We start from the raw sequence: 53461 nt of genomic DNA on the forward strand, positions 1-53461 counted from the left end.
TGTACGACACAAAACCCTGTGGGAGTGGTGAGTGTGGCGGCGCTGAAGCCGCCATCGCTGGCAAGCCAGGCTCCCACAGGATCTTCGGTGTACACGGCATTTGTGTACGACATAAAACCCTGTGGGAGCCTGGCTTGCCAGCGATGGGGCCAGTTGCCACGCAAACGATCATCAGATTTTTGTAGCGACCAGGGTGAAGCACATCGGTAGTTGTGCTGATTGGTTGAGGTACTGGTCGTACAGTTCTTCGCGATTCGAATGCGGGTATTCCTTGAAGTGGGCGATGTTCAGCCCTGCTTCAATCGCGCCGTTGAAAATCGCGCCGAGGGTGTGCACGAACCAATAGGATTTCGCTGCCTGCTGTTCGACTTTGCCGACATAGACAATCGGTTCTTCCTGCACGAATGGCGTTTCGCGGAAGTATGAGCTGTCGAGGCGATACGGGTCTTTGGCCTCGGGATCGAACATTTCCAGAAACGGATGGGTTTCGTAGATCACCAGCCGTCCACCCGGTTTGAGGGTCGAGGCGACGTGGCGGAAGAATTCGCCGATGTCGGGCATCCAGTTCAGCACGCCGATGGTGATCAGCGCGACGTCAAAACGGTTCTGCAACGAGGCCGGCAGGTGATGGATATCGGTCTCGATGAACTCGGCATTGTGCGGCGAACGGTTGTTCAGCTCGCGAGCCTGTTCGAGGAAACCGGTGGACTGATCGACACCGACCACCGTCCGCGCACCGAGGCTGAACAGTGACAGACTCTCGCGGCCGTTATTGCAGCCAAGTTGCACGACGTCTTTGCCGTCGATACCGACCTGTTCCAGCAATCCACGCAACGTATCGTCGAGGCAGGAAAAATCCGCCTGCGTGACTTCATTCAACAAGGCCTGCCAATCAGGTGAATCCTGGTGATGGCGAGCTGAGTCATTCCACGCCTGACGATTGCTCTCGATGGCGTTTTTATTATTGGGCACTTCCATGGCGCACTCCGGGTACTGCTCGTGATTGAGCGGCCCCGAGTCTAGATCAGCGCGTAGATTCTGAATGTTGTGAACTTGTAAGCCGCCGACCTGCTCGGGTCAGAGGCTGATATCAGTCTGGTTGAGGCGCTCACGCAAAAATTCGATCAACGCCTGCACCGGTCGTGATGCCTGGCGATGTTGCGGGTATACCGCCGACAATGTCAGGGGCTCCGGGCGGAAGTCTTCGAGTACCGGCAGCAGTCGTCCGTCCTTCAGCGCTGCGCCGACGATGAACGTCGGCAGATAGGTAATCCCCATCCCCGCCACCGCCGCATCGCGCAGCAGCTCACCATTGTTGACCCGCATACGCCCACTGACATTCACCAGCAGCGGCTTGCCCTGCCCGGCGTCGAAGCGCCATTGCACCGAACGCCCGTGGCCGTAAGGCAAGCAGTCATGGCTGAGCAAATCTTCCGGTTTCTGCGGCGTGCCGCGTTCTGCCAGATACGCGGGGCTGGCGCAGTACACCCGTTCGATGGATGCAATGCGTCGGGCGATCAGCGTCGAGTCTTCCAATACACCGATGCGCAGCGCCAGGTCATAACCTTCGCCGAGCAGATCCACTGGCCGGTCGCTGAGATCGACTTCGACGGTGACCTCGCGATAGCGCTGCAAGAACAACGGCAGCAGACAGCCCAGATGCGCCAGCGCGAACGACAACGGCGCACTCACGCGAATAGTCCCGCGTGGTTCGGCGGTCTGGCCGGCGATGCTCTGTTCGACATGTTCGACTTCGCTCAGCAGGCGCAGCGCCGACTCGTAATAGCTCTGGCCCAGCGGCGTCACGTCGAGGCGGCGCGTCGAGCGGTTGAGCAATCGAACGCCGAGACGCTCTTCCAGTTGCATCAAACGGCGGCTGACGAACTGCTTGGACAGGCCCAATTGATCGGCGGCAGCGGTGAAGCTGCCGGAGTCCATGACCTGACAAAAAATACGCATGTCTTCGAACGGGTTCATTGTCACTCTCTGGTGGACAGTTAAACGCTTTATAGCCGCTTTTTCACTTTTCGACACATCATTAATCTGTGCTCACGGTTTGAAAACAACCCCACACAAAAACTGATCGAAAAAGGAATTGAGCATGAACATCAAACAAACCCTGACCGCTTCCCTCCTCGCGCTGTCCATCGGCAATGCATTCGCCGCTGGCAGCCCGGGTGTCGAACACAACACCCAGGCCTTCCTCGAAGCCCTCGCCGCTGGCGGTGGCAAACCGCTTGAACAACTGAGCCCGAAAGATGCCCGTGCGGTGCTGACCGGCGCGCAGGCTTCGGTGAAAGTTGATCTGTCCGGGGTTGAAGTCAGCGACAAGGCGATCAAGGTCGATGGCCAGACCATCAACCTGAAAGTGGTGCGTCCAGCCAAGGTCAAAGGCGAGTTGCCGGTGTTCATGTTCTTCCACGGCGGCGGTTGGGTGCTGGGCGATTTCCCGACGCACCAGCGTCTGATTCGTGATCTGGTGGTGGGCTCTGGCGCGGTTGCGGTGTACGTCGATTACACGCCTTCGCCGGAAGCGCAGTACCCGACCGCGATCAATCAGGCTTACGCCGCGACGAAGTGGGTAGCGGAAAACGGCAAGCAGATCGGCGTGGATGGCAAGCGTCTGGCAGTCGCCGGCAACAGCGTCGGCGGCAACATGGCGGCGGTTGTGGCGCTGATGGCCAAAGAACAGAAAACCCCGGCCCTGCGCTTCCAGTTGCTGATGTGGCCGGTCACCAACGCGCAGTTCGACGACGGTTCGTACCAGCAATTTGCCGAGGGCCATTTCCTCACCAAAGGCATGATGCAGTGGTTCTGGGACAGCTACACCACCAACCCGACCGAGCGCGCGCAGATCCACGCTTCGCCACTCAATGCCAGCACCGAACAGCTCAAGGGCTTGCCTGCCGCGCTGGTGCAGACCGCCGAATTCGACGTGCTGCGTGACGAAGGTGAAGGCTATGCGCGCCACCTGGATGCGGCCGGGGTGCCGGTGACGGCGGTGCGTTACAACGGGATGATTCATGACTTTGGGTTGCTCAATCCGTTGAGCCAGATTCCTGAGGTGAAGGCTGCGGTGCGTCAGGCTGCGGCTGAGTTGAAGACTCATCTGAATTGAGTCCCCATGCATTGCCACACCGCCAAGTGTGGCAATGCCGTTTTTGTGGTGAGGGGATTTATCCCCGTTGGGTTGCGTAGCGACCCCGGAAAAGGGCCTGCTGCGCAGTCCAACGGGGATAAATCCCCTCGCCACAAAAGCCCCGACTCCACAAAAAAAACCTGTTCCACACAAGCTCACCTGCATCCGGAGTCCGCCATGTTCCTTCTCAACCACCCATTGTCCTGGAGTGCCGCCCTGCTCTTGCTCGACGCTGCGCTCTGGCATTTCGCGCCGTTCAGTCATCGTGCACTGCGGGTCGGGGTGCGATTGGCGCTGTTTCTGGCGTTCAGCACGCTGATCATCAACGCCGGCGTCAGCCCGATACAGGCGCCGCTGTTTGCCGATGATCAAGTGATGCAACTGAGCGCGACGGCGCTGGGGATTGTCTGGTGGCTGTACGCCGCCCGTGTGCTCACCGAAGTGATCGGTCTGATTCTGATGCGCCGCATCGGTCACAGCGGTCGCTTGTTGCAGGACGTGATTGGTGCGCTGGTGTTTCTGGTGGCCATCGTTGCCGCCGCCGGTTACGTGCTGGAATTGCCAGTCAAAGGTCTGCTCGCGACGTCCGGCGTGGTCGCCATCGTGGTCGGTCTGGCGTTGCAAAGCACTTTGAGTGATGTGTTTTCCGGCATCGTGCTCAATACCACCAAGCCGTATCAGGTGGACGATTTTGTGGTGATCGACGGCGTCGAGGGCAAAGTGCTCGACATCGACTGGCGCGCCACGCACTTGCTGACCAGCAACGGCACGCTCGCCGTGGTGCCGAACTCGGTGGCGGCCAAAGCGAAAATCGTCAATCTCAGCCGTCCGACCAACCTGCACGGCGTGTCGATCAGCATCAAGGTGCCGAACCACATTCGCCCGCGCCGGGTACTCGATGCGCTCGACCGCACGCTGCAAGGCAGCAGCAGTCTGCTGTTGAACCCGCCGCCGAAAGCCGTGTTGAAAGAGGCTGGCGAAGAAATGTCCGAGTACATTGCCAGCGGATTCATCGCCGAACTGGGCAAGAAAAGCGAAGTGCGCAATCAACTGTTCGACCTCGCCCACCGTCATCTCGAAGCGGCGGGTATTTCGCGGCACCCGGACGGTACGATCCAGCCTTCGACCCGCGCCCGGGCTTTGCTGGATGAAGTGAAAATCTTCCGTTCGCTGAGCCATGAAGAACGCGATCGCCTCGCTGAATCGATGGTCGCGCAGCAATACACGGCGGGCCAGGTGGTGTTGAATCTCGACGAGGTGCCGGACAGCCTGTTTGTGATCGCGACCGGCGTGGTCAGCGCAACCGTGCCCGATGGCAACAACCAGACCGAGGCCGGACGCATGGGGCCGAGCGAGGTCATGGGCGAGCAGAGCATTCTTGCCGACACGCCATCGCAGGCGACTTTTACGGCGTTGACGTCGAGCATCATCTATCGCCTCGACAAGAACCTGACTCGCCAGTGCATGGAACAGCGCAGCGAAGTCGGGCAGGCGTTGAACAAGTTGCAGGCGGTGCGACAGCAGAACAGTCGGCTGGCGTTGATGGCTATGCCGGCGCCAGTGAGGAAAGGTGGGTTTCTGGGGTGGTTGCAGAAGCGTTAAAAGCGAAAGATCGCAGCGTTCCGCAGCTCCTACAGTTGGAATGCATTTTCCCTGTAGGAGTTGCGGAACGCTGCGATTTTTTGATCTTCTTACTTGGCAGTGAACTTGGTGTAGCTACCGATCAGGTTGCGATAGTTCGGCAGACGGTTCGACAGCAGATTCGCCAAGCCTTCCATGTCGTTGCGCCAGTCACCTTGCAGCTCGCAAGCCACCGAGAACCAGTTCATCAGTTGCGCACCAGCCGCCGACATGCGCGCCCACGCTGCTTGCTGCACGGTGGTGTTGAAGGTGCCGGACGAGTCAGTCACCACAAACACTTCAAAACCTTCAGCGATAGCCGACAGGGTCGGGAATGCCACGCATACGTCAGTCACCACGCCAGCGATGATCAGTTGCTTGCGACCCGTCGCCTTGATCGCTTTGACGAAGTCTTCGTTGTCCCAGGCGTTGATCTGGCCTGGACGCTGAATGAATGGCGCGTCCGGGAATTGCTCGCGCAGTTCAGGCACGATCGGGCCGTTCGGGCCGGCGTCGAAACTGGTGGTGAGGATGGTCGGCAGTTTGAAGAACTTGGCGATGTCGCCCAGCGCCAACACGTTGTTCTTGAACTCGTTCGGCGAGAAGTCCTGCACCAGCGAGATCAGGCCGGTCTGGTGATCGACCAGCAGTACAACCGCGTCATCTTTGTTCAGACGTTTGTAAGGAACGTTGCTCATGGGAAACTCCTTGGGTGGATGTTGCACGTAGCGCCGTACCGAGTGGCCGGCGCTTTTTGGTATTGATCAGAAGGCGAAGCAGGAACAACCGAACGCGCCCCAGAAACCGGCGAAGTCGCTGACCGGCGCGTTCGACATCCGCGCCTTTTCATGGCTGTGGGTGTGCACTGCGCATGGGCCGCTGCACTGATGCACTTGCGCCTGCAATGGCGAGTTCGGGCGCCAGTGACCCGGGACTTTCACCACCGGCGACCAGTCCGGCAGCACCGGCACGCTGGCCGGGCCGAGTTTTTCGAAATCGTCGGCGGCGTAGACAATCTTGCCGCCAACCACGGTCAGGACCGACTCGATCCACTTGATCGCTTCTTCCTCGACATGGAAGAAGTCCGCGCTCAGCGCGGCCAGATCCGCCAGTTGCCCGACCTTGATCTGGCCCTTCTTGCCCTGTTCGGAGGAGAACCAGGCGCTGCCGTGGGTGAACAATTCCAGAGCGGTGGTGCGCGGCAGACCTTCTTCGTACAAGGCCAGCCCACCGACGGTGCGGCCGCTGACCATCCAGTACAGCGAGGTCCACGGGTTGTAGCTGGAAACCCGCGTCGCATCGGTGCCGGCGCCAACCGGCACCCCTTCGGCGAGCATGCGTTTGATCGGCGGCGTGGCTTCGGCGGCCTGCTTGCCGTAGCGGTCGACGAAATACTCACCCTGAAACGCCATGCGATCCTGAATCGCAATACCGCCGCCCAGCGCTTTCACCCGTTCGATGTTCTGCGGGGTGATGGTTTCGGCGTGATCGAAGAACCACGGCAAACCATTGAACGGGATGTCGCGATTGACCTTCTCGAACACGTCGAGCATGCGACTGATCGATTCGTTGTAAGTCGCGTGCAAACGGAACGGCCAGCGCTGCTCGACCAGGTGACGAACCACTGGTTCCAGCTCCTGCTCCATGGTTTGCGGCAGGTCCGGGCGCGGCTCGAGGAAGTCTTCGAAGTCGGCAGCGGAGAACACCAGCATCTCGCCGGCACCGTTGTGCCGCAGGTAGTCGTCACCCTGATGCAACTTGACGCTGCCGGTCCAGTTCTGGAAGTCGCTGAGCTCCTCTTTCGGCTTCTGAGTGAACAGGTTGTAGGCGATGCGGATGGTCAGTTGCTCATCCTTGGCCAACTGTTCGATCACCTGATAATCGTCCGGGTAGTTCTGGAAACCACCGCCGGCATCGATGGCGCTGGTCAGGCCGAGGCGGTTGAGTTCACGCATGAACTGCCGCGTCGAGTTGACCTGATATTCCAGCGGCAACTTCGGCCCTTTGGCCAGCGTTGAGTAGAGGATCATTGCGTTCGGCCGTGCGACCAGCATACCGGTCGGGTTGCCGTTGGCATCACGAACGATCTCGCCACCCGGCGGGTTCGGCGTGTCACGGGTGTAACCGGCTACTCGTAGCGCGGCGCGATTGAGCAGTGCGCGGTCGTACAAATGCAGGACGAATACCGGGGTGTCCGGCGCGGCCTGATTGAGTTCTTCAAGGGTCGGCATACGCTTTTCGGCGAACTGGAATTCGTTCCAGCCACCGACCACGCGCACCCATTGCGGGGTCGGCGTGCGGTCGGCCTGTTCCTTGAGCATGCGCAGCGCATCGGCCAGCGATGGCACGCCTTCCCAACGCAGTTCGAGGTTGTAGTTCAGGCCACCACGGATCAGGTGCAAGTGCGAGTCGTTGAGGCCGGGGATGACGCAGCGGCCCTTCATGTCGACCACTTGCGTGGACGAGTCGCGCAAGGCCATCGCCTGGGTATCGTTGCCGACGACCACGAAGCGGCCGTCCTTGATCGCGACCGCACTGGCCAGCGGTTTGCTGCGGTCTACGGTATGAAATTGGCCATTGAACAGAATCAGATCGGCGTTCATCGCAGTTCCTTCGACATAAGTGGGGGTTCAGCGTGACGGTGTTTGTTTGGGTTCGACGTGTTCATGGGCCTGACCGGCCTCCAGCCACGGCGCGAACAAGCGCGTCACGCGGGGCATGAACACGTACACCACCGATACAACGATGGTCAGGGTGATCAGGAACGTGGCGACCACGTAGTTGGAAAGCAGTGGATGCAGTTTCAGCAGCGGCCCCCAGATCAGCGGCACCAGCAAGGTGTGCGGCAGAATCACCAGCAGCGTGATGACTGCTTGCTTCCAGCGCGGCGGTGGCTTGGCGGCATCGGCCAGTGGCGCGAACCAGAACTCGTTGACCGGGGCGACCTCGGTCTGGTCACCGTCGGCGAGCATCGGCGTGGCTTTGTCGACCAATGCCTGGCGCTCGGGCGACTCCAGCCATTGCTGCATGGCGTTGGTGGAGCAAAAGCGCAGCACGCAGGTGTAGGTGTCGAGCCCGCCACGCTTGCCGCGCACCACGTCCACGCCCAGATGCCCTTCGCGCTGCCCCGCGACGCTGACGATGTTGCGCAGCCAGGCTTCATAGTCTTTTTCAAAACCGGCCTTGACCTGGTGTTTGACGATCAGCGTGACGATCTCATCGAACCCCGGCGCTTTTAAGGTTTGGGCTTCAGACATAACGCAACACTCCGGGTAGACGGACATTGAGCGCCAGCCGTCCGGGGCCGGCGATGAGGATGCTGGTAAAGAGGATCAACAGCAGCCAGCCGAACTGCCCTTCGGCCACAGTCCATTGCGGATGCACGACCAATAGCGCCACCAGCAGAACAAAGAGAATAGGCAAGCAGGCCAATCGCGCCAGCACCCCGCCGACGATCAGTAGCGGACAGAGGACTTCGGCGAAAATCGCCAGACACAACGTGAGGTGGGCGCCGAGATGGAATGGGTCTTCGATCTGTTGCAGTTGTGCATCAAAGTCCAACAGCTTGGGCAAGCCGTGAACCAACAGCAGAAACAGGCCAGCGCTGACCCGCAGAAACAACAAACCGACGTCCCGCGCCCGTTCATCCCGTTGCAAAGCGTCCATGAACCCCACCCTTGAATTCTTATCGACCTGAATCATGCCAATGGCGGGTGAAGAAAAATTGAACGTACGTGCTCACTTCCCCAGAGAAACACGCCCCGTGTAGGAGCTGCGGCACGCTGCGATCTTTTGACTTTGCCTTTCAAGATCAAGATCAAAAGATCGCAGCGTGCCGCAGCTCCTACATGGGCTCTGTATGAATTCGAGAATGTGGTGGGGGTGCGACAGCGTTATGCCGTTGGGATGTCCAGCGTGGCGGACATGAACTGGCTGATCCGCGAGCGCAGCCAGCGTTCTGCCGGGTCGTTGTCGTGTACCCCGCTCCAGGCCATCGACAGTTGCGCCGCATCGATGGGGAATGGCGGGTCTTCAGCGCGCAACGCGCAACCTTCGACCAGTGCACACGCGGCGTAGTCCGGCACGGTGGCGATCATTTCGGTGCCTGCGAGCAAGGCGCGCAAGCCGCTGAATTGCGGTACACCGAGCACCACGCGGCGCGAACGACCGACCTTGGCCAGATCCACATCGATGTTGCCGCTCAAGTCCCCGGAGAACGAGACCATGGCGTGCGGACGCGCGCAGTATTCGTCGAGGGTCAGCGGCCCGGGACGATCATCGCCGCGCAGGACCTTGCAGGGAATATCGCGCAGCTTTTTGCGCTTGGCATTGGCCGGCAAGTCCGTGGTGTAGCTGACGCCAACGGAGATTTCCCCGGACGCCAACAGCGCTGGCATCAACAGATAATTGGCCCGGCGCACCACCACGACAATCCCCGGCGCCTCTTCCTGAAGCTGACGCAGCAGCGGCGGGAACAGGCCGAACTCGGCGTCATCCGACAGGCCGATTCGGAACACATCACAACTGGTGGCAGGGTCGAACTCCTTGGCGCGGCTGACGGCGCCGGAAATCACGTCCATCGCCGGTTGCAGCTCTTCAAGGATCGCCAAGGCGCGGGCGGTCGGCTCCATGCTGCGGCCGTTGCGCAACAACAATGGATCATCGAACAGGTCACGCAAACGCCCAAGCGCCGCGCTCACCGCCGGTTGGCCCATAAACAGTTTTTCGGCGACGCGGGTCAGGTTCTTCTCGAACATCAGCGCTTCGAAAATCACCAGCAGGTTCATGTCAACGCGGCGCAGATCATTACGGTTCATGGGCTCGAATTCCTTCTGTGGCCGGCCAGACGCAAGTGCTTGCACTTTACGCGATCAATGGCCGTTTGCGTCCCGCCCGTGGATGCGAATTAACAACGTTTAACTCGTCAGCGTCCACGCCCCGTTCTAACAATGATGGCCTCTGCGCAGCGTTGTTTTTTGACCCGCGGGAACGCGCCAACCGGGTGTTCCCCCACGACACGGACCTTGGCCATGGCTCTCTCTCAGCAAACCACCGCCCTCGCCCCTGCCAGCGAAATCCGCAAGCCGCACACTGGCGGCCTCAGTCCACAACGGCAGCGACAGGTAAAACAACTGATCCTCGAACGTCTGGGCGAAAGCCTCGAAGTCACCGAACTGGCCCGCGCCTGCTCGTTGTCGCGCAGCCATTTTTCCCGAGCGTTCAAGGCCAGCACCGGCCTGTCGCCACAGGACTGGATTCGTGAACAACGCATCGCCCGCGCCAAGCTGTTGATTCGTCACACCGGCCTGAGCCTGACGCAAATCAGCCTCGAATGCGGCTTCTGCGATCAGGCGCATTTCTGCCACATTTTTACCCGCAGCGAGGGGATCAACCCGTTTGCCTGGCGCTGTCAGGCAATGCGTGAAAGCAAAGAGATCCGGACACGGCCCGCGACGTTTTGATCCGTCCGCCAAAACCACCCGTTGCACGGCAGCCAAAACCTGAGGAATATGCCCCGATAGCCAGCAATAGACGCTCTGCGCATTCACGCAGCGTTTATTCGCCAGGCCCGGCGCATCACCGCAGGAGTGAGTTGTTGAGTCTTTCCCCGAATCAGGCCATCGGCTTCGGCCCCTATCGGATCTTCACCGGACAACGGCTGGTGCTCGAAGGCGAGCAACCGTTGCGGCTGGGGCGGCGCGCCATGGACATTCTGCTGATTCTGCTGGCCCACGCCGGCGAGGTGGTGAGCAAGCAACAACTGATCGCCGGTGTCTGGCCCGACAGCGTGGTCGAAGACATCAATCTGCGAGTGCACATGGCGGCGCTGCGCAAGGCTCTCGGCGATGGCCAGGCCGGCCAGCGCTACATCATCACCGTGGCGCAGCGAGGCTACAGTTTTGTCGCGCCGCTGGTCGTGCAGACCAGCGAGCAACAACCCGCCGCCAAAACCGTTGCCCGCCACAACCTGCCGTTGCGTCGTACACGGATGATCGGACGCCAGCCCTTGGTCGACAGCTTGATGAACCAACTGCCGCGCCAACGCTGCATCACTCTGATCGGCCCCGGCGGCATCGGCAAGACCACTGTCGCCCTACGGGTCGCCGAACAATTGATCGGGCGCTACCGCGACGGCATTCGCTGGCTCGATCTGGCGCCGCTCAACGACCCTGCACTGATCTGCTCACAACTGGCGACCCTGCTGGATGTGGCAGTGCACGATGACGAGCCGCTGACAGCGGTAATCAACGCCTTGCGCGAACGACAAATGCTGTTGGTGATCGACAACTGCGAACACCTGATCGATGCCGTGGCGCTGCTCAGCGAAAACATTCTGCGCGGCGCACCGCACGTCCATATTCTGGCCACCAGCCGAGAGAGCCTGCGTGCCGAGGGCGAGTTTGTGCAGCGCCTGGAGTCGCTTGATTGCCCGCCGGCAATTGCCGTGGCTGATCGCGAGCAGGCATTGGGCTTTGCCGCTTTGCAGTTGTTCGTCGAGCGCGCCACAGCTGCCCATGAGCATTTCGAATTGAGCGATGCCGAGTTGCCGCTGGCAATCGAAATCTGCCAACGCCTCGACGGCATTCCCTTGGCACTTGAACTGGCGGCAGCGCAAGTTGCCAGCCACGGTTTGAGCGGTTTGCTCAGCCAATGGCAAGACACGCTGCAACCATTGGCGCCCGGCATCCGTGATAGCCATGCGCGGCATCAGACGCTGCGCGCTACGCTGGATTGGAGTTTCAATCTGCTGAACCCGTGCGAGCAGACCTGCTTGCGTCGTCTCGGGGTGTTTCGCGGTAGCTTCACCCTGGAGTCTGCCGCTGCGGTGATCGGCGGCCAACATGTGATGCCCGGCGAAGTGCTGGTCGCGGTCACGCAACTGGTGGCCAAGTCACTGCTCAATGTCGAGGTCGGCGATGAAGAGGTGTTTTATCGCCTGCTCGACACCACGCGCCATTACGCGCTGGAACAGCTGGAGCTGGCGGGCGAGCTGGAGGTCACCCGCGAGCGCCATGCCGAACGTTGTCTGGCGCTGATGGATCAGGCGCAAAGTGAATGGGAAAGCACGCCGACCGCGCAGTGGATCGAGCGTCATGCACGATGCCTGGAAGACCTGCGCGCTGCGCTCGACTGGGGCCTGAATGGCGCCGGCCCTCGGGCTCTGGGAATTCGTCTGACAGCGAACTCGGCACCCGTGTGGCAAGAGCTGTCACTGCTCAAGGAATATGGCGGTCATGTACGTCAGGCGCTGGGCCTGCTCGAAAGCGCGGAAAAACCCTGTCCGCGTCTGGAAATCGCCCTGAATCTGGCGCTCGGCAGCGCTTGTTACCACACTTGGGGCGGCACACCGGAGACCATCGAAGCCTTCACTCGCGCCCAAGTGCTCGCACAACAGAATCACGATGTCGCTGGACAACTGCGCGCAGTATCCGGTCATCTGGCGGTCAATCTCAGTTGCGGCAACTATCAAGCGGCGCTGGCGCAAAGCGAGCAGTTTGATCGCCTCGGCGGACACGGCGACCCGTTGCTGTCATTGAGCACGCATCGGCTACGCGTGCTGGCCTTGCACTTTTCCGGCGATCAGCCGCAAGCGCGGATCAGCGCCGAGCAAGTCATCCAGCGTATGGCACACAGCGGCCATCGCAATCGGTTCACCCATGGTTTCGGCGTGCAATATGATCAGAGCGTCGCCTCGCTGACCATCCTCGCCCGAGTGCTCTGGCTGCAAGGTTTTCCCGATCAGGCCTGGCACACCGCCCGGCAAGCGCTGGACATCGCGGTGCAGATCAACCACGGCACTTCGATCTGCTACACCCTGGCGCTCGCCAGTTGCCTCATCGCCCATTACAACGGTGACCGGAAGAACGCTCAGGCGTTGTTGCAACTTCTGTTGGAGCAATCGCAGAAGCATTCGGTGTTGCTGTTTCATCGTTGGGGACAGCACTACGCGCAGGTCATCGATGCGGATCAGGTTCAGCCCGTCACCTCGGATGGTAGCGGGCTGATCAAGGAGCTGATGGTGACGCTCGACAGCAGGTTTGTTGATGATGCGCTGCTTGAACGGGCACGCAGTGGTGCTGCGGGTTGGAGTTCGGCGGAGATATTGCGGGCGCAGGCTGAGCGGTTGTTGGCTGAAAATTCTGAAGGCCCCTTTCGCGAGCAAGCTCGCTCCCACATGGATTTGCGTGCTTCCTGTGGGAGCGAGCCTGCTTGCGAAAGCATTCGTGCGATCACTGCACCTGCACAAGCCGAAACCCTCCTGCTGCAAGCCTTGGCCGTGGCGAAAACCCAGGGCGCCCTCGCCTGGGAACTGCGCAGTGCCACATCCCTGGCGCAGCTCTGGCAACGGCAGGCGCGCTATCGCGAGGCTCAGCAATTGCTTGCGCCGATCTATCAGCGCTTCACCGAAGGTTATGCCACCCCGGATCTGCGCAAGGTGCGCTTATTGCTCGACCAGTTGCGCGGTCAACTGCACAACTGAAGTCGAGCGCTTCCAGGCGAGATGAAGCGCATGCCGGCACAGAATGTCGTTCAGATCGGCACTTTGCTCAAGCTTTTCTCGGGCGAAATGGCGCGTGGTGTTGAGCATCCGATAGCGCATCGGTTCCGCGCCCCGCTCCACCGTCAGTAATGACTTTTCGGCCAGTTGCTCGATGATCGCTGCCAGCGTAGTTGATGTCTGTTGCGCACACTGAATAACGCTCAGCGCTACTTCAAGAGTGAAGGACATTTTGAACACCGACAGCTGTTGCAGCACCCGTTGCTCGCTGTCACTCAAAAGCTGATAGCTCCAGTCCAGCGCCGCGCTCATCGACTGATGACGCGGCACCGCCGTACGTCGGCCCTGACTGAGCAATTGCAGACCTTTATTCAGTTGCGCCTGCAACCCCACCAGCGCCAGCGCATCGATCTGCGCCGCCGCCAGTTCGATCGCCAACGGCAAGCCGTCGAGCCGTCGACAGATCTCCCGCACGGCGTTGAGGTCTTGATCACGTAGAACAAAATCGTGCTGGCGGGCACGGGCGCGGCTGACCAGCAAGCACACTGCCGAATAGCCCATGAATTCGTCGACGCTGTGCAGCGCGCAGACTTTGGGAAAAGTGAGCGCGGTGAGTTGATGCAGGGTTTCCAGGCTGGCTTGCAGCGGTTCACGACTGGTCACCAGCAACGACAGGCGCGGCGCTGACTGCAGCAGTTGTTCCGCGAGTTCACGGCAGGATTCTCGCAGGTGATCGCAGTTATCCAGCACCAGCAAGGCATGCCTTGTGATCAGTGTTTCAAGCGTCGTGTCGAGCGTGTGCAATAGCTGTTCAAGCACCGGCGCCGTGTCGTCGATGGTCGAAAAATCCACCCGCCACACGCCGTCTCGATAATGCTGCAACAGCAGCTCAGCGACACGCAGCGCGACCGTGGATTTGCCGACACCCGCCGGGCCGGTCACCGTCATCAGCCGGCACAGCGGCAACTGTCGCACCAGACTGCCCACCAACGAATCGCGCCCCGTCACCGGAGTCAATCGCGCAGGCAGGTTGTGTTGCGGCGCTTGCAATGTTTCGAACACCACCTGGGCGACGCTGTCGCCATGCACCGGGGCAATAAAGCAGTAACCGCATTGCGGCACGTTGACGATGTATTGCTGACCATTCTCACCATCGCCCAATGCGCGGCGCAACGCGGCGATGTGCACCCGCAGGTTGATCTCTTCGACCACCGACGTCGGCCACACCCATGCGATCAATTGCTCCTTCCTGACCACTCGACCGGCGCGCTCGACCAGCACCTGCAGAATGTCGAGCGCCCTTCCGCCCATGCGCAACTGACGATCCCCGTCGAGAATCAGTCGTTGGCGTAAATGAAACGCAAACGGTCCAAAATGCAGCACCGACGCGCCGTCCAGATCGATGTGGCTGTTCATGCCTTTTCACGCGCAAATACGTCGCGAGCATTATGCCCACGGCGCCATGCGCCTCTCCCTTCCAAGCGATGCCTCTATCTTGGCAGGCACCAGTGACGGCACAACCAGCGCGCAGTGCGCAACACGGACAACCGCGTGCGCCAGACGGACACAACCGCTCTAGCTGAACTGTTCGCGGTACTGCGCGGGGGTCAGACCGAGCTTTTCGCCGAACAGAAAACGCATATGCCGCACACTGCCAAAACCGCTTTTATAGGCCACGGTCTTCAACGGCAGCTCGGTGGTTTCCAGCAGATTGCGCGCGCAGTCGATGCGGGCACTTTGCAGAAACTCCATCGGCGTCATATTCACCTCGCGGGCAAACACTCGCGCAAAGTGCCGGGCGCTCATGTTCGCCAGCCCGGCCATGCGTTCGACGGTGAAGGCTTCATCAAGGTGTTCCAGCACATGATGCTGTACCCGGGTGATCGGGGTTTCCTGCGGCGACACGGCTGACATCAACGGGCTGAACTGCGCCTGCCCGCCTTGGCGTTTCATCACCACCAACAACACTTTCGCCACGTCCTGCGCGACTTTTTTCCCGTGATCCTGCGCCACCACGGCCAACGCCATATCAATGCCTGCCGTCACCCCACCGGAGGTAATCAGATTGCGGTCTTCGGTGTAGATCTGATCGATCTCGACACTGGCCTGGGGAAACGCCTTGATCAGACGTTCGAGATAATTCCAGTGGGTGGTCACGCGATAGCCGTCAAGTAACCCGGCATGACCGAGCACAAAAGCACCGGTGCAGATCGAACCGTAGCGTTTGGCATGACCGATAGCGCTTTGCAGCCAGGCCAGCAGTGCCGGATGTTTTTCGTTGTAGGCGCCAGGCCCGCCCGGCACCAACAGCAAATCATAGGTTTGAAACGGGTCATCAATGTGGCGGTCGGTCTGCACCCACACGCCATTGGAAGCGCGCAATGCGCCGTCCTCCGTGCCCAGCGTGGTCAGGTGGTAATGATCTTCCGGTTTCAGGTAACGATTGGCGACGGAAAAGACCTCCATCGGCCCTGCCATGTCGAGCAGGAGAAAGTCGGGGAACAGCACCATTGCCACGGTTTTCATGGATGTACATCACTGAGTTGAAGATTTCGCATTATGGCCAAGTGCGCGGCGAACGTCGGAAAAGAATCCGTGATCAATCTCGCAAAACTGTCAACCTGAAGCGGACAGTGTTTCAATTTCCATCTACTTATTGCTTCGCTTGATTAACAGTAACCTTCTTCTCACTCGGACGAATCAACGTCCAGAAAGGAGATTTCATCATGCTGACCCTTCGCAAAGCCTCCGACCGTGGCCTCGCCAATCATGGCTGGCTGAAGTCCTTTCACACCTTTTCTTTCGCCAGCTACCGTGACCCGCGGGAGCAGGGTTTTTCCGACCTGCTGGTGATCAACGATGACCGTGTTGCTGCCGGCAAGGGCTTCGGCCAGCACCCGCACCGCGACATGGAAATCTTCTCCTATGTGCTGGAAGGTGCGCTGGAACACAAAGATACACTGGGCACAGGTTCAGTGATCCGCCCTGGTGACGTGCAACTGATGAGCGCTGGCAACGGCGTGGCCCACAGCGAGTTCAACCACTCGGCGACCAAACCGGTGCACTTTCTGCAAATCTGGATCGTGCCGGAAGTCAGTGGCGCCAAACCGCGCTACCAGCAGGAGCATTTCAGCCCTGCGAAAAAACGCGGTCGCCTGCAACTGATCATCTCGCCGGACGGCGCCAGCGGATCGCTGAAAGTGCGTCAGGATGCGCGAGTCTTCGCCGGTCTGTTCGATGGCAAGGAAAGCGCCACGCTTGAATTGCCGGCCAACCGTTATGCCTACGTGCATGTGGCTCGCGGCAGTGTCGAACTCAACGGCGTGCAGTTGCAGGAAGGCGACGGCGTGCGGGTTCGCGAAGAACAGGCACTGACCTTGAGCAACGGCGTGGATGCCGAGGTGCTGGTGTTTGATCTGCGGCCACAGGAACTGCCGCAAATGCCATGAGGTAGTGTTTCAACGTCCACAAAAACGGCCTTCAAATGAAGGCCGTTTTTTATTGTGGCGGTACAAGAAGCTCCAGTGTGCCGGGCTTCGGTATATTTACTTCCTTGCCTGCCTGAATGGCTGCCAGGGTTGTCTGGATAGCGACGTACATATTGGCCTGGTGGGCGTAGCAGGCACCGATAACGATAGAGACTATTCCGATCAAGTTGACGGCAGTGGCTGCCCAGAAGCTGGCCTTCATGGTCGAGGCTTGTTTGGCGGCCTCTTCAGCGCCATTGGCGGCTTTTCTAATTTCCAGGGTAATCAAGTCGTAGCGTATGTCTCGCTCTGCTTGAATCTGCTCTCGAGCCTTGTCACGTTGTGCTTGAACCGCAAGATACCCATGAATATCTGCCGACATAACCTCTACCCGAACATCCATTCGGGTCTCTATAGTCTCGATCCTGGCATTGAATTCTTCACGACTGATAGTGTTCATGGTTTGAGTACTCTGACCTTTGCCCGACATGTCATTGTTTTGATATTGACTGAATTCCCTGGTTTTCAATTCGACACCTTCATGGGGTTACCGATACCTTCCTTGGCAGGTCACTCCCGAGTGAGCTTTACGTCTCGCCCCGAGTTGTACGAACAATAGATCCCTGCCCCAAAGCCCACAAGCCGGCGGATTCCGCTACTGATGTAGGCAGTTTCGTCAGGCAAGGTAAGTTCGTCAGATCGCCTGTTCAATCTCCAAAGCAAACGCCTCGACAATCTGCTCGATCACTGCCCTCACCCGCGCGGTATGGCGCAGATCCGCGTGGGTCACTAGCCACACTTCATAAGGCAGCGGTCGAGTACGCTCCGGCCAGAGCCTGACCAGACCATCGCGCTCGCCCATGTACACCGGGATTTCTCCTACACCGATTCCGGCCGCAATTGATCGGCGTATCAACAGGCTGGAGCCGAGACTGGCGACTATTCGCCCACGACTGATCGGCTCGGAGACCAGCGTCATGTCTTTATGGCTTTGCAAATATGGCTGATAGACCACCAGATCGTGGCCCTCGAAAGCACTGCCCGGTTGCGGTGTGCCATTGGCTTCGACGTATTCCCGTGAGGCGAACAACCCCACCGGCCAACGCGCAATGCGTCGGGCGATCACGTCGGGATTGTCCGGTCGGGTGTTGCGCACGGCGATGTCAGCTTCGCGCTTGGCCAGACTGAGAAATTGCGTGGAGGCGTCGAGTTGCACGCGCACATCCGGGTGCTGTTGATGTAGACGGGCGATGGCCGGGATCAGGAAGTCGATGGCCAGCGAATCGGTAGTAGTGATCCTGACATTGCCCGTCAGGCGATCATCCAGCCCCTGAATCTGCCGTTCCAGCTCCAGCGCCGAATGCTCCATTTTCTCAACCGCTGCCAGCGCCGCCTCCCCAACCGGTGTCAGCGCATAACCGTCTGACGCGCGCAGGAACAACGTTGCGTCGAGTGACTTCTCCAGCGCAGTAACACGCCGTCCGACAGTGGCCTGATCGACCCCCAACACCCGCGCCGCGCCGCGCAATGTCGACTCGCGACACACCGCGAGAAACACCCGCGCATCATCCCAATTCATCTCGCCCCCCTGATGATGCGTATTTGCATCAGCCTGCCGCCAAATCGCTGCACTTATGCAGCAAAGATAGCCGATATGCTGGTCGCCATAAACCTTCCGTCCGTAGCGTTGCAATGTGAATCGAAGGGAATCATTACGTCCTCCCCGCGCTCCCAATTACTGATCTCTTATATGAAGGAAACACCATGAACCTGCCCAACGAAATGACCCGCATCGAAATCACTGAGCCCGGTGGCCCTGAAGTTCTGCAACCCAAGCGCGTGCCGCTGCCGGTCGCGGCCGAAGGCCAAGTGTTGATTCGCGTGCACGCTGCCGGCATCAATCGCCCGGACGCGTTGCAGCGTGCCGGCAAGTACCCGATGAAACCGGGCATGGACCCGCATCCTGGCTTGGAAGTGGCTGGCGAAGTGGTGGCAGTCGGTACAGGTGTGAGCCAATTCGCCGTGGGGGACAAGGTTTGTGCGCTGACCAACGGCAGCGGTTATGCCGAATATTGTGCAGTGCCAGCCAGTCAGACGCTGCTGATCCCCGAAGGTCTGGACTGGGTGCAAGCGGCCGCCCTCCCGGAAACATTCTTTACCGTGTGGGCCAACCTGTTCGGCCTCGGCGGAGCCAGCCGTGGTCAGCGCGCCTTGATTCATGGCGGTACCAGCGGAATCGGCACCACCGCACTGATGCTCTGCCGCGAATTCGGTATCGAAGCCTTCGCCACCGCTGGCAGCGCGGATAAATGTGCAGCGATCCGCGAACTGGGCGGTCAGCCAATCAATTATCGCGAAGAAGACTTCGCCGCTGTCATTGCTGAAAAAACCGCAGGCAAAGGGGTCAACGTGATCCTCGATATCATGGGCGGCTCGTACCTCAACGGAAATATCAGCGCACTGGCGATGGACGGACGGCTGGTGATGCTCGGCTTCCTCGGCGGCGCCCGCGCCAATGACATTGATCTGCTGGCGATCCTCGGCAAACGAGCGGTAGTGACCGGCTCGTTGCTGCGCGCCCGCACCGGCCCGGAAAAAGCCGCGATTGCCGATCAGTTGCGCGAACACGTTTGGCCGGTGTTGGCCAAAGGCAAATGCCTGCCGATTATCGACAAGGTCTATCCGCTCAGCGATGCAGCCAAAGCCCACGCACACATGGAGGCTGGCGATCACATCGGCAAGATCGTGCTGCAGATCGACTGACCTGCCGCAGCATCTTGTAATCGTTACACGTGCACGGTGGTCGAAAATGTCACGCGCGGCGTCAGGCATCTGGTAAAAAGCGTTTTCTCTCTACGCAGTGGTGAAACGTTTAATGCTCCTCGCCTTCATGACCCGACTCCGTCGCCGCCGTTTGGCGTTCGCGTGCATGGCCGCCCTGATAATCGGCGTGCCGGCGAGTTGTGCCGTGCTGGAACATACCGAACGCAAATTACTGTTCCGTATCGAACCCGGCACGGCAGGCTGGTATCACGGCTTGCCGGGCAGCGTGCAGGAACTCGATCTGCAGCCCAAGTCGCTAAAGGCCGGGCAGAACATTCACGCGTGGTGGTGGCCGGCGGAACGGCCGAATGCCCCGGCCATCCTTTATCTGCATGGTGTGCGCTGGAACCTGACCGGTCAGTTGTTTCGTATCGAGCAATTGCGTGCAGCGGGTTATTCGGTGCTGGCCATCGACTATCGTGGTTTCGGCCAAAGCCACGGTGATCTGCCATCGGAAAGCAGTGTTTATGAAGATGCGCGGATCGCCTGGGAGCGCTTCAAGTTGCTGCAGCCTGATCCAAACAAACGCCTGATCTACGGACATTCGCTTGGCGGTGCAGTGGCAATTGATCTGGCGGCGGAACTCGGGCAGAACGCTGTCCGGGATCACACACCGCTACCGGTACGTGGACTGGTCATCGAGTCGACGTTCACCTCGCTGGCCGATGTTGCCGCTGCCGTCGCCAAAACCTCGCTGCCGGTGCGCTGGTTGCTGTCGCAGAAATTCGATTCCATCGACAAGATCGCCGAGATTCATATGCCATTGCTGGTGGTGCACGGACTGGCCGACGACTTCGTTCCGTCACGCTTCAGCGAGCAATTGTTCAACGCCGCCCAGCAACCCAAGCGGTTGCTGCTGGTGCCCGGCGCGACCCACAACAACAGCATGGCGCTTGGCGGGCAGAATTATCGCAAGGCGATTGACGCCTTGATGCAGTCCAAACCCGCGCCGCATGTGGCTGGACCTGCAATCGTGCATAACGCACAGGATTCCTAGCGATAGCCACGCGCCTGCAAATCGAACAGTTCGGCGTAATGCCCGGCAGCGGCGATCAGGCTGCCATGATCGCCCTGCTCCAGAATCCGCCCGTTTTCCAGGACGATGATGTGATCGGCATTACGTACGCTGGAAAAACGGTGGGAGATCAACAAGGTCATGCGAGCCTCGGTGTGCTGGCTGAAATGCTCGAACACCGCTGCTTCGGCAGCCGGATCGAGCGCTGAGGTCGGTTCGTCGAGAATCAGGATGTCGGCGTCACGGCGCATGTAGGCACGGGACAGGGCGATTTTCTGCCATTGCCCTCCGGACAATTCCTGCCCGCCGGCAAACCAGCGACCGAGTTGCGTCGCGTAACCTCGGTCCAGCCCTTCGATGAACGGCGCGGCCATACCCTCGGCGGCCGCATCTTTCCAGCGCTGCTGGTCAGTGAAGGCCAGGGTATCGCCGACGCCGATGTTTTCCCCGACGGTGAATTGGTAGCGGATGTAGTCCTGAAAGATCACGCCAATACGCCGGCGTAATGTGGACTGCTCCCAATCCTGTAGATCACTGCCATCGAGCAGAATCCTTCCTTGATCAGGGCGATAGAGTCGGGTCAGTAACTTGATCAGCGTGGTCTTGCCCGAACCGTTCTCACCGACCAGTGCCAGACTGCGGCCCGGTACCAGATGCAGATCGATGCCATCGAGCGCTGCGCGACTCGAACCTGGATAGCGGAAACAGACGTTTTCGAAGCGCAAACCATCGCCCGGCAATACGCCAACAGTAAGGTGCCCCGTGTCTGCCAATACGGGTTCGGCAAGATATTCGTAAAGGCTCGACAAGTACAAACCATCTTCGTAAAGACCGCTGATCGCGCCAAGGCTGCTGCTCACCGCGCTTTGCCCCTGCTTGAACAGCACCAGATACATGGTCATCTGTCCCAGACTGATCTGACCGTGCACCGCGTCGAGCACCACCCACGCATAGGCTAAATAAAACGCTGCAGTGCCGAGCAGACCGAGGGCAAAACCCCAGCCATCACGGCGTAAAGTCAGGTTCCGGTCTTCTGCGTACAGTCGGGCAAAGGTGTCGCGGTAGCGCTGCAACAGCAGCGGTGCAATACCGAACAGCTTGACCTCTTTGATGTAGGCCTCGTGGGACAACAGCGTTTCGATGTAACTCTGCTGACGGCTCTCGGGGGCGCGCCGAGTGAACAATCGGAAGGCATCGCCAGAGAAATGCGCCTCGGCAAAGAACACCGGCAACGCACCGATGACCAGCAATACCAGCGCCCACGGCGAAAAGTGCAGCAACAGCACACCGAAGCTGATCAGCATGATCAGGTTCTGGATCAACCCCAATGACTTCATCACCAGCGCCAACGGCCGGGTCGAGGCTTCGCGGCGCACGCGCACCAGTTTGTCGTAGAACTCGGAGTTCTCGAACTGCACCAGCGACAGGGTTTGCGCCTTCTCCAGAATCAGCGTGTTGACCTTCTGCCCCAACTGCACCCGCAACAGCGACTGCTGAACTGACAACGCACGTTGCGTACCGGACAACAGCGCCAACACCCCCGCCTCCATCAGCACGTAACGCAAAACCGGCCACAACGGCGCGTCGCCCTGCTGCGCGTGCAACTGCATCGCCGCGACTACCGCATCAACAATGCGCTGTCCAAGCCAAGCCGCCAGCGCCGGCAATATACCGGCGATCAATGTTGCCAGTACCAGTCCCAAAAATAATCCGCGCGATGTCCCCCAGACCAACTGCAAGGCACGTCGTGCCTGGTCGAGAAGCGAGGTAAAACGCGATAGAACAGGCATAGGGCATTGGGCTCGGAAGGTGATCGTAGCGGGCTATGGTACTCCAGCCCGGCCCTCGACTTTCACAGTAGAGAATCAGACAAAAATATCCTGAATAACTCTACCCAGGCGCAGGTCAAAAGCTCTGCTATGTTTTAACCGCCCAACGCGGAACCTGGCGACTAACCGCCTCTCTCCGCGCCTGACTGCCGGGAGCAGAGACATGAAAATCAATCCCTATCTGATCTTCAACGGTAACTGTCGCGACGCTTTCACCTTTTACGAACAAGCCCTGCAAGGGAAACTCGAAACCATGATGACGTTCGGCGAAACACCCGCCGCCGAGCAGGTGCCCAAGGAGCATCACCACCTGATCATCCATACCTGCCTCAAGGTCGGTGACCAAATGATCATGGCCTCGGACACCACACCCGATCGTCCGACTCAAGGCATGAGCGGCTGCTCCATCTCCCTGAACGTCGACAGCATCGCCGAAGCCGAGCGCGTTTTTAATGCGCTGGCCAAGGACGGCCGTTTCGACATGCCGCTGGAGGCGACTTTCTGGGCGGTACGCTTCGGCATGCTGGTGGATCGTTTTGGCGTGTCGTGGATGGTCAATTGCGAAAGCGAAAAATAACACCGCGTGTTCAACAGGCATGAAAAAGCCCGGCCTCTTCAGGTCGGGCTGTTCATTTCATCGCTGCGCCAGTTCGTGCCTGACGCACTGCTCGTAATAGGTCTGCTTCACCGCTGCCGGTTTGAGCCGCGAGCTACTGTTGTAGGTCTGCTCGGTAATGCCCATGGCGGTCATGCGCATCCACGGCTGCTGGAACCTGCGCACCTGCAACTGCTTGCGAGCGCCGTACAACGAGACTCCCGTCAACTTCGACTGCTGCGCCCCGGCAGCAATGTCGGAGCCCCAGGTGCAGGCAAAACGGTGACTCTTGCTCAGTTCTTTTGCCTGAGTTCCCGAGGCAAAAACAGCCAGGGAAAGCGCTGCAACGGTGATGACAATCGTCCGCATATAGCCAACCTAACCTTTTGAAAAAAGGCGATTTTGCCGGGGAAGCGAAAGCCTGGGGGCCAGCAATTTGCCGCCTTCGGGTTTTGCCACTCGTCAGACGCTTGGCACGTTGCGATTCATGCCCCTTCCAATAAGTACAACCTCTGTGCGGAAGGGCTGGATCATGAATAGCAAGATTGCTGCATTTTCACTTGCCAGTGTGTTTTTGATTGCGACGCCTTTTGCCTTGGCAGTGGAAAAGACTGCGGAAGGATCAGCGCCGCCTAGCGCGATTCCCGGGCTGAATAAGTCGAATAACTCTGAGTCCAAGGAGGATAAGGCTGACAAGAAAGGTGAAGAGGCGTCGGGATCGAATTCAGGGGCGGATTCGGAAGCTACGGAGAAGGATGCTGCGGGGTCCAGTGATTCAAGTGATAGCAAGGGCGAGCAAAGGCAATAAAGACTTTACCCAAGCTTGAAATATCTGCAGCCTGCCGGTATTAAGTCCGTCTTTAATAGCGGTACCGAATCGGCGGGGCTAATGGACTACCTCACAATATTGCGCATAGTGCTCACAATAGGTGCTATTGCCGGACTACTACCAGTGACCCTGCTTTTTCTCACAGGCACATTCTTTCTTGTTGTGGGGACAGTCGGTACCAGGAGCTGGCGCGAGCTTCCGGCTGAGCTGACAATAATTGCAATTTCGACTTTCTGTCTCTGGTCGATCTGGAAAATTTATAGACTTGCGATGTCCAGCACACCGCGCGTTTCAAACAAAACCACGCTCATAGTCGGTGTGATTGTTACAGCCATTTGGGGCGTGATCTGGGCAATCTTTACTCAGTCTTTTCCAGATACCACCTACATTTTTCTGATGCCCGGCCTTACGGCTGCGGTGATGCTCGCGATAGCCTTGAAGAGACAGGTTTCGAAAGCAACACCGTTTGCCTCACTTCCTCCATTGAAAGTCGATCACCAAGGAAGCCCCGTTGAACGATTCTAAATATCTCGAAGATCTGCGCGCCCGCTTCAACGCGGGAGAGAATCTGGAGTTTGCTTTTTTCTGGGGACACCAGCGAAGTAAAAAAGGCATGACTGCCGCTTGCTTCAGCCAGTGGTACGTCGCCGAATTCACTATCGAAGGGCAATGCTACCCAACCGCCGAACATTACATGATGGCAGAGAAGGCAGCACTGTTCGGCGACCAGGACATTCGCGCTCGAGTGCTCCAGGCCCCAACCCCTAATGCAGCCAAAGCACTTGGCCGCAACGTAGCGGGATTCAATGATCAGGATTGGCTGCAACACAGATATGAAATTGTCGTCCGCGCAAATCGGGCCAAGTTCTCGCAAAATCCGGAGCTGAACAATTACCTGAAAGAGACTGCTTCTCGCATTATCGTTGAGGCGAGTCCGGTGGATAGCATCTGGGGAATTGGACTCGCTCAGGATGATGTGAACGCTAGTAATCCGAATGCGTGGCAGGGGCTGAATCTATTGGGATTTGCACTTATGGAGGTGCGCGACGAGCGCTGATGTTTACTTCGGGTTGGAGCAGGCTTACATGAGGATCGGCCTGGCATCGCGAATTTGAGTGTTGTGCAGGCAGATGTCGTCATCGGTTGCCTCCCCCAAACCGTTGGCGAATTAGCGCCCAGAGGTCAGCGGCTTTGATGGCTCGGTTTATGGCCGCAAGCAGCGATCCGCCGAACGTGCCGAGCTGGAAGCTAACGCCGATGACGATGTTCGGCTCAGTCACGCCAAGGTAGGCGCTCACCATGCCAGTCAGGTAAACGGAACAGGCCAAGCCTGTAGTGAGAAAGGCTAGCCACGCTCGCCAATCGGTCAGGTCGTCTTTGTGCCAGCCAAAAGCGCGGCGTCCTTATGAGAGCACATCGGGGTGTGATCTGAGGCTAAGTCTCGGGCAGCGGATGTGCCAACCGGTCGCCTATAGGGCTACCCCTTTCGCCGAATGCCGGTTGAGCCCCGGCCAGATCACAGCTCGATGCGGACGCCTCTTAACAGCTTAAAGGTTGCAGCTGTATTGATATTCAAAAGGGAAAAAGACGGTGTCGACCACCAACGAAAATGGCGCGTCGATTAGTAAAAAGGGAATCAGTTTTCCATTGCTGGCGCCCACCGCCCACCAGTCGAACCGCACACCGATATAGGGGCATCGGTGCTTGTCGTAATCCATCCGCATAGCGGTTGCCGCACACCCACTCACACTGGCAATTAACACCAGAAAAATCGCCTTTCGAAACACGTAACATCCTTATTACTGCTTTGCGCTGATCTGGATAGACGCTGGCACCCCGCCAATCGCCACCGCCAAAGCCCCTATCAAAATCCGCATGATTCTTCCTCATCCTGAAAGGGGGTGACTGTAGCATTTGCTTTTACTTGGATCGGATCACTATCGTAGATGCGAGCATGTCACCAAGCCGTTTCCGTGAGCCAAAGAAAATAAATATCCAGTCAAGAATGCTCAGAAACGGCGTCGTGATGTTGCGCATAAAAGATTGATATAGATTGCAGCTAAGGTAGCTGCGCTCATCAATCACTGACATCCCCAGCAGCTTTTTACCCAAGCTTTGACCGTTGGGCATTGCATCGGAAAACAGGTAATACGCCGCACCTGAGCCTAAAGCCAAGATGCCAACCACGCTTGGTGGCAAACCAACAAACTCGGCTGTTAAACCTACGATGTAGAACAGAACGAAGGTGATTATTGAGTCAATCATTTGTCCTCCCCACCGCCGCCCCAGCCCGGCTAGGTTTTTGGGCTTCTGATACTCGCCTTGGGTATTGCTTACTTCCATGCGTTGCCACTCCGTTGGTATATGAATCAGAGAATATCGGCACCGCCCAAAAAATATTTAGCTCACCCCAAGCCGAAGCTCTGAACACGCTTGGGCCAAAGCATCAAATCAGCCTGTACGAATCCTCAGTAACACCCCACCGATCTCGGATAGTAGCCTTTAGCCTCCACGACGTAGCATTTCAAAGGATTACGCATGAATGGCGCCGCGCACGCCACGGATGACCTTTTCAAGCGCTATCCAAAGGGATAGTCAGGTCTTCAACGAGTAACCGTAAATAATTTGGAAGTCCACCCGCCTCGCACACAGCAGGGCATCAATTACTGCAAGGAAGTAAGGTATGACAAAGAAGACTTGTTTCGTGGTTATGGCAATTGGTGATCAGGAGTTCGACGGCCAGACGATTAGGCGTTCTGACCTTAGGAGCCGGTATGACGACCTAATCAGAGAGGCGCTTCTAAGAGCTCGGCCAGACCTGGATATTAAGCGCGCTGACGATATTTCCGCTCCGGGCACCATTACAACCGACATCGTCACGCGAATTATGCGCTCTGACTACGTCGTTGCAGATGTCACATACCCTAACCCCAACGTTTTTTACGAGCTTGGACTGCGTCACGCCAGTAAACCCGGAACCATCATCATCAAAGACTTGTCGGGTCCAAGAGCGCCTTTTGACATTTCTCATCTCCGCCACATTGGGTATGAACACTCACTGCCTGGGCTCAAGGTATTGGCTACAGAGTTATCCAAGTCATTCGCTCATTTCGAAGAGGATCCAGTACACACTGACAACCACTTTCTCGAAATCGCGAAGCTGACAAAATTTGAATTTCAAGATTATCGCAAGACCCCAGAAGCCCCTCCTGAAGTAGCCGCGATGATGGCAATTATGGGGTCACCTGAGCTCATTGACCTGTTCTCTAGAAGTCAGAATGGAGAAGAAGTAAATCCCGCAGAGCTAATCAAAGCCTTAGCATCCAATCCGGGCATGGCGGCACCACTTTTGACTGCGCTTTCCAACGCTGGTGTTTTTAAATGACTTAAATGCGGCCGACACATTCAAAAAAGCCCGCATCAGCGGGCTTTTTTTATGCCTTCAGAGGCAGTCGGACTTGCCTATCTGAAACTCAACTATCGGTGAGCTGGTTGAATCCTTGTACAGAAGGTTAATGGAAAGACCCGTTTTTACGAACTGTCCTAAACCTTTTTCATTGCAGAATGCAGAAACTGCAAGCGCTTTAGCGTCCTTGGTGAACTCATCGGTATCGATTTCGTCCTTCGCTACTTTTGTGAGTGTGTAAGAGATACGCATGACCTCATCGCTGTAGGTCACCGAGTCGATGCGAGTTGAGTCATCAGATGCTTTTCCGGACTGAACACTCATGATTAGCGCGAGACCTTTTAGCTGGCGTTCACGCTCCTGCATTTTCTCTTCCGGGGCTGTCTTCGCATGCCATACCTGTACCAAGATAAAGAGCAAAGTCATTGCCGAGAAAAATGTGATTATTCCGCGATTCTGTTTCAACTGAGATTACCGCAGCAAAAGGCCACTACTTATTTGACCATGCCGCTAGGAGCATCTCAAGCTTGCGGAGCTGCCGGTTACGTTTCCGGCGCCGAGTTCCACGGCCGTGTTCAATTCGCCAGCGCTCGATAACAACCGATTCTGTGATTTGATGCAGGTGGGCGGTCAACCACTACTGCAAGCGGCTGCGTGACATCTGTCAGCAGCGCAAGGAGGCGGCATGAGTACGGCACCGGTTAAATCACTGATTGACGAGCAGCTCGAAGACATCGAGCACAAGATCGCACTGCTCGGCTTACGACCGCGAAGCTATGCGTATCGGTCAGCACGATTGATCATTGATCGGTACGCCGCCCTCATCAACGCCGTACTTTTTGATTATCAGTTTTGCGGGAAGGAATTCGTGATCGGTAAGGTTCACCAATACTTCTGCTTCATCTGAGTTCAGTCGCTCACCTGGCTCGGCCCCAGCCGATATGCCAACAGCCTCAAGCATCTCGGTATCAGTCACATAGACCCATCCGGATTCCATTTTTCCACTAGTTGCAAACCTTCTGGCTTCTTCTTCAGATGTTGTAAATGAAACGTAGCTTGTTTGATAAGTATCACTGCAGATGTTGTGGAGATACTGCGCAGTGCTGGGTGAGCTACCAAGCTCTAAAGAATCAACCCCGAAGTTCGCATTGGCGTCGCCACACTCAACCTCCAGTTCAGCACGAAGGCCTTTGGGCTTGATCAAGCCACTGCAGTACGCATCAAGAATCGTGTTCACGCCTCTGTAAATCAACATCACGCCTCCAAGCCCAGTTCATGCCGGGCCGAACACAAATACCCCACTTCTACGAATCACGCCAGCCGGCGAGGATGCCCTATGTCCGCACAACAGAAATTGCCGCAGTTCATCCATGGCCAGCCGAGCATGGGCCTGCCGTTCGAAAAGGAACTGGTGGTTGACCTGTTCGCCGGCGGTGGCGGCGCCAGCACCGGTATCGCCCGGGCATACCGGGAGCCGGATGTGGCGGTAAGAAATCCACTCACGAAAGTCCGTCGAACCAACCTAGAACACGCATTGCTCTCGCATACGTTTTTTCATTCGCAAGAAATACCAACAGTAATAGACCGCTCCCAATGACGGTGAAAAGAACTCCACCCACTCCCTCGATGGCAATCAGAAATATACCCAACGCAAGGACTGCGGCGCCAAGAGCTCCCATCACCCTTCGACTCTGCTTCTGTTCGGGATACCTGCTGAACATCCATTTTCCTCCACATTAAGTAGCGCGTACACCAACTGTAGACCAGGTGCGACTACTCAATATCTACCCCCTTCTGCCGCCACGCGCGGTATGGAACATCACAATGGCAAACGCCACAGCGGCAAAGGCCAGCAGCATTCAACCGCGCTTTATCAGGTTTGGCGATGCTCCTGGATATCTCGGCATGTGCCGGGACGAATTCAACAAAACAGTGCGCCCTAGCGTCCGCGAATTCCCAATCGGGAAACAGGGCGTGGCCTTCGACCGGATCGAGCTTGACGAGTGGGCAGATGCCTATGTCGAGAGAAGGTCGGTTGAAAAGGCGGCGAATCAGGACAACAATCACCCCCGCAGCGAGCGCCAGGGTGAAGCCAAAGGAGGCAAACCATGGCGAGAAAAGCGATCTCCGGTCTCTACCAGAAAGGTGGAGTCTGGCAAATCGACAAGGTTTTCCGAGGTGAGCGACTTCGAGAAAGCACTGGAACTGGTGACAGGCAAGAAGCAGAGCAGTACCTGATTCACCGCCTTGAGCAGCTTCGGCAGCAAAAGGTGTATGGCGTACGCCGAACGAGAACTTGGGAAGAAGCGGCAACAAAGTTTCTGATCGAGAGCAAGGATCAGCCATCAATCAAGCTGACGGCGCACCATCTGAAGCACTTGCACCCTTATCTCAAAGACCTGCCATTGACGCATATCGATGACCAGGCACTTGAGCCGTTCGTGAAGGATCGTTTGAAGGGAATGCTATTGCCGTGCGGCAAGCAACTGAAGCCAGTAGCACCTCGCACGATAAACATTTCAATCGAACGGGTGATCCGGATTTTATCGCTTTGTGCAAGGAAGTGGCGGGACGAGGAGCGCAGGCCTTGGCTTGATTCGGTACCGATGCTGGCCAAGCTTGATTTGAAGAAAAAGGTTCGCGAGCCCTACCCCATGACATGGGAAGAGCAGTCGATCCTTTTCGGAGAGTTGCCAGCTCACTTGCAAACGATGGCCCTGTTCAAAGTGAACATAGGATGTCGCGAGCAAGAGGTCTGCAAGTTGAGGTGGGACTGGGAGATATCGGTGCCAGAGCTTGGCACCAGCGTGTTCCTGATACCGTCAGACTTCGGCGGCCGCAACGAGCGATCAGGCGTGAAGAACGGCGATGAGCGATTGGTCGTGCTCAACACTGTGGCGAAGTCGATCATCGACAAGCAGCGGGGCCTGAGCAAGGACTGGGTGTTCCCTTACAACGACACCGCGCTGCATCGCATGAACGACTCAGCTTGGAAAAAGGCACGGGTGAGAGCGGCAAAACTCTGGCAGGAGGAAAACCTTCGCCCCGCTCACCCTGGGTATGCATCCATCAGGGTGCACGATTTGAAGCACACGTTTGGCCGTCGCCTTCGGGCGGCAGGTGTCACGCAGGAAGACCGAAAGGCTTTGCTGGGACACAAGAACGGCAGCATCACCAGTCATTACTCGGGCGTCGAGCTCGGGCATCTGATTGAGGCTGCGAATATGGTATCAGCAACAGACTCACGCGGGCCGGTACTGACGATCCTGAAAAGGAAAACTGGATGAAGTCCCGAAAAACTCCCCACCAATGAAAAAGCCCAACTGGCTAGAGTTGGGCTAAGTCATTGAATTATATGGTCGGGACGGAGTGATTCGAACACTCGACCCCTAGCACCCCATGCAAGCGGACTGCTCTACAGCCCGCCAAACCAGAGGCTTCGCGCCGGGCGCTCGCTGCAACGATGCCCAACGGTGCGCAACCGAGTTTTACAAAGTCACTCGGAAAGTCACTGAGCCATTTTGGCACCTTCCCGGCGTCCTGCCGACCGAACACCAATCCCCTGCTACGCTGGATTCTTCCACGGAGGAAACCGCATGCCAAATTCAGATCTGCTCCCTTCCCTGCTTTTCAAAATCAACCAAAACCAGCTCGCACTCGAAGCCGCCATCATGGAACTCACCAAATGGGTCGAGGAGCGCGGCTCGGCAGACGTAGCCGAGAACGTTCGCGGCGCGCTCTACGTGATCGACCACAACGAAGAGTTCATCAAAATGAGCCTGGCTGTTTTGATGGCTCCTGACTGACATTTCGTCGCCTTACCCTCGCCCACCTGCTTCGCCTCGATTACTGTATATCCAAACAGTACAGGTAATCGCAGCAGTGGAACCGCTCTATATAGAAGACACCGACGACTGGCTCGGTACCCCGACGTCGCTCGAAACCTGCCAGCACCAGCTCAGGATGTACGAAAACGAATTTGAAGCCCTTACCCTGAAGCTTGAGCGAGCGCTGGCAAATATTGATGGGTTGGTTCGAGACAATGATGCGCTCACGCAGGAGAGAAATTCCCTCAGGGCAAACCTTCAGTACGCCGAAGGGGATTTACTGAGCGAAAAACGCAGATTTGCCGACGTCGAATACCAGCGGAACCATTTGTTCTATGAAAATCAGCGCCTGCTCAGGGATAAGCGTGAGCGGGAGAGCTAACAGCCTTCACATACGCCTGACACGCCTGCAGCGCAATCAATCCCCGGTCGCCGATGTCGGTGATGGCGATAATTCGTTGAGCATGCGCTGGGTCAAGTCGGGCGCGTACGGCTGCATGATCCACGCCGCCGGCGCTGGAGGTGGTTGGCACCCCGCAGCCTTTGGCAGCGTCGGTTGCATCGATGAGGACTGACAGCCGCAGATCAGAAGTGGCAAGGCGATCGCGCAGGCGATCTTGGTTCTTTTGAGCATCGCTCAGTTCCTTGTAGTGGGATTGTTCACTGGTCAACAGGCGCTGCTCCAATGCCAAGCGCTTGTTCTGCTCGGCCTGTTGCACGGCCGCCGCAGCCTGGGTCAACTGGTTGAGGGTGTCGGCGTGCAGCCGTTCCTGTTCTGCCAACTGCTCCCCGTAGCGCCAGTCCTGAAACTGCCAGGCGCTGCCGGCGCCGATCAAGACCAGCGCCAACACGCCGACCGCTTTCCACGGTACGGCGATCACGCCAGCACCGCCCGCGCACGCGACCAGATCTCCAGCCGATCCTGCAAGCCATTCAGACCGCCATTGATGCGGCGGCTGATCGTGTTGAACTGGTCACGATCAGCCAGGTCGTTCAGCCCATTCTGTTTCCAGAACCATGCCGCCGACATAGCGGCATGCTGTGGCAGCTCGAGCAGCTCGGGGAAGCTGATTAGGTCAAGGCCCAGTGCCTCGCCGCATTTGGCGTAGTTGGCTCGACCGGTGATCTGGATCAGGCCGCGACCACGGTACCTGGAGCCATCGCCTTTGATGGTGTTACCCAGATCGGCGCGACCTTCGTATCCCTTCTGCTGCGCCGTTGGCCCCCAAATCTCGCGCACGTATTGCAGTTGGCCAGACTCATGGCCGATCTGGGCAATGAATGCGGCGGCGCGTTTCGGGCCAACAATCTGGTAATGCTGCATGGCAGTGTTCAGAGCAGTAACAAAAACGCCCGCTTGGCTGCGGGCGTTCGGGAGGATCTGCAGCAACTGCTGCTGAGTGATAGGCATACGTTTCTCCAGGCAAAAAAATACCCGCTCGATGGCGGGTTGCAGCTGTTGTGGCAAATCAGTTCGGCGGTATTGGCCAGGTAACGTCAGTCGGGTAGCTAGGCTCCTCAGGCTGACGATTCAGCGCGACACGATATTTTTTCCACGCTTTCAACAGCGCGACCTCTTCCTCGGTGGCTTCGTCGATATCGACTGCATCTTGAAGCGGGGGTATCGCCTTATCAGCAATGGCGCGGCGGCGGGCGTTCTCGGCAACAACAGTGGCGAGAACCTGCTCTGCCGCCGCTTCTTCTTTCATGGACCTGGTTACGAGCTGGGACCAATCGATATTCATTCTTCAACCTCCGGCAACGGTTTTGGGAAGGCGACCGCGCCATCTGGGATATCAACAAGATCGGCTGGAAACGCCTGCTCCGGGCTGAAGTTGTCGGGAAGCGGAAGCAATAGAGTGAGAATAAGCTCGCCCTCAACGTTCTCTACAGCCCCGGCAAACCAGGGTGAGCTGATCGCAGACACAGGAAGATAATCGCCGTCGGCCATCTGCGAAAAATCAAAAGGCTCGCTATTGATCACAAGCACCTTCCCCGATCTGACTACTTGCAGCGTGTCGTCACGTCGCTGCGGTGAAAGTTTTATACGCATCAGAACCATCTCCCGATTGCAAAAGCGAAAACAGTGAGGGCGCCTGAAGACGATGCAGGGTAAATCCCTACGAATTCAGCTGAGGAAATGCTGGTCGTTCGCGAGTTGATCGAGAATTGCGCTGAGTTACCATTTGTGCCTCCCACGTAAGGCGATGCGCCGACAAATGCAACTGGGTAAAACCATCCTGTAGCCGTCGGAGAGATAAACAACGCACCAAACGACGCAGTGGTTCCCGCCACAGTCAGCGGGGGTGACAGGCAAAGCATTACTCCAGAAGCGAGCTTGAAAGCCGTCCCGTTGGCGTTTGTTACTGCCTGCATAACATCGCCGGTAGGAATACCACCGGATTGCGATACCGTTCCGAGAATAGCTGCGATGGCGGCAGTGCCAAGTCCTAGTCCTACGCGCGCTGACGCCTGATCCGTACCACCAGTGCCTCCCTTCGTCACGGGCACAGTATTTTCAACTGCTACAGATCCAAGCCCCAGCCCCGCACGTGCACTTGCCTGATCCGTGCCACCAGTGCCTCCCTTCGTCACCGGGATTACATTTTCAGTCGCCGCAGATCCAAGCCCGAGCCCGGCGCGCCCATCCGCCTGATCGACACCGCCCGTCCCACCTTTGCTGACGGGAAGAACATCGTAGTTGCCGGTAGTGCCGAGCGCGGCGAGAGTTGGACCCCACTGCAGATTGATATTGTTGAACGCGTCCGCCAGTGCTTTTGGATACCCCTGCACCGGCATGATGGCGTAAGCGACACCGCTGGCTGTCGGCCCCTTATAAGCGGGAATGATTGAAATGACGGTTGCGCTAGCGACATTACCGATCTCGTAGCTAATCCCGTCCGGTCCAATGAATGCGTCACCTGTTCGCGAATTTGCAGCGAAGTCCGCGTTGGTACCGACAACCGTCGTTGATCCGCTGGTGACCGCGACGGTCCCGCCTCTAAGCCATGGCATAGATGTTTCCTAAATTTGGTCAATAAAAAACCCGCACTTGGCGGGCCGGTATTAGTTGTCTGCTCACAGCGGGTGCATGGGTCTCGCGGCAAAAGTAGTCCTACCGCTCTTCGCGGTACCGCCCTCCGAACTCACCATTGCGCCGACGTAGCCATTCAGCGTTGTCCGAACACCCGCATGAAAGCCACACGGTGTGGCGAGCGTTGTGTTGCCGTTGTAGATTTTTCCGCCGAGTAATGTGGAAGCTAAAAAATAGTCCTCGTAAGAGCCCGTCCAAGGCATTTGGCATCCGCTCCAGTAAATCCCCGACACCTCGCCGCCCCGGTTGTCCAGTGACCAGCCTTCATTGATCGGAAGCCCGGTCATCACCAGCAGGTTGTCAGCCCCGACAAAGATCTGCTCGCCGGCCGCATTGCGCAGGCGCAGGTCGTATTCGTTGGGTGGTGAAGTCGAACGAAATGTTGCTACCAGCCAGCGACCACTGCAATCAGAGCTATTGAACGGGGCCATCAGATGCAGCCTGAAGTAGAAGCCCGTCCAGTTTCCCGGCCCGCCCATCTGCACGAGCGAGTGGTACATGCCCTGGTTATATGGATTCAAGAAGACATGCGGGGCATCAGCGGTCGTTATGGGTGACGGGTAAGTGATGATCGCTTGCGTGATGGTTACCGGTGCGGTCGGAGGCTTCCCAATCGCATAAGTGCCGGACGCAGCCACATTCAGCACTCGGTTTTCGCTATCGATCTGAAAGAAGTTCTGGCCGTTGCGCGACCTGAATCCGTAGTCCATGCCTCCTCCTATTGGTAGGTCAGGATAAAAACGTTGAGCACCATCCCCTGTCCACGCCGAACTCTAAGCTGCCCTGCCGACCAGAACACAGCTGGCAGGGACGCGTTCTCGTTGGTAGGGTCAGGCAGAGTCACGCACACGAACGACTGTGCGCTGATTTCCGGCATGCTTATAAAGCTTGTGAAGTCGCTGGTGATGGGCGGGACGGTGACTTGCCTTGTCACAATCGACCGGACTGTCATGGTCGAAGATTCAAGCGTTACAACTCCCGCCGCGTTTCTTGTTCTCGCACCGTAGTAGTCCATTACGTCATCTTCCCGAGAGCAGCGCGCTCGATGTAGTTCAGGTCATACACGTAGATCCCGTTGTTGTTCAGCAGTGTGTAGCCGGTGCTGGACTGACCACGAAGTGTGAACGTCCCGGCGGGAATGTTGATTTCCAGCAGAGGGAGCCCTTGCGAGTTGAGCGCGGCAGAACGCAGCGTCATCCCGAGAACCAGTTCCTTGATGAACGCCTGACTGATGATCGCTGTGTTCATGAACACCTGGCCGCCCTGAACAACGAAAGGCGCAATAATCTGCCCGCTGACCTCGTCCAGAATCGCGAAGCGCTGAGCGAACGCGAGAATCTGCGACTCCTGCGTCTCGCCTTCTACGCCAATGGCCAGACCTGCCATCACCGTCCTGCCACCCACTGTGGTGGACGTCTTGATGGTAGTGAGCGCGGACACCTTGCCGTTAAGTCCAGAAACGGCCGTACTGGCAAACTCGGCTTTCGCTGTGGCGTTATTGGCCGTAGCCGATATCGTTTCGATTTTCTGCGCCGTGGCCTCCTTGTCTGTGGCGACCGCAGACTCAAGGATGGTGAGATTGGCGGCATTCTTCCCTACAGCAGCGTCAATAGTGGTGATGCGAGTCGCCGATGCCAGGTTCTCTTCAGCTCTCACCTTGTCGTTCGTAACGATACTCGCGGTGCTTTGATAGGCGTTCAGCGCTTCATTCATCGCGCCTGTGCCGTCATCCTCTCGCCATGCAGCTTGCAGTGCCTGCATCGTCGACGCTTGCGCCGTGACCTTGCCGTCGATGGTTTCGATCTGCATCGAATGTGTCTGGATTTGCAAAGCCATGGCATTGGTGGTTTCGGCAATCGTGCCCATGTCGTACCAGAACACGGGATCGGGCGGCGCGGCGCCTACCGGAACAGCCTTGATGGCCGAGAACAGACGCCCATCGAGTCGCACCACCTCGCCTTTTCCGTACGGCTTCGCTGGGTCATAAATCATCGCATCGGTGATTTCGCCTATCAGGTCTTCCAGCTCCTTTTTGGCTTCCTCAAGCCGCTCATTGACCGAGCCTTCACCATCGCCAGAGATCTTGCCGATCTCTTTCAGTAGCTGCTCGCCCAGCGCTGACTCCTGAATCTTGCCGAGGAAGTATTTCTCATACTCGGACTGGTCGATGCTGACTTGTCCGTTGACACCATTCACGACTGGATACCACGGTCCGACGTTACCGATGCGATCCACCAGCCTGCCCCAGAAGAACAGGCTGGTACCCGGAACGACGTTCTGCATTTCGTGATTCGATTGCGGGTAGGCGAAATCCGCCAACTTCACAGCGGTAGCCAGATCGTTGACCTTGTTGTTCCAGATTTCGGTTCGTTGAGTGTCTTCCGCACCAGGTGGGAACCCCCAATCAAGCCCGATGCCATAAATCTTGCTGATTGTTTTGAGATACGCCAGCGCCGGTGGCAGTCCCTGCTTACCGCTGAGGTTGGTCAGAATCGAGTTGCGCCAGATCGACGAGATGTCGAAGGCGCTCACCGCGCGGACGCGAGCCACGTAAGCGCCAGCATAAATGCCAACCACGTCAACGTTGGTCATGCCGGTGCGTTGCAGCTTGATCCAGTTGCCGCTGTCCTTGCGCCATTCCACGTCATAACCGACCGCGCCATCCACGGCAGGCCAACTGATGGTCATGGTGGCCACCGCCAGCCCCTGCGCAACAGACGAAGTCGACGACAGGGATACGCTCACCGGCGCCGGAACCACAGTGATCGGAATCACGCTGATCGGACGTTCTTCCAGTCGTGCACCGGTATCGATGTGCGCAAACTTGCTCGGGTCGTACTGGACGGCCGAGATTTCAAACACGCCCGGCTCCGGCCGAGAAACTGCTGTAACTCGATACAGCGGTACAGCCAGATCGTCTGCATCCAGCGCCCAAACAAGTTCGACCTCAGGGGCTACCGAGTAATTGGCCGTGACAGTGATCGCGCGGCCCGAAACCGACTGCACGGTGCGCCCTTCGCAGGTGCCGTTCGGTAAATTGAGGATCAACCGATCACCAGCCTTGGCTTGAGTGTCGCGATCCAGTTTGATGGTGCGTCCAGCGACTTCCGAAATACGCCCGCCGATGGGGCGGCCGGCAAGTAACTCATCAGCCACGGGGATGACATATCCCGGCAGCGGAATTCGACCATCAAGCCCGACTTTGAAAGTGATTGCGCGGTCGCGGGAGTTGGTGAGTAGCGCCCACTTACCGCGGCGCTGCGCCTCCGATTCGCGGGTACAGCCAATTGCGCTGATCTCCAGAGGGTTGTCACCATAACGGCGCTGAAGCTTAGGGTCAGTCACAGCGGTGACATCGGTGTCGTAGTTGTTCGCCGGATTGTCGTAGCTGATCAGGGCACGGCTGTAGCGGGTGCGCTCCGATGCGCTCGAGTAGGTGAACTTGCCGTCAATCACGTTCGCCCTGGTGTAAGCGAAGTCAAAGTCGGTGGCGCGCGGCATATCCGAAAGCGAAAAAACTTGGCCTTGGGCCCAGTAGGTCATGCCTCGGTAAATCGCCGAGATGTCGCGCAGCAGCGACCAGGCGTCGGCCTTGCCCTGCAAGTTCAAGCTGCAAAGGAAACGAGGTTCTTGGCCACCCTTCCCATCCGGCACCAACTGGTCGCAATACTGGGCTATCCGGTACAGCTCCCACTTGTCGACTTGCCACGGTTTGATCCGCCGGCCAAGGCCGAAGCGGTCACTGACGGTGATGTCGTAAGTCATCCACGCAGGATTATCCGACCAAGCCTGCTTGAAAGTGCCGTCCCAAATTCCGGTATAGCTTCGTGTCTCGGGGTTGTAGTTGCTCGGTACTGGCAGCTTTTTCAGCAGGGTGTCGACAGTCACTGCCGGAATGTTACGGAACTGCTCGGCCGAGAATTCGATGTAGAGCAGCGCGGTGTTCGGGTACCGCAGCTTCGCGTCGATCACCTCGGTGAAGCCGGCGATGTTCATCGTGTCGGCGATTTTGTTGGGGTTGTTCTGATTGGGAGTGATGCGGGTCACGCGTATCAGCCAACCGCTTGCAGCGGCGGGCAAATCAATACGGCGAGTACGCTCATAAGTGCTTCCGCTTTTTCCGTCGACCGCCTCACTCAGCACCTGCTGATATGTCCCGCCATCGGTGGAAAGCTCGACCTTGTACTCAATCCGGTAGCCATTCACGTTGCCGCTTGCATCGACGGCTTGAAGCATTGGCCAAGAAAAGCGCAGCCGCACTGCCGACAGTTCGGTGTTGGTAATCGCACGAACCCAAGGCGTGCCGCTACGCAGCTCAATGCCAAGGGTGGTTTCGTTCTCTACCGACGGAATGCCTTGGATGTAATCCTGCTCAATCGACCCGTTGCGATACTCGAACTTCACGTTCGGGAAGTTCATGTTTCCTTGCGGATCTTGCAGTGGCGTGTTGTCGAGGTAGATGTCCTGCGCGGTCGGATTGCCGGCAAACTCCCCTTCGCCCATTGCGATAAGGATCTTCGCCATTGCCACGGAGCGCAGGCTATCCGGCGCCTCAGTAGGCGTTTTTGGCTTGCTGCTGCCGCCCTTCTCGCCGTGAATGTCCATTTGCAGAGCTGCGCCCATGCTTTCCTCCAGGCAATAAAAAACCGCCTCTTGGGCGGCTGTGGTGTTGGTTTGTTTCGCTACATCTGGTCTTCGGCGTAGATCGCGGCGCTGATGATTGCTCCGCCTACACGGCGCTTGCCGTAACAGAGCGGGACCGGATTGCCGGACGCCGTAGTGTTCTTGGCGCTGCCGAAGGCGTAGCCGGGAGTGTTTTCGGGTGATGCGCTCGTTTTCAATCCCTTTGCCGCCGGACTGAGCATTTGAATCACGCCTCCGATGGCCATCGATGCGCCCATCGTGATCAGTGCAGAGCCGAAGGGAGCGCCAGCACCGAAGGTCCCGCCAGTGATAACAAGTCCGACAACGATCAACACGGCGCCGATAATTGTTTGAAGTCCGCCAGCCTTCTTGCTGCCAGTGATGATCGGCGCGATCCGAATCTCCCCCTCGCCAGCGAAACCCAACTCTGACTCACCGATGTTTGTTTTGCCTCGAAAGACGGCAAACTCGATTCCGCGTGACTTTGCGTTGGAAAGAAATCTTTCAAAGCCAGGTATCTGAACGCACAGAGCCTTGATGGCTTCAGCGGGTGTCCTCACCGAAAGTCGGAAAGACCGACCGAACTGGCGAAGCTGCCCATAAAGCAAGATGGTTGTCATGGGCTGATAATTGATTGCCAGTGCGGACATGCTTTTCTCCATGCAATAAAAAACCCGCCGTAGCGGGTTTTGAAATAGGTTTCGATCAAAGGCAGCTTTGCAAAGCGCTCAGCCGCTTTGCGGATATCCAGTTGTTCAGCACCGCGTAATACTTGGCTACCGCACCGGATGCACCGGGTTGAATGTCGACGAAATACTCTGACCCGGCCGTGAAAACGGTGTAGCCGCTGTCGCGCCCGGGTTGAAGCGTCGCTTCAGGGGTTACCCCGAACAGGGATTGATTTTGCCATTCGTAGTGAATGCATTGAGCGACTGCCTTGTCAGACTTTTTCGAATACAAAATCTTGTCTGGGCCTTTCTGCCTGGCTTCGTTCATCGTCGGCGCCATGCACCCCGCCAATAACGCTACTGCAAACGCACCTATCAAAATCCGCATATTTAATCCTCATGGTCTCGCGCGTCGAAGCTGAAGAAATAGAACGAAATTTTCTCGTCCTCAATATCTCTCAGCTCGTATCGGATTCTATCGAGACCATCGTCGATGCGAGTCACGACGAGGCCCATGAATTGGGTAAGCCCGCCACCGAAGCCGCTTAGGCTCAGTGAGCTGACATCATGAAATACAGCCGTTACACCCTCGGTTTCTGGATCTTCCGAGGAAGACATAGTCAGCGTGAGGCTGTACTTGAAATCCACCATTTCAATGGTCATCGAAGCTACGCAATTGTGCTCGAAAAAGAGTTCGTTTAAGCGGGACAGCTCCATTTACGACTCCGATTGCAAATCCGCTGCGCGCGCAGCGCTACTACTCCAAATACCAGTTCCAAGTGCGCTTGTGGTTTCAAGTCAGGGATCGACCTTCTCATCGAAAACTATCTGATACTGTTTTCTACCAGTGCCCTCAAGTAGGTCTTTCAGAGCCTGGGCTCGACGGTCTAAGCAAGCTTTAAAACCTGAGCTTTCAGGGGGGCCGAAATCTAAGCAAGGATCACGATTATCAAGTGGTTGTCTCTTGTGGGTGCACCCCAACAGGAGCGCCACCGCCAAAGCCCCTATCAAAATCCGCATGATTCTTCCTCGTCCTGAAAGGGGGTGACTGTAGCATTTGCTTTTACTTGGATCGGATCACTATCGTAGATGCGAGCATGTCACCAAGCCGTTTCCGTGAGCCAAAGAAAATAAATATCCAGTCAAGAATGCTCAGAAACGGCGTCGTGATGTTGCGCATAAAAGATTGATATAGATTGCAGCTAAGGTAGCTGCGCTCATCAATCACTGACATCCCCAGCAGCTTTTTACCCAAGCTTTGACCGTTGGGCATTGCATCGGAAAACAGGTAATACGCCGCACCTGAGCCTAAAGCCAAGATGCCCACCACGCTTGGTGGAAAACCAACAAACTTGGCTGTTAAACCTACGATGTAGAACAGAACGAAGGTGATTATTGAGTCAATCATTTGTCCTCCCCACCGCCGCCCCAGCCCGGCTAGGTTTTTGGGCTTCTGATACTCGCCTTGGGTATTGCTTACTTCCATGCGTTGCCACTCCGTTGGTATATGAATCAGAGAATATCGGCACCGCCCAAAAAATATTTAGCTCACCCCAAGCCGAAGCTCTGAACACGCTTGGGCCAAAGCATCAAATCAGCCTGTACGAATCCCCAGTAACGCCCCACCTTCCTCCGTAGTAGCCTCCTCCCCCCACGCAACGGATTCCCCAGTCCTTTGCCTGCAAGCCCAAGGACTGGGATTGCGCCAATTTCGGCGCGTTATGACCTAGGAGGTCAATGTGAGTAACCCTGAAATGAACCCGCTGGACGCTGCGCTGAATCAGATCAATAACACTCTGCTAGCGCTCAGTCACTTCGCTGCACAGCTTGATTCTAAAATGCTTGAGGCCTATCTAGGAGCGGCTGTGCTTGCCTCTCGCGAGCAGGGCAGTGGTGACAATATCGTTTATGAAATCTACAAAAAAGCTCTTCCAGGAAGACCGTTGCCAACAACGCTTTCTTCCGAAGAGTTCGCTAGAAAAGTGAAAGAATCTAAGTCTTAATCTCGGCTTGATTGATTGTCGCCTTTTCTACCGTGGCAACGGATAGAAAAAGGCGGCCATCTTTACTGAGCATCCACAATGGCTTGCCATTCTTATCTTTTGCAGCACTTGCAACATAATCGGTCATCGATAACTCCAGCGGCTGCGCCGCGTCATGTGGTTGGTTTTGCATCTTTGTGCCTGAGGATCAGGCGCGCGCGATCGAGCCATGGCCCACCGAAGACAATGACTTCCGAAGGCCTGCCGTACAGGTGGTGTAACAGGAACGGGCCGGGGCCAAAGGTCGCCGCGTCCTCGCCGGGAAGTGCCGGATCGGCGCCGAGGAAGATACCCGCGTGGTTCGGATAAACCGTCCGCCCTACTTCCATCACGATCATGTCGCCGTGCTGCGGTTGATCTACGCGGTAGAAGCCGGCGGCCTCGTAGTTCGCTTCGTACAGGCTGGTGTTTTCCTTGCGCTCCCACCAGCCATCGGCACGCTTGAAGGCTTCAAACTCCAGACCCCACTCGCGCCTGTACCAATCGGCGCAGACCTGCCAGCAGTCCCACGCGCCGTGCACAAACGGACGCTTCAGCAGCGGCACTTCGCCAGTCGGGACGATGGTGCGCAGATCGCCCTCGGGCCAGCTCAGGATATGCCAGGGCATGGCCGTCGCTTCGCACATGGCGAGGTCGCGGGGCGATGGTCTGCTGGTCGCGTCCGGATGCGAATGAACCACACCAATCACCTCGCCTACATCTTCTGCCGACGCGTACTCCTCAGGATCGATGCGGAACTCCTCATTCGGTTCGGTGGAGATATTCACGCACGGGTAATACTGCTGCTTGCGTCCAATGACCAGCAAAAGCCCGCAGCACTCTTTCGGGTACTCGGCCGCCGCGTGCGCCTGAATCACGCTCAAAATGTGCTTTCGCATGTCAGCTCCGTGCGATCAAGGAAACGGCAGGGAATCCGCCGTGTGGAAGTTGGTTGTTCTGGCCAAAGCGCAACTTGCAGGACTTCAAGCCCCCCTTGCACTCGTCCTTGCTGGGGTCGTCGACGGGATTGTCGTCGTCATCAAACATCGCCCCGCCGGTGTACCCGCAGTTCGGCCCGCGATATCCGCCGGTCATAGCCCAGTGACAAAAGGTCGTCATCTGCCGCCCGGGCAACCCGTGGTTGTCGATCTCACCCGGGGATGAAAGCTCCCACTGCACAACCTCGCCGTCCTCACCGGTTTTCTGATCGATGAACCAGATCTCCAGCGCCTCTTGCGTGGGGTCGGCGGTCGGGTTGCCCTCGGGAAAGTTCGCAGCATCCAGGTACTGGGCCAGCGTCTCGCGCACAGTCAGTTGAAACTTCAGCAAGTCATCGAAGGCCAGGCAAAGCGCGGTGATTCGCCCATTGACGTTGCCAGCCATGAAAGTCGGCCGGGTGGCGCTGCCATTACTGTCCGCGCCGATACCCTCAATCTGAACCGGCCACGCCGCATACTCATTGCCTTGCCAGAAGATCGACTTTGCTGGCAGCTCTTCAACTGAGCCTTCATAAGCGAGCAGTTCTTCCGGCGCATGTGGGATTGAGTGAGCATGGAAGCGCAGAAAGTCCGCGCCATATTCAGTGCCGTCAATTTCAAAAAGGCGAATCTCGCCGCCGGGCTCCAGCTTCTGGATGTCCGTGATCAGTGCCATGCGGCGTTACCTCAGGGGTGAAAGGTTTGTTCGAATGTGGTGGTCAGCGTGTAAACCGATCCGCCTTTGTGTGACGGCTGAAAGCCGGTGCATTTGTAGAGACCAAGCTCGCCGAGCGGCGGCGTCCACAAGAACGCTTTCGCACCCTTATGACGACGAAGAAAGGCAATGATGTTTTTGATCCTTGCCGAACTCCCGGTATAGCTGACAGGCCATGACTGCTGCTCGTTGTTGATGCCGTCAGAGACAGATTGGCCGTAACCATCACCGAACTGTTTTGTTCGGGTGCGCTGCTTGATATCTCCAGTCGCCCCCTTCTCCGTCTGCCAGGTGAATCGCTCAATTGCCATAGATCACCCCTTGATGGCTCGGCTGATTTTGCCGCCCTGCCGAAGGTCGACGCTCACCAGTTTTTGATAGCGCTGATCAACGAAGTCAGCCAGATCCTTGCCGAACTGCTCGTATGCGGGATCGTCAGTTGATGAGCTGGTCGAGCCATCGCTGGCCACCATGACCTGCACGCTGATTTGCGTTGAGCCGCCGGCGCTACCGCCCATTGCGCGGACGCCAAGAGCGCCACTTGATGTTCGGGTCAGCGGCATGATCGCCTCAGGCCCAGCTTCACCCATAACACCAGTTCGCCCACCGGCCATCCCAAAGGCTGTCGGCGTGCTGACGACGTTGTTGGTAAAGGCGCCGCCATTGGCAAACATCTGCACTCCGCCGCCCCACGCCCCGCCATCAGCCTGGAAGTAAGCCGACGAATACCCAGCTTGGGACGCGCCAAGATTCGACGACGTCGCACCGGCAGATCCAGCAGCAAGGCCATTGCCACCAGCCGCATTGCCACCGAAATAGCTCGCCGCCGCCCCAACCACACTACCCAGCAACGCCGAGCTGGCCTGACGGGTCGCGATCCGCGCCATGTCCGCCAAAATCGACTTGGTGAAGTCGGCAAACGACAGCTTCCCGGTCATGGCGAAGTTGACGACTGCGTCTTCCATCGAGCTGAAGGCGTTGCCGAACAGGGTTTTGGTCTGGCCGGCGATATTGCTCGCCGAATCCAGGTAGTTGGCCCAGGCCGATGTTGCGCCTTTGGTCCAGTCGCCTTGCGCCGCCTCCACATCCGCGTAGTTCTGTCGGATCTGGTCAGTGGCCGCCTTGTTCGCATCGGCGAGAGCCTGCGACTTACGTGCGAACTCCTCCTCCGACATATTCCGCGACGGATCGGACTTCTGGTTTGCCAGTTCCAGAGACTGCTGAGCGAACCGATCCTGCTGGCTGTTCAGCTCATTGTTGAGCGCGTTCTGTCGATCTCCCTGGCCAACACCAAGGACGGCGCGCTGCCCTGCCAACTCCAGCGCTCGTTGCTGCTGAGCCAAGGCCTGAACGTAGGTCGTGATCGCCCGCTCTTGTCGGGCGAGACGGCCGGTCTCGTTCGATGCCAAAACCTCAAGCTGGCTATCCGCGTCCTTCTGCGCTTTGACCATGCCCGCACGCGCGTCTGCGATCTTCTGGTCCAGTTGGATGCTCTGCGAGGCAGATGTGGCCTTCTTCGACTTCGCGGCTTCCAGCGCGGAGATCTCAGCCTCGTAAGCCGAGGTAACTTCGTCGCGTTCGTTACCGATCAGCGCTTCGCGCTTCAGGGCGTAGTCGGCTTGAGAAACGAGCCCAGCCTTCTGCGCTGCGTCCAGTTCCTTCTGAGCGTTTTTGTACTCTTCGCTGATGGCCGCCAGATTGTTTTTAGCATTGTTGAACCCGGTCAGATCGACCTGTGAGCCGGCCGCCTTCGAATCCTTGAACTGGTCGTTGATGTTCGCCAGGTTCTTGTCGATAGCGGCCTGATTCAGGCGAGGATCGTTCGGCGCGACCTTGCGAATATCTTCGAGCTGCCGCTTGTACTCCTTGATCGCCTCGGTGCGCTTCTGCTCATTCGTCCATGCAGATTTGGTGAGGGCGTCAATCTTCGTCATCGAAGAGATAGCGTCACCTTGGGCTTTCGCCTGCTCGCCTTCCCATTTAGCGATATCGGCTTCCGCAGCCTTCTGATCCTCCAGCATGTTGAGCCGATTTCGCCGAAATTCGATCAGCGCATCCTTGGACTTCTGACTCTGAAATAAGCCGTCCATGCTTTCAGCCTGCTGGAGATCATTCCGAGCAGTTTCGATTTCCGAATTGATGTCGCGGCGACCGATGTTCTTCAGCCCATCAGCAGCTCGAGCAACGGCGTTGTAGCCCTTCTCCCAGAAACTAAGGTTCTCAAGGATCTTCGGCGTGCGTTGATTGATAGCATCGGCGAACGATTCAGTTGCCAGTTTCACGGCACCAGCATGATCGCCCTGCTTCTCCAGCGCGGTGATCTGCGAGTAAACCGAGGCGGTTAGATAGTGATACTGCTCATTGAGTGCGGCAGACGCCTTAACCGGGTCGTCTGCGAGCTTGGAAAACTCAGCGACTGTCTCGCTCACGGCTTTGCCGGTCGCTTCCTGCATCGACACGGCAGCCTGGGTGATGCCTGTGAAGCTTTCGCCAGCAATCTTGCCGTTCCCCGCCAGCAGCGCCAGAACCTCAGCAGCTTGTCCAGTCGTACCAACGGTAGCGCTGACCTGCCGCGCCATGTCGCCAAGTTGACCAGCGCTGACGCCAGCGTAGTTGCCGGTGAGGATCAGGGACTTGTTATAGCTGTCCTGCTCCTCGCTGCCTTTGTAGAAAGCGTATGCCAGACCGCCCGCAGCAGCGGTGGCCAGAGCGAGTGGAGCCAGGATCGCAAGGAGGCCGGCAGCACCCGCGCCAGCACCGGCGCCCAACTGAGCAACCGCACGAACACCGCTACCCCAGTCTCCCGAGGAAAGTGCATTCCCCAACTGAACGACGTTTTCCTGCGCCTGGCGCGTGCCGAGTCGCAGCTTGTCGAAACCGGTAGTGGTTTTGTTGAGCTTGTCGTAATCCTTGTCGATTTTGCTCAGCGCGGTGTTGTACTCGTCCTGGCTGATCCGGCTAGCATCCAGGTGCTTGCCCAGTTGCTCGACCTGGGTATCAAGCTTCGCCAGCGCAGCGCGAGCCGGGTCAATGGCGCCCAGCAGGCTGTTCAGTGCCTTCTGCTCATCCATGGCCGACTTGGCCAAAGCTACCTGCTGCTTGTCGAGCTGCGCCGATATCTTCGCTGCCTCAGCCTCGCCATACGCGCCGGTTTTCGTCAGCTTCGCCAGAGCATCACGCTGTTTTGCGAGATCCTGCGTGGTCTTGGCGCTGGTAGAAAGCGACTTCTCCAGCGCCTGCATTTCATTCATCAGCGAAACGGCGGACTGCTCGGCCCGGCCGCCAGCCTTCGCCATTTCATCGAGACTGGTTTTCGCCTCGATTGCGTCGGCCGAGTCGATCTTGACGCCGAGTTCTGCAATGTTCATCGACTCACCTTGAATAAGTGCCCGTGACTACGGGCTGTTTTCCCTTTCCTCCGCCATGACGCGCAGGGCTTCGCCTTCCAACACCTGAAGGTCAGGAAAGATTTCAGCGAGTTTCTTTTTCTTGATGCCGAGAAACTCGGCGACGTCGCGAATGCAGTTGTAATCTAGGCCGATGGCGCCACCGGCACCGACTCGCCACTGCGTGGACATCCGGTTGAACAAGAGGAAGGCCGGCCAGTTGCATGGCCAAACCTCTGTCTCTTCCTCCAGATCACCAGGCGAGAGGCCGAACATGCCCATCAACTCGGCCGGCGCCGCGGGCGCATACAACGCACGCGCGGCGTCTGTCAGTTTCCCAAGCGAGCTTGGTTGTAGGCGCCCTGATATGCGTCAACGACCGCCTCGGCCGCGCCTTGACATGACTTCACGAGCGCGATGATGCTCTTGTCGTCGAACTTGTCGTCGAAGCCCCAGCCGACAACCAGATCCTTAATTTGCTGAGCCTGTTGCTCAGAATCAGCAGCAACGATCTGGGAATAAGTCGGCTTCTCGCCCAAAGCTTCCCGTGTTTTATCTCGGACCGTGTTCCACTCATCGAACAGCTCGGCAAGCTCCAGCCGGTCTCGATATTTGAACGTGAACTCGATTTTCTCGGGCTCACTTCCGACAATAGGGATCAGCACCATGGCCTTGAATGTCGGATTCTGCGCGATTCTGATTTTTGCCATGGGTTACACCACCGCAGTCAGATAGCGGGTTGGTTCGGCCTGAAGCGCCAGGTTGACGGTGCGGGTCAGCAGGTTGTTGCGGGACACTGCCGGCTGCTTGGAGAACGACGTGTAAGCCCCGTAGAGCAACTGGTCATTGCCCGGCAAGTTCAGGCGTGCAGCCTCGACCTGTTTGCCAGCATCAGCCTTCATCAGCACCTTGTTGAAGTCCTGCGCCGGGTCGTCAGCCAAAGTCAGCACCATGCTGGCCGCCGATTTGTCGGTAGGAATCTGTTTACCTTGGTCATCCTCGAGGAAAACCACGTCGAGGTAGTTTTGCTCACCGCCAGAAAACGCCACGTCGGAGATCTGCGGGATCTGCACCCAGGTCAACACCTTGCGCATGGTCCCGGCACCGCCGGCGGCAGGAAAGTTCTGCGTATCCGTGGTGTCGATTCCTTCCAGTGTGATTGCCGTTGCAGTCGCGGCTTTCACGCGCACAACCTTGCTGTCCAGCTTGCTCCAGCCAGAAGTCAGCAAAACGATATCGCCGGCGGTAAGCGTGCCACCGACAACAGTGGCAACGGCTTCTGTCGCATTGGTGATGGAGGCAAACGCCAGAGCGGTCGCGTAGGTCGCGGCATGCTGGAAGGTGCCGCCGTTCGGGATTTTGTAGCCCATTGGTATTTCCTCTTTGCAGATATGAAAAAACCCGCTCGATGGCGGGTTTCGTAAGGTTGCCCAATGGGCGGGATTAGTTGGTGTCGGCTCGATAGGAGAACGAGACCGGCACTGTGTATGCGGAATCGCCAGTGATGCCCGGCCCCGGGTCGACTGGCGACATGGTTACCACAGTGACCGCCCCTTTCGTGTCCCGAGCGTAAAGAGGGAATAGACCTGTCAGTTCATCGACAATCGGGTTCGTCTTTGCTTTCCCGGTACCAGCCGGCGCGATGATGCTCACCTGAAACACGCCGGTGAACAGCCGGTGATCGCCGCCGAGCGTGTTGCTCGCGGTATCACCCGGGATCGTGAACACTCGCAGATAGGTTTCATCTGTTGCCGGTGTGTAGGCAGTGTTCTCGAAGACGATCTTCAGTTTCTGCGACCTGACACTGTTCCAAGCGATGAGCTTTGCCTCGTAGATTGAGGCTATGATCGCGTGACTCATACCTGATTATTCCTGATGGCCTCCTGCACGATCTGCTGGAAGCGAGCCACGGTTACCCGGACCATGCCGCCGGGGGCCTGCGTGGAATGGCCGAACTCCAGCGGGATCGCGTAGGGCAAGTTGTTGATGATGTAGGCCATCTGGCCGGCGGTGAAGTCGCTCATCGCTGCGACCAGCGCCGCAGTGGTTTCGGCGCCGCTCGGGTCTACCTCGTCAAAGGTGACGTTCTCGACCACGCCGAGCGATATGTGCCAGTTCGCACGGAACCGGCCGCCGACGTAGCCTTCAGGCGCCTTGATGTCCATGCCGTCGTTAAGCTTGCGGCCCTTCTTCAGCCTGCCACCTTTCGTGAGGTTGGCCGGATCACTGCGCAGCGCGCTGTTGTGATCGTCGACGGCCTTGTTGTACTGGGTCGCCACAGCGTTCTGCGCCCATATCTCCGGGTTACCCACGGGTGACATGCGAATCAGGCTGCTGCCGACCTCGATGATGATCTCGCGCACACTGGCGTCGATGGCTTCGCTTGTCTGGGACGCAAACTCGGCGAGACTCAGTGCGAAGCTGCCGGATTGGCCGGCGCCCGCCCGGCTTATGACCTCACCTGCAATTCGTAGAGAATCGGCGTGCCGGCCGGGTTGATTTCTTTCAAGGGAGGGACGATTGACCAGGTGCGACCTTGAGTGATCACCTTGTTTAGCAGATCCGGCACCCACTCCAGCCCCTGCGCGGCGATTTTCAGTTTCTTGTCGCCCTGCTTGATGAGGCTGTTGTTCTGGAACTCCTGACCGGTGAAGTCGAGCAGTATGCCTTGAGCGATCTGCTCGACCGGCACGCCTGGCGCTTCGCCGCCGATATCCGGGTCATACTCGCCAGGCTCCGTCTTGGTGATGGTCACGGGCTGGCCGAACTCTGTGATCATCTCCAGAGCCATTACAGCCATCTCGTCGTAGAATGCCACTTTTAAATCTCCAAGGATGGCCATGACAAACGTACAGAAGGCGCAGCTACTAAGATACTTCGCGGAAGAGCTAGCTCACATTCCCGAACACGCCACGGTAGACCTAGTGAACGCACGATCAAAACTGAGGAAAATGGTCGACCATTGCCTATCAGGTACGAATGCGTTTCCATACCTTAAGAAAGTGAAACGGCAATGGATACGGAATGATTTTGACTTTGCCGAATTCGACGAACTGGCGGATCACATCGCCGGAGATACTCAGAGTCTCTCTAACTTTCCGGCTTTTTATGATGTGAATAATCACAAAGGCTGGCGAAAAATCTAGCTTTAGGCCCTTACAGCAAATAGTCCGCGCTTCTGTAGGTAATCAGCAAACTGCGTCGCGCTCGGCCGATCAGGCGCCGCCGGCAGCAGCCGATTGCTGGTGTTTGGGATGGCCGCGTACTGCCGCGTCACTGCCCCCTCAACACGATCCAGCAGTACAGCTCCTTTGCGCTTCTCCACCGGATCGATATCGTCCTGATGGATCTCGGCGGCCAAGGCCATCTGGCCGTACTGAATTCGCGCCGGCAGGTAGTTGTCGGGCTTGATCTCGTAATCCAGTTCGACGCCTCGGCGCGGCCAGGACAGGGCCTGCTCGCTGTTGGACTTTCGCCCTTTCCACGTCATGCCATCCATTGCCAGCGTGGCCCTGCGCAGCAGCGCTTCCAGTGCTGGTACTTCCGCCGGGATGGTCACGCCGAACTTCACGGCGTACATGGCCAGATCTTCGGCAGATGCGTAGCTCTCGGCGTCAGGCTTGCCAGTACCGTCCTCGATGATGAGAGTCATGAATCAGCTCGCTGTAGGGATGTGGATCGGGCGCCGTATTGTCGGGCGCCCGGATTATTACGCCTGCTGCAGATCAGCAACGGCCTTTTCCAGCGATTCTACCGAAGCATTCGCCCGATACGTCACGTTGGCAGCGTCGAGTTGTGCTTTGAGGCCTGCGATTTTCTCAGCGCTTTCGTCAGGCTGATTCGCCGCTGCTTTAAGGCGCTCAATCTCAGCGTTCAGGGATTGAACTTCGCCCGCCAGATTATCGCGCTCGCCGGTCACCGAAATAATGATGTCGTGCACAGCGTCCAGCGCATCGAACAATCGGATCGGCAGTTCGCCGGCGCCGGGATGCTCAAGCGGCGCATTACCTTCAACGGCCTCGATCAGTCGAATGACACCAACGCGCTCCGCACTCAACTTGTCGATCAACTCCTGCAACGCACCGTCATCAATACCACCGGCGGCGATCAGCAGCACCGGTGCCGAATCAACCTGTCGCACCGTCACTTCTGGCACATCCTCAGCCTCGTCGTCACGGCTTTCAGTGGCGTTTGCGTCGACAATGCGCAGACCGTTTTGTTTTGCCAGCGCCTTCACATCTTCCTGGTACTGGTGGAATGGACCGGGCAAGTACCAGATGTTTTTGTTGCTCATGATCATTACCTCGTCGAGCCGGGCAAACCGCCCAGCTCAACATTCAGGGGTTACTTGGAGGCATCACCGATCAGAGCCACACCGGCGGTGTGCTTGATGCTGGTAGCGGTTTTGTCCCAGTTGGTACCGGTCGCCAACTCAGCGTCGGTTGGCGACTTGCCGCCGGTGGTGGTGTCCCAGGTGTAACCCTTCAGGCCCAAGCCGAAGGTGTAATCGGTTTGAAGCGTGGTTTCGATGCGCTCCTTGCCGTTGGTGGTCTGGACGTTACTGATGATGTCGCGGCCGTCGTGGACCAGTGCAGCGCCCTGCACCAAGGACAGGATGATTTCCTTGTTCGGGGTTCCGGCCTGCATCAGCGCAGGGGCATCCGTTACAACGGAGATCTTGCCGAGAATGTCCACCACGCGAACGTTGCCCGCCTGGAACAGCTGCTGCTGATTCGCCAGGTTCTGGCCGACCAGCTTGTGGTAGCTGGTGCCCTGCATCACCTGGGTAACCAAGTTCTGACTGGCGTCGCCGAACTTCGCGTGAGCGTTGTTCAGGCCGGCGTAAGTGATGCCTGCGGTCGCCGACACATCGTTGACTGCGGCGGCTTGGGCGGTGATAGCCGCGACCAGCGCGGCGATCGCAGTGTTCAACTGATCCTTCAGCAGGATTTCAGCGAACGCGCGGCTCGCGACTTCGATACCTTGCGCGGTAGGACGCTCCAGCCAAGTCATCTGCGATGGCTCATAGCGGATTGGGCCGAAGCCGCCGGCTACCTTCACCGAAGTGTTTTTCAGCTCGGTCAGGTCGGTGGCAGCAACGGCGGCGTTGGCGCTATAGCGGTCTACGCGGCGCTGAGCAGCAGCAAGGGTCTGGAAGAACGACTCTTGGAGGAAGTCGCCAGTGAAGCCGTCCGGGGACAGCACGATAGCGCCGCGGCTCGCAGCGTTGAAAGCGGCCAGGTACTGATCCAGCGTCTCGAGAGTCGCCGGCATGATGTATTCGTTGAAAACCTGCATTTGCGACAGGGACATGAGTTATTCCTTACGATTGAGGGAGATCTGGGAACCGGCTTGCGATTGCAGCCGTCCGTTCCTCTTTGGTGCCGCCGATTTTTCCTTTTGCGGCCCCGCCGCCACCTCCAGCACCAGCAGCCCCGCCGCCAGATGCCTTGCTACCCGCGATCAACGGCGCGAAGGCCGTGTCGTTTGCGAATTCTGCTTTCAGCTCATCCAGCGTTGCCGCCGAGAGCTTGCCCTGCTGGTCGAGGACGACCACAACAGGCTTCCCGTCGCGCTGTTCGACGCTCAGGCGGCGCTCGATGTGCGGCAACAGGGCTTTGGCGCTGCCTGGGATTGCCAGGGCAGACGCGATATCAGTAGCGGTACGGCCAACAGTCAGATCCCGGATCTGCCCGCTCAGCGTTGACCGCTCCTGTTCCAATGTGCCGTTCAGCTCAGCTTCACGGCGGTTGTATTTCTCAGACCAGGAACGTTCGAGCTCTTCGACGTTGCCGGACTTGCGCGCGGCTTCTTCACGCTCGGTGCGGGCCAGTTCTTCAGCCTCGCGGGCTTTCTTCTCGGCCAGCTTCTTCTCGCCGAGCAGCTCATCAACCTTGGCCTTCAGGCCGGATACATCTTCTTGCTGCGGCAGACCTTCAATGCCGAGTACGAACTTGCCGTCCTTCTCGGTGTAAAGAGCGCGCACGGCTTCGTCGACACCGTCCAGGCTGTCCAGTTGAAATTTCAGCATTTGTTGTCTCCCAGAGACGTTGATACAGGCCCTGCCTGTAAATAGTTAACTTCAGTATTGCCAGTACAGTACTGGTACTGTATTATCGCCTTCACACAAACCAACAAAGGATCTATAAAATGCTGCCATTCCCAACAAGTAAAGAGTTCCCCGAAGCACTCAAAGCTGCGCGAGAGAAAAAAGGGCTAACTTTTACTCAGCTCGCTCACGCAATCAGTATTAACCCAGCGATGCCTTCCCGTTACGAGAATCGCGACCACTCCTGCTTCTGCGCTCCCCGCCAAGAAACATGGGAGAAACTGAACGGTGTCCTGTTCGGCTCTGGGGTAATTCCAGCCGAAACAGCACCTAGCGAAGCGTTGCTCGCGGAAGCGACCGTGGAAGAAATAATTCGCGAGTTGAAGGCACGCGGAGCAACGGGTGTCAGCATCAGCTACTGACCGCGTCAATCGATTGGGCGGGTTAAACCCCTGCCCTTTCGAATGCCAGCGGTTCAAGAGCCTTCATCTGTGCAAGAGTCAGTGGTGAAAAATTGCGATCAAGCTGCAGTTCAGCGAATCTCTCAACGCTCAGCCCACCGCCTCGAAACAGCTTCGCTCGAACCGGCCCAATAGCCTTGTCCTGAAACGCTGCCGGCTGCTGCTTGAGCCAGTCGTAATAGCTGAGGTCTGCTCTCACCTGCTGGGCGCCGGCGTCACCGATGGATGCACGCGTGGCGTCCTTGGCGAACAGCTCGCTGAAGCGCGTCACCGCCACCACCGTCGAGCGGCAGTTGATATGGATCGGCGGCCTCGGCCCCTCTGTCAGCTTGAAACGACGCTTATCGAGCGTCCGGCACTGGCTGGTCGTCTTCGAATCCAGCGTACTGACCCACT

Annotated in this window: 64 protein-coding genes, 1 tRNA gene and 1 pseudogene (1 of these 66 cut by a window edge); 20 read left to right on the forward strand and 46 right to left on the reverse strand. The window is 57.7% G+C overall.

Translation table 11 applies throughout. From position 1 onward, the window contains the following. Positions 1 to 171: 171 nt before the first annotated feature. Positions 172 to 978 carry a class I SAM-dependent methyltransferase gene (locus tag ACIOZM_RS07935; RefSeq protein ID WP_401211624.1) on the reverse strand — a complete coding sequence of 269 codons (807 nt, stop codon included), beginning with the start codon at positions 976 to 978 and terminating at the stop codon, positions 172 to 174. A 99-nt stretch (positions 979 to 1077) separates the two neighbouring features. Next, entirely contained in the window at positions 1078 to 1977 is a 900-nt protein-coding gene (locus ACIOZM_RS07940; RefSeq protein WP_401211626.1) for a LysR family transcriptional regulator, read from the reverse strand. A gap of 124 nt (positions 1978 to 2101) precedes the next feature. On the opposite strand from ACIOZM_RS07940, the gene ACIOZM_RS07945 reads away from it, so the two are divergent. Next, a complete protein-coding gene (locus ACIOZM_RS07945) occupies positions 2102 to 3118 on the forward strand; it encodes an alpha/beta hydrolase (RefSeq protein WP_401211627.1) in 1017 nt (338 codons plus the stop codon). A gap of 198 nt (positions 3119 to 3316) precedes the next feature. After that, a complete protein-coding gene (locus tag ACIOZM_RS07950; protein ID WP_401211630.1) occupies positions 3317 to 4741 on the forward strand; it encodes a mechanosensitive ion channel domain-containing protein in 1425 nt (474 codons plus the stop codon). 89 nt (positions 4742 to 4830) lie between these two features. Here the strand turns inward: ACIOZM_RS07950 and ycaC are convergent, their stop codons facing one another. The 5 genes from ycaC to ACIOZM_RS07975 all read right to left on the reverse strand — a co-directional run bounded on the left by ycaC (position 4831) and on the right by ACIOZM_RS07975 (position 9576). After that, complete coding sequence (ycaC, locus tag ACIOZM_RS07955; RefSeq protein WP_401211633.1) at positions 4831 to 5457, reverse strand: isochorismate family cysteine hydrolase YcaC; 627 nt, start codon at positions 5455 to 5457, stop codon at positions 4831 to 4833. Between the two features lie 66 nt (positions 5458 to 5523). Beyond that, complete coding sequence (locus tag ACIOZM_RS07960) at positions 5524 to 7362, reverse strand: amidohydrolase (RefSeq protein WP_401211635.1); 1839 nt, start codon at positions 7360 to 7362, stop codon at positions 5524 to 5526. A gap of 27 nt (positions 7363 to 7389) precedes the next feature. Beyond that, positions 7390 to 8016 carry an antibiotic biosynthesis monooxygenase gene (locus tag ACIOZM_RS07965; RefSeq protein ID WP_401211638.1) on the reverse strand — a complete coding sequence of 209 codons (627 nt, stop codon included), beginning with the start codon at positions 8014 to 8016 and terminating at the stop codon, positions 7390 to 7392. Next, positions 8009 to 8425, reverse strand: coding sequence for a DoxX family protein (locus ACIOZM_RS07970; RefSeq protein ID WP_401211641.1), 417 nt, complete (start codon positions 8423 to 8425; stop codon positions 8009 to 8011). Before ACIOZM_RS07970 ends, ACIOZM_RS07965 begins: the two co-directional genes overlap by 8 nt. Before the next feature lie 227 nt (positions 8426 to 8652). Beyond that, positions 8653 to 9576, reverse strand: coding sequence for a LysR substrate-binding domain-containing protein (locus tag ACIOZM_RS07975; protein WP_401211644.1), 924 nt, complete (start codon positions 9574 to 9576; stop codon positions 8653 to 8655). Between the two features lie 213 nt (positions 9577 to 9789). Here ACIOZM_RS07975 and ACIOZM_RS07980 point away from each other — a divergent pair, with 213 nt between their 5' ends. Both ACIOZM_RS07980 and ACIOZM_RS07985 read left to right on the forward strand, forming a co-directional pair. Then, the gene (locus ACIOZM_RS07980; RefSeq protein WP_401211647.1) at positions 9790 to 10221 is read left to right on the forward strand and encodes a helix-turn-helix domain-containing protein; all 432 of its coding nucleotides are present in this window, start codon (positions 9790 to 9792) and stop codon (positions 10219 to 10221) included. Between the two features lie 134 nt (positions 10222 to 10355). Beyond that, positions 10356 to 13241 (forward strand): ATP-binding protein, encoded by a 2886-nt coding sequence (locus ACIOZM_RS07985; RefSeq protein WP_401211650.1) that lies wholly within the window; start codon positions 10356 to 10358, stop codon positions 13239 to 13241. Here the strand turns inward: ACIOZM_RS07985 and ACIOZM_RS07990 are convergent. Both ACIOZM_RS07990 and ACIOZM_RS07995 read right to left on the reverse strand, forming a co-directional pair. Continuing rightward, a complete protein-coding gene (locus ACIOZM_RS07990) occupies positions 13203 to 14675 on the reverse strand; it encodes an ATP-binding protein (protein ID WP_401211653.1) in 1473 nt (490 codons plus the stop codon). The two genes, ACIOZM_RS07985 and ACIOZM_RS07990, sit on opposite strands and share 39 nt — an antisense overlap. A gap of 159 nt (positions 14676 to 14834) precedes the next feature. Then, positions 14835 to 15785 carry a GlxA family transcriptional regulator gene (locus tag ACIOZM_RS07995; protein WP_401211656.1) on the reverse strand — a complete coding sequence of 317 codons (951 nt, stop codon included), beginning with the start codon at positions 15783 to 15785 and terminating at the stop codon, positions 14835 to 14837. Positions 15786 to 15985: 200 nt separating this feature from the next. Between ACIOZM_RS07995 and ACIOZM_RS08000 the strand changes: the two genes are divergently transcribed. Beyond that, the gene (locus tag ACIOZM_RS08000; RefSeq protein WP_401211659.1) at positions 15986 to 16708 is read left to right on the forward strand and encodes a pirin family protein; all 723 of its coding nucleotides are present in this window, start codon (positions 15986 to 15988) and stop codon (positions 16706 to 16708) included. Between the two features lie 49 nt (positions 16709 to 16757). On the opposite strand, the gene ACIOZM_RS08005 is transcribed toward ACIOZM_RS08000, so the two are convergent. Together ACIOZM_RS08005 and ACIOZM_RS08010 are read right to left on the reverse strand one after the other, a co-directional pair. After that, complete coding sequence (locus ACIOZM_RS08005) at positions 16758 to 17255, reverse strand: hypothetical protein (RefSeq protein ID WP_401211662.1); 498 nt, start codon at positions 17253 to 17255, stop codon at positions 16758 to 16760. Between the two features lie 165 nt (positions 17256 to 17420). Beyond that, entirely contained in the window at positions 17421 to 18305 is an 885-nt protein-coding gene (locus ACIOZM_RS08010; protein ID WP_401211665.1) for a LysR family transcriptional regulator, read from the reverse strand. A gap of 185 nt (positions 18306 to 18490) precedes the next feature. Between ACIOZM_RS08010 and ACIOZM_RS08015 the strand changes: the two genes are divergently transcribed. Further along, a complete protein-coding gene (locus tag ACIOZM_RS08015) occupies positions 18491 to 19489 on the forward strand; it encodes an NAD(P)H-quinone oxidoreductase (protein WP_401211668.1) in 999 nt (332 codons plus the stop codon). A gap of 112 nt (positions 19490 to 19601) precedes the next feature. Beyond that, the gene (locus tag ACIOZM_RS08020) at positions 19602 to 20546 is read left to right on the forward strand and encodes an alpha/beta hydrolase (RefSeq protein ID WP_401211671.1); all 945 of its coding nucleotides are present in this window, start codon (positions 19602 to 19604) and stop codon (positions 20544 to 20546) included. Here the strand turns inward: ACIOZM_RS08020 and ACIOZM_RS08025 are convergent. Continuing rightward, the gene (locus ACIOZM_RS08025; protein WP_401211674.1) at positions 20543 to 22354 is read right to left on the reverse strand and encodes an ABC transporter ATP-binding protein; all 1812 of its coding nucleotides are present in this window, start codon (positions 22352 to 22354) and stop codon (positions 20543 to 20545) included. The genes ACIOZM_RS08020 and ACIOZM_RS08025 overlap by 4 nt on opposite strands. A gap of 202 nt (positions 22355 to 22556) precedes the next feature. Here ACIOZM_RS08025 and ACIOZM_RS08030 point away from each other — a divergent pair, with 202 nt between their 5' ends. Next, positions 22557 to 22970, forward strand: coding sequence for a VOC family protein (locus ACIOZM_RS08030; RefSeq protein WP_401211676.1), 414 nt, complete (start codon positions 22557 to 22559; stop codon positions 22968 to 22970). 57 nt (positions 22971 to 23027) lie between these two features. Here ACIOZM_RS08030 and ACIOZM_RS08035 read toward each other — a convergent pair whose 3' ends face one another. Beyond that, positions 23028 to 23357, reverse strand: coding sequence for a hypothetical protein (locus ACIOZM_RS08035; RefSeq protein WP_401211679.1), 330 nt, complete (start codon positions 23355 to 23357; stop codon positions 23028 to 23030). Positions 23358 to 23520: 163 nt separating this feature from the next. Here ACIOZM_RS08035 and ACIOZM_RS08040 point away from each other — a divergent pair, with 163 nt between their 5' ends. From ACIOZM_RS08040 to ACIOZM_RS08050, 3 genes are read left to right on the forward strand one after another with little or no spacing between them, the layout of a single operon-like run. After that, entirely contained in the window at positions 23521 to 23796 is a 276-nt protein-coding gene (locus tag ACIOZM_RS08040; protein ID WP_401211681.1) for a hypothetical protein, read from the forward strand. 15 nt (positions 23797 to 23811) lie between these two features. Continuing rightward, positions 23812 to 24342, forward strand: coding sequence for a hypothetical protein (locus ACIOZM_RS08045; RefSeq protein WP_401211683.1), 531 nt, complete (start codon positions 23812 to 23814; stop codon positions 24340 to 24342). After that, positions 24329 to 24874, forward strand: coding sequence for an NADAR family protein (locus tag ACIOZM_RS08050; protein ID WP_401211686.1), 546 nt, complete (start codon positions 24329 to 24331; stop codon positions 24872 to 24874). Before ACIOZM_RS08045 ends, ACIOZM_RS08050 begins: the two co-directional genes overlap by 14 nt. Positions 24875 to 24953: 79 nt before the next feature. On the opposite strand, the pseudogene ACIOZM_RS08055 reads toward ACIOZM_RS08050, so the two are convergent. The 3 genes and pseudogenes from ACIOZM_RS08055 to ACIOZM_RS08065 form a co-directional block, all read right to left on the reverse strand. Continuing rightward, positions 24954 to 25202 (reverse strand): annotated as a pseudogene (locus tag ACIOZM_RS08055) (MFS transporter); the annotation flags it as partial. Between the two features lie 162 nt (positions 25203 to 25364). Beyond that, entirely contained in the window at positions 25365 to 25604 is a 240-nt protein-coding gene (locus ACIOZM_RS08060; protein WP_401211689.1) for a YceK/YidQ family lipoprotein, read from the reverse strand. Positions 25605 to 25737: 133 nt separating this feature from the next. After that, positions 25738 to 26160: an RDD family protein gene (locus tag ACIOZM_RS08065; protein WP_401211692.1), complete on the reverse strand. Its 423-nt coding sequence runs from the start codon at positions 26158 to 26160 to the stop codon at positions 25738 to 25740. A 340-nt stretch (positions 26161 to 26500) separates the two neighbouring features. Between ACIOZM_RS08065 and ACIOZM_RS08070 the strand changes: the two genes are divergently transcribed. Beyond that, positions 26501 to 27202: a hypothetical protein gene (locus ACIOZM_RS08070; protein WP_401211694.1), complete on the forward strand. Its 702-nt coding sequence runs from the start codon at positions 26501 to 26503 to the stop codon at positions 27200 to 27202. Between the two features lie 57 nt (positions 27203 to 27259). On the opposite strand, the gene ACIOZM_RS08075 is transcribed toward ACIOZM_RS08070, so the two are convergent. Both ACIOZM_RS08075 and ACIOZM_RS08080 read right to left on the reverse strand, forming a co-directional pair. Then, positions 27260 to 27688, reverse strand: coding sequence for a hypothetical protein (locus ACIOZM_RS08075; RefSeq protein ID WP_401211697.1), 429 nt, complete (start codon positions 27686 to 27688; stop codon positions 27260 to 27262). Between the two features lie 322 nt (positions 27689 to 28010). Next, the gene (locus tag ACIOZM_RS08080) at positions 28011 to 28478 is read right to left on the reverse strand and encodes a hypothetical protein (protein ID WP_401211699.1); all 468 of its coding nucleotides are present in this window, start codon (positions 28476 to 28478) and stop codon (positions 28011 to 28013) included. A gap of 81 nt (positions 28479 to 28559) precedes the next feature. Between ACIOZM_RS08080 and ACIOZM_RS08085 the strand changes: the two genes are divergently transcribed. From ACIOZM_RS08085 to ACIOZM_RS08095, 3 genes are all read left to right on the forward strand, one after another. Next, positions 28560 to 28820, forward strand: a complete 261-nt coding sequence (locus ACIOZM_RS08085) for a hypothetical protein (protein ID WP_401211702.1) — start codon at positions 28560 to 28562, stop codon at positions 28818 to 28820. Between the two features lie 227 nt (positions 28821 to 29047). Continuing rightward, positions 29048 to 29461 (forward strand): hypothetical protein, encoded by a 414-nt coding sequence (locus ACIOZM_RS08090; protein ID WP_401211704.1) that lies wholly within the window; start codon positions 29048 to 29050, stop codon positions 29459 to 29461. Next, positions 29383 to 30510, forward strand: a complete 1128-nt coding sequence (locus tag ACIOZM_RS08095) for a tyrosine-type recombinase/integrase (protein WP_401211928.1) — start codon at positions 29383 to 29385, stop codon at positions 30508 to 30510. Before ACIOZM_RS08090 ends, ACIOZM_RS08095 begins: the two co-directional genes overlap by 79 nt. 69 nt (positions 30511 to 30579) lie before the next feature. Here ACIOZM_RS08095 and ACIOZM_RS08100 read toward each other — a convergent pair. Further along, positions 30580 to 30648: transfer RNA gene (locus tag ACIOZM_RS08100), tRNA-Pro, on the reverse strand. 171 nt (positions 30649 to 30819) lie between these two features. Here ACIOZM_RS08100 and ACIOZM_RS08105 point away from each other — a divergent pair. Both ACIOZM_RS08105 and ACIOZM_RS08110 read left to right on the forward strand, forming a co-directional pair. Continuing rightward, the gene (locus tag ACIOZM_RS08105; protein WP_401211707.1) at positions 30820 to 31029 is read left to right on the forward strand and encodes a hypothetical protein; all 210 of its coding nucleotides are present in this window, start codon (positions 30820 to 30822) and stop codon (positions 31027 to 31029) included. A gap of 76 nt (positions 31030 to 31105) precedes the next feature. Continuing rightward, the gene (locus ACIOZM_RS08110) at positions 31106 to 31432 is read left to right on the forward strand and encodes a hypothetical protein (RefSeq protein WP_401211710.1); all 327 of its coding nucleotides are present in this window, start codon (positions 31106 to 31108) and stop codon (positions 31430 to 31432) included. On the opposite strand, the gene ACIOZM_RS08115 is transcribed toward ACIOZM_RS08110, so the two are convergent. The 11 genes from ACIOZM_RS08115 to ACIOZM_RS08165 all read right to left on the reverse strand — a co-directional run bounded on the left by ACIOZM_RS08115 (position 31404) and on the right by ACIOZM_RS08165 (position 40942). Then, positions 31404 to 31928, reverse strand: coding sequence for a lysis system i-spanin subunit Rz (locus tag ACIOZM_RS08115; protein WP_401211931.1), 525 nt, complete (start codon positions 31926 to 31928; stop codon positions 31404 to 31406). The genes ACIOZM_RS08110 and ACIOZM_RS08115 overlap by 29 nt on opposite strands. Then, the gene (locus ACIOZM_RS08120) at positions 31928 to 32461 is read right to left on the reverse strand and encodes a glycoside hydrolase family 19 protein (RefSeq protein ID WP_401211713.1); all 534 of its coding nucleotides are present in this window, start codon (positions 32459 to 32461) and stop codon (positions 31928 to 31930) included. Before ACIOZM_RS08120 ends, ACIOZM_RS08115 begins: the two co-directional genes overlap by 1 nt. A gap of 58 nt (positions 32462 to 32519) precedes the next feature. Then, complete coding sequence (locus tag ACIOZM_RS08125) at positions 32520 to 32795, reverse strand: tail fiber assembly protein (protein ID WP_401211716.1); 276 nt, start codon at positions 32793 to 32795, stop codon at positions 32520 to 32522. Continuing rightward, positions 32792 to 33103 carry a hypothetical protein gene (locus tag ACIOZM_RS08130; RefSeq protein ID WP_401211719.1) on the reverse strand — a complete coding sequence of 104 codons (312 nt, stop codon included), beginning with the start codon at positions 33101 to 33103 and terminating at the stop codon, positions 32792 to 32794. The genes ACIOZM_RS08125 and ACIOZM_RS08130 overlap by 4 nt, the downstream gene beginning before the upstream one ends. Further along, a complete protein-coding gene (locus ACIOZM_RS08135) occupies positions 33103 to 34065 on the reverse strand; it encodes a hypothetical protein (protein WP_401211722.1) in 963 nt (320 codons plus the stop codon). Before ACIOZM_RS08135 ends, ACIOZM_RS08130 begins: the two co-directional genes overlap by 1 nt. 63 nt (positions 34066 to 34128) lie before the next feature. Beyond that, entirely contained in the window at positions 34129 to 34854 is a 726-nt protein-coding gene (locus ACIOZM_RS08140) for a hypothetical protein (protein WP_401211725.1), read from the reverse strand. A gap of 304 nt (positions 34855 to 35158) precedes the next feature. Next, positions 35159 to 38767 carry a host specificity protein J gene (locus ACIOZM_RS08145; RefSeq protein ID WP_401211728.1) on the reverse strand — a complete coding sequence of 1203 codons (3609 nt, stop codon included), beginning with the start codon at positions 38765 to 38767 and terminating at the stop codon, positions 35159 to 35161. A 59-nt stretch (positions 38768 to 38826) separates the two neighbouring features. Continuing rightward, positions 38827 to 39438, reverse strand: a complete 612-nt coding sequence (locus ACIOZM_RS08150) for a tail assembly protein (protein WP_401211730.1) — start codon at positions 39436 to 39438, stop codon at positions 38827 to 38829. A gap of 55 nt (positions 39439 to 39493) precedes the next feature. After that, on the reverse strand, positions 39494 to 39844 hold the full coding sequence (locus tag ACIOZM_RS08155; protein ID WP_401211733.1) for a hypothetical protein: 351 nt from the start codon (positions 39842 to 39844) through the stop codon (positions 39494 to 39496). A 2-nt stretch (positions 39845 to 39846) separates the two neighbouring features. Continuing rightward, on the reverse strand, positions 39847 to 40173 hold the full coding sequence (locus ACIOZM_RS08160) for a hypothetical protein (protein ID WP_401211736.1): 327 nt from the start codon (positions 40171 to 40173) through the stop codon (positions 39847 to 39849). A 346-nt stretch (positions 40174 to 40519) separates the two neighbouring features. Further along, positions 40520 to 40942 (reverse strand): RDD family protein, encoded by a 423-nt coding sequence (locus tag ACIOZM_RS08165; protein WP_401211739.1) that lies wholly within the window; start codon positions 40940 to 40942, stop codon positions 40520 to 40522. A gap of 253 nt (positions 40943 to 41195) precedes the next feature. On the opposite strand from ACIOZM_RS08165, the gene ACIOZM_RS08170 reads away from it, so the two are divergent. After that, the gene (locus tag ACIOZM_RS08170) at positions 41196 to 41459 is read left to right on the forward strand and encodes a hypothetical protein (RefSeq protein WP_401211741.1); all 264 of its coding nucleotides are present in this window, start codon (positions 41196 to 41198) and stop codon (positions 41457 to 41459) included. Here the strand turns inward: ACIOZM_RS08170 and ACIOZM_RS08175 are convergent. The 11 genes from ACIOZM_RS08175 to ACIOZM_RS08225 all read right to left on the reverse strand — a co-directional run bounded on the left by ACIOZM_RS08175 (position 41449) and on the right by ACIOZM_RS08225 (position 49373). After that, on the reverse strand, positions 41449 to 41586 hold the full coding sequence (locus ACIOZM_RS08175) for a hypothetical protein (protein WP_401211744.1): 138 nt from the start codon (positions 41584 to 41586) through the stop codon (positions 41449 to 41451). The genes ACIOZM_RS08170 and ACIOZM_RS08175 overlap by 11 nt on opposite strands. Before the next feature lie 25 nt (positions 41587 to 41611). Next, positions 41612 to 42376: a C40 family peptidase gene (locus ACIOZM_RS08180; protein WP_401211747.1), complete on the reverse strand. Its 765-nt coding sequence runs from the start codon at positions 42374 to 42376 to the stop codon at positions 41612 to 41614. A gap of 1 nt (position 42377) precedes the next feature. Next, positions 42378 to 43130: a phage minor tail protein L gene (locus ACIOZM_RS08185; protein ID WP_401211750.1), complete on the reverse strand. Its 753-nt coding sequence runs from the start codon at positions 43128 to 43130 to the stop codon at positions 42378 to 42380. Between the two features lie 11 nt (positions 43131 to 43141). Continuing rightward, entirely contained in the window at positions 43142 to 43480 is a 339-nt protein-coding gene (locus ACIOZM_RS08190) for a phage tail protein (protein ID WP_401211753.1), read from the reverse strand. A 3-nt stretch (positions 43481 to 43483) separates the two neighbouring features. Next, positions 43484 to 46537 carry a phage tail tape measure protein gene (locus tag ACIOZM_RS08195; RefSeq protein ID WP_401211756.1) on the reverse strand — a complete coding sequence of 1018 codons (3054 nt, stop codon included), beginning with the start codon at positions 46535 to 46537 and terminating at the stop codon, positions 43484 to 43486. Positions 46538 to 46564: 27 nt separating this feature from the next. Next, entirely contained in the window at positions 46565 to 46837 is a 273-nt protein-coding gene (locus ACIOZM_RS08200) for a DUF1799 domain-containing protein (RefSeq protein WP_401211759.1), read from the reverse strand. Positions 46838 to 46884: 47 nt separating this feature from the next. Continuing rightward, positions 46885 to 47265 (reverse strand): phage tail assembly chaperone, encoded by a 381-nt coding sequence (locus ACIOZM_RS08205; protein WP_401211762.1) that lies wholly within the window; start codon positions 47263 to 47265, stop codon positions 46885 to 46887. 3 nt (positions 47266 to 47268) lie between these two features. After that, positions 47269 to 47925 (reverse strand): phage tail protein, encoded by a 657-nt coding sequence (locus ACIOZM_RS08210; protein ID WP_401211764.1) that lies wholly within the window; start codon positions 47923 to 47925, stop codon positions 47269 to 47271. 73 nt (positions 47926 to 47998) lie between these two features. Continuing rightward, complete coding sequence (locus tag ACIOZM_RS08215) at positions 47999 to 48415, reverse strand: phage tail terminator-like protein (protein WP_401211767.1); 417 nt, start codon at positions 48413 to 48415, stop codon at positions 47999 to 48001. Beyond that, a complete protein-coding gene (locus ACIOZM_RS08220; RefSeq protein WP_401211934.1) occupies positions 48412 to 49008 on the reverse strand; it encodes a hypothetical protein in 597 nt (198 codons plus the stop codon). Before ACIOZM_RS08220 ends, ACIOZM_RS08215 begins: the two co-directional genes overlap by 4 nt. Then, a complete protein-coding gene (locus ACIOZM_RS08225; RefSeq protein ID WP_401211769.1) occupies positions 49005 to 49373 on the reverse strand; it encodes a hypothetical protein in 369 nt (122 codons plus the stop codon). The genes ACIOZM_RS08220 and ACIOZM_RS08225 overlap by 4 nt, the downstream gene beginning before the upstream one ends. Before the next feature lie 22 nt (positions 49374 to 49395). Between ACIOZM_RS08225 and ACIOZM_RS08230 the strand changes: the two genes are divergently transcribed. Next, positions 49396 to 49701, forward strand: coding sequence for a hypothetical protein (locus ACIOZM_RS08230; RefSeq protein WP_401211772.1), 306 nt, complete (start codon positions 49396 to 49398; stop codon positions 49699 to 49701). 2 nt (positions 49702 to 49703) lie between these two features. On the opposite strand, the gene ACIOZM_RS08235 is transcribed toward ACIOZM_RS08230, so the two are convergent. The 4 genes from ACIOZM_RS08235 to ACIOZM_RS08250 are packed head-to-tail and all read right to left on the reverse strand — an operon-like array spanning position 49704 to position 52586. Continuing rightward, positions 49704 to 50207: a DnaT-like ssDNA-binding protein gene (locus ACIOZM_RS08235; RefSeq protein WP_401211774.1), complete on the reverse strand. Its 504-nt coding sequence runs from the start codon at positions 50205 to 50207 to the stop codon at positions 49704 to 49706. A 57-nt stretch (positions 50208 to 50264) separates the two neighbouring features. Beyond that, positions 50265 to 50849, reverse strand: a complete 585-nt coding sequence (locus ACIOZM_RS08240) for a hypothetical protein (RefSeq protein WP_401211776.1) — start codon at positions 50847 to 50849, stop codon at positions 50265 to 50267. A gap of 50 nt (positions 50850 to 50899) precedes the next feature. Next, complete coding sequence (locus tag ACIOZM_RS08245) at positions 50900 to 51868, reverse strand: major capsid protein (RefSeq protein ID WP_008431834.1); 969 nt, start codon at positions 51866 to 51868, stop codon at positions 50900 to 50902. Between the two features lie 10 nt (positions 51869 to 51878). Next, positions 51879 to 52586: a hypothetical protein gene (locus ACIOZM_RS08250; RefSeq protein WP_401211779.1), complete on the reverse strand. Its 708-nt coding sequence runs from the start codon at positions 52584 to 52586 to the stop codon at positions 51879 to 51881. 119 nt (positions 52587 to 52705) lie between these two features. Here ACIOZM_RS08250 and ACIOZM_RS08255 point away from each other — a divergent pair, with 119 nt between their 5' ends. Continuing rightward, positions 52706 to 53026 carry a multiprotein-bridging factor 1 family protein gene (locus tag ACIOZM_RS08255; RefSeq protein ID WP_401211781.1) on the forward strand — a complete coding sequence of 107 codons (321 nt, stop codon included), beginning with the start codon at positions 52706 to 52708 and terminating at the stop codon, positions 53024 to 53026. 22 nt (positions 53027 to 53048) lie between these two features. On the opposite strand, the gene ACIOZM_RS08260 is transcribed toward ACIOZM_RS08255, so the two are convergent. After that, positions 53049 to 53461, reverse strand: the final stretch of a protein-coding gene (locus tag ACIOZM_RS08260; protein WP_401211783.1) for a minor capsid protein. It continues 673 nt past the right edge of the window; 413 of the gene's 1086 nt are visible here — the last part of the coding sequence; its start codon lies off the right edge, out of view — the gene reads right to left on this strand; the stop codon is at positions 53049 to 53051.

Origin of the sequence: Pseudomonas sp. NPDC087346 (assembly GCF_044744235.1) — a bacterium.
GTDB lineage: Bacteria > Pseudomonadota > Gammaproteobacteria > Pseudomonadales > Pseudomonadaceae > Aquipseudomonas.

What these genes read in the sequence shown, in the direction of transcription:
- ACIOZM_RS07935 (WP_401211624.1), bottom strand. Translation starts at nt 978, where the DNA reads ATGGAAGTGCCCAATAATAAAAACGCCATCGAGAGCAATCGTCAGGCG.
- ACIOZM_RS07940 (WP_401211626.1), bottom strand. Translation starts at nt 1,977, where the DNA reads ATGAACCCGTTCGAAGACATGCGTATTTTTTGTCAGGTCATGGACTCC.
- ACIOZM_RS07945 (WP_401211627.1), top strand. Translation starts at nt 2,102, where the DNA reads ATGAACATCAAACAAACCCTGACCGCTTCCCTCCTCGCGCTGTCCATC.
- ACIOZM_RS07950 (WP_401211630.1), top strand. Translation starts at nt 3,317, where the DNA reads ATGTTCCTTCTCAACCACCCATTGTCCTGGAGTGCCGCCCTGCTCTTG.
- ycaC (WP_401211633.1), bottom strand. Translation starts at nt 5,457, where the DNA reads ATGAGCAACGTTCCTTACAAACGTCTGAACAAAGATGACGCGGTTGTA.
- ACIOZM_RS07960 (WP_401211635.1), bottom strand. Translation starts at nt 7,362, where the DNA reads ATGAACGCCGATCTGATTCTGTTCAATGGCCAATTTCATACCGTAGAC.
- ACIOZM_RS07965 (WP_401211638.1), bottom strand. Translation starts at nt 8,016, where the DNA reads ATGTCTGAAGCCCAAACCTTAAAAGCGCCGGGGTTCGATGAGATCGTC.
- ACIOZM_RS07970 (WP_401211641.1), bottom strand. Translation starts at nt 8,425, where the DNA reads ATGGACGCTTTGCAACGGGATGAACGGGCGCGGGACGTCGGTTTGTTG.
- ACIOZM_RS07975 (WP_401211644.1), bottom strand. Translation starts at nt 9,576, where the DNA reads ATGAACCGTAATGATCTGCGCCGCGTTGACATGAACCTGCTGGTGATT.
- ACIOZM_RS07980 (WP_401211647.1), top strand. Translation starts at nt 9,790, where the DNA reads ATGGCTCTCTCTCAGCAAACCACCGCCCTCGCCCCTGCCAGCGAAATC.
- ACIOZM_RS07990 (WP_401211653.1), bottom strand. Translation starts at nt 14,675, where the DNA reads ATGAACAGCCACATCGATCTGGACGGCGCGTCGGTGCTGCATTTTGGA.
- ACIOZM_RS07995 (WP_401211656.1), bottom strand. Translation starts at nt 15,785, where the DNA reads ATGAAAACCGTGGCAATGGTGCTGTTCCCCGACTTTCTCCTGCTCGAC.
- ACIOZM_RS08000 (WP_401211659.1), top strand. Translation starts at nt 15,986, where the DNA reads ATGCTGACCCTTCGCAAAGCCTCCGACCGTGGCCTCGCCAATCATGGC.
- ACIOZM_RS08010 (WP_401211665.1), bottom strand. Translation starts at nt 18,305, where the DNA reads ATGAATTGGGATGATGCGCGGGTGTTTCTCGCGGTGTGTCGCGAGTCG.
- ACIOZM_RS08015 (WP_401211668.1), top strand. Translation starts at nt 18,491, where the DNA reads ATGAACCTGCCCAACGAAATGACCCGCATCGAAATCACTGAGCCCGGT.
- ACIOZM_RS08020 (WP_401211671.1), top strand. Translation starts at nt 19,602, where the DNA reads ATGCTCCTCGCCTTCATGACCCGACTCCGTCGCCGCCGTTTGGCGTTC.
- ACIOZM_RS08025 (WP_401211674.1), bottom strand. Translation starts at nt 22,354, where the DNA reads ATGCCTGTTCTATCGCGTTTTACCTCGCTTCTCGACCAGGCACGACGT.
- ACIOZM_RS08030 (WP_401211676.1), top strand. Translation starts at nt 22,557, where the DNA reads ATGAAAATCAATCCCTATCTGATCTTCAACGGTAACTGTCGCGACGCT.
- ACIOZM_RS08035 (WP_401211679.1), bottom strand. Translation starts at nt 23,357, where the DNA reads ATGCGGACGATTGTCATCACCGTTGCAGCGCTTTCCCTGGCTGTTTTT.
- ACIOZM_RS08040 (WP_401211681.1), top strand. Translation starts at nt 23,521, where the DNA reads ATGAATAGCAAGATTGCTGCATTTTCACTTGCCAGTGTGTTTTTGATT.
- ACIOZM_RS08065 (WP_401211692.1), bottom strand. Translation starts at nt 26,160, where the DNA reads ATGGAAGTAAGCAATACCCAAGGCGAGTATCAGAAGCCCAAAAACCTA.
- ACIOZM_RS08070 (WP_401211694.1), top strand. Translation starts at nt 26,501, where the DNA reads ATGACAAAGAAGACTTGTTTCGTGGTTATGGCAATTGGTGATCAGGAG.
- ACIOZM_RS08080 (WP_401211699.1), bottom strand. Translation starts at nt 28,478, where the DNA reads ATGTTGATTTACAGAGGCGTGAACACGATTCTTGATGCGTACTGCAGT.
- ACIOZM_RS08085 (WP_401211702.1), top strand. Translation starts at nt 28,560, where the DNA reads ATGTCCGCACAACAGAAATTGCCGCAGTTCATCCATGGCCAGCCGAGC.
- ACIOZM_RS08090 (WP_401211704.1), top strand. Translation starts at nt 29,048, where the DNA reads ATGGCAAACGCCACAGCGGCAAAGGCCAGCAGCATTCAACCGCGCTTT.
- ACIOZM_RS08105 (WP_401211707.1), top strand. Translation starts at nt 30,820, where the DNA reads ATGCCAAATTCAGATCTGCTCCCTTCCCTGCTTTTCAAAATCAACCAA.
- ACIOZM_RS08120 (WP_401211713.1), bottom strand. Translation starts at nt 32,461, where the DNA reads ATGCCTATCACTCAGCAGCAGTTGCTGCAGATCCTCCCGAACGCCCGC.
- ACIOZM_RS08125 (WP_401211716.1), bottom strand. Translation starts at nt 32,795, where the DNA reads ATGAATATCGATTGGTCCCAGCTCGTAACCAGGTCCATGAAAGAAGAA.
- ACIOZM_RS08130 (WP_401211719.1), bottom strand. Translation starts at nt 33,103, where the DNA reads ATGCGTATAAAACTTTCACCGCAGCGACGTGACGACACGCTGCAAGTA.
- ACIOZM_RS08135 (WP_401211722.1), bottom strand. Translation starts at nt 34,065, where the DNA reads ATGCCATGGCTTAGAGGCGGGACCGTCGCGGTCACCAGCGGATCAACG.
- ACIOZM_RS08140 (WP_401211725.1), bottom strand. Translation starts at nt 34,854, where the DNA reads ATGGACTACGGATTCAGGTCGCGCAACGGCCAGAACTTCTTTCAGATC.
- ACIOZM_RS08145 (WP_401211728.1), bottom strand. Translation starts at nt 38,767, where the DNA reads ATGGGCGCAGCTCTGCAAATGGACATTCACGGCGAGAAGGGCGGCAGC.
- ACIOZM_RS08150 (WP_401211730.1), bottom strand. Translation starts at nt 39,438, where the DNA reads ATGTCCGCACTGGCAATCAATTATCAGCCCATGACAACCATCTTGCTT.
- ACIOZM_RS08155 (WP_401211733.1), bottom strand. Translation starts at nt 39,844, where the DNA reads ATGCGGATTTTGATAGGTGCGTTTGCAGTAGCGTTATTGGCGGGGTGC.
- ACIOZM_RS08160 (WP_401211736.1), bottom strand. Translation starts at nt 40,173, where the DNA reads ATGGAGCTGTCCCGCTTAAACGAACTCTTTTTCGAGCACAATTGCGTA.
- ACIOZM_RS08165 (WP_401211739.1), bottom strand. Translation starts at nt 40,942, where the DNA reads ATGGAAGTAAGCAATACCCAAGGCGAGTATCAGAAGCCCAAAAACCTA.
- ACIOZM_RS08175 (WP_401211744.1), bottom strand. Translation starts at nt 41,586, where the DNA reads ATGACCGATTATGTTGCAAGTGCTGCAAAAGATAAGAATGGCAAGCCA.
- ACIOZM_RS08180 (WP_401211747.1), bottom strand. Translation starts at nt 42,376, where the DNA reads ATGCGAAAGCACATTTTGAGCGTGATTCAGGCGCACGCGGCGGCCGAG.
- ACIOZM_RS08185 (WP_401211750.1), bottom strand. Translation starts at nt 43,130, where the DNA reads ATGGCACTGATCACGGACATCCAGAAGCTGGAGCCCGGCGGCGAGATT.
- ACIOZM_RS08190 (WP_401211753.1), bottom strand. Translation starts at nt 43,480, where the DNA reads ATGGCAATTGAGCGATTCACCTGGCAGACGGAGAAGGGGGCGACTGGA.
- ACIOZM_RS08195 (WP_401211756.1), bottom strand. Translation starts at nt 46,537, where the DNA reads ATGAACATTGCAGAACTCGGCGTCAAGATCGACTCGGCCGACGCAATC.
- ACIOZM_RS08200 (WP_401211759.1), bottom strand. Translation starts at nt 46,837, where the DNA reads ATGGGCATGTTCGGCCTCTCGCCTGGTGATCTGGAGGAAGAGACAGAG.
- ACIOZM_RS08205 (WP_401211762.1), bottom strand. Translation starts at nt 47,265, where the DNA reads ATGGCAAAAATCAGAATCGCGCAGAATCCGACATTCAAGGCCATGGTG.
- ACIOZM_RS08210 (WP_401211764.1), bottom strand. Translation starts at nt 47,925, where the DNA reads ATGGGCTACAAAATCCCGAACGGCGGCACCTTCCAGCATGCCGCGACC.
- ACIOZM_RS08215 (WP_401211767.1), bottom strand. Translation starts at nt 48,415, where the DNA reads ATGAGTCACGCGATCATAGCCTCAATCTACGAGGCAAAGCTCATCGCT.
- ACIOZM_RS08230 (WP_401211772.1), top strand. Translation starts at nt 49,396, where the DNA reads ATGACAAACGTACAGAAGGCGCAGCTACTAAGATACTTCGCGGAAGAG.
- ACIOZM_RS08235 (WP_401211774.1), bottom strand. Translation starts at nt 50,207, where the DNA reads ATGACTCTCATCATCGAGGACGGTACTGGCAAGCCTGACGCCGAGAGC.
- ACIOZM_RS08240 (WP_401211776.1), bottom strand. Translation starts at nt 50,849, where the DNA reads ATGAGCAACAAAAACATCTGGTACTTGCCCGGTCCATTCCACCAGTAC.
- ACIOZM_RS08245 (WP_008431834.1), bottom strand. Translation starts at nt 51,868, where the DNA reads ATGTCCCTGTCGCAAATGCAGGTTTTCAACGAATACATCATGCCGGCG.
- ACIOZM_RS08250 (WP_401211779.1), bottom strand. Translation starts at nt 52,586, where the DNA reads ATGCTGAAATTTCAACTGGACAGCCTGGACGGTGTCGACGAAGCCGTG.
- ACIOZM_RS08255 (WP_401211781.1), top strand. Translation starts at nt 52,706, where the DNA reads ATGCTGCCATTCCCAACAAGTAAAGAGTTCCCCGAAGCACTCAAAGCT.